Annotated in this window: 55 protein-coding genes and 1 tRNA gene (2 of these 56 cut by a window edge); 34 read left to right on the top strand and 22 right to left on the bottom strand. The window is 68.3% G+C overall.

Going from position 1 to position 55,246, the window contains the following annotated elements:
* Positions 1–779, top strand: the 3' portion of a protein-coding gene (gene pstB / locus AC1DGD_RS05335) for a phosphate ABC transporter ATP-binding protein PstB (protein ID WP_018774898.1). It extends 1 nt beyond the left edge of the window; only the last 779 of its 780 coding nucleotides appear in the window; only part of the start codon is in view: it crosses the left edge, with 2 bases visible at positions 1–2; it ends in the stop codon at positions 777–779.
* An 11-nt stretch (positions 780–790) separates the two neighbouring features.
* Here pstB and AC1DGD_RS05340 read toward each other — a convergent pair whose 3' ends face one another.
* The 3 genes from AC1DGD_RS05340 to AC1DGD_RS05350 form a co-directional block, all read right to left on the bottom strand.
* Positions 791–1,807: an inorganic phosphate transporter gene (locus tag AC1DGD_RS05340; protein WP_230008137.1), complete on the bottom strand. Its 1,017-nt coding sequence runs from the start codon at positions 1,805–1,807 to the stop codon at positions 791–793.
* 1 nt (position 1,808) lies between these two features.
* Positions 1,809–2,426 carry a DUF47 domain-containing protein gene (locus AC1DGD_RS05345; RefSeq protein ID WP_028276610.1) on the bottom strand — a complete coding sequence of 206 codons (618 nt, stop codon included), beginning with the start codon at positions 2,424–2,426 and terminating at the stop codon, positions 1,809–1,811.
* A 372-nt stretch (positions 2,427–2,798) separates the two neighbouring features.
* On the bottom strand, positions 2,799–3,452 hold the full coding sequence (locus AC1DGD_RS05350; protein ID WP_018774895.1) for a hypothetical protein: 654 nt from the start codon (positions 3,450–3,452) through the stop codon (positions 2,799–2,801).
* Positions 3,453–3,654: 202 nt separating this feature from the next.
* Here AC1DGD_RS05350 and AC1DGD_RS05355 point away from each other — a divergent pair.
* The 3 genes from AC1DGD_RS05355 to AC1DGD_RS05365 all read left to right on the top strand — a co-directional run bounded on the left by AC1DGD_RS05355 (position 3,655) and on the right by AC1DGD_RS05365 (position 4,827).
* Positions 3,655–3,727 (top strand) — tRNA-Lys (locus tag AC1DGD_RS05355).
* A gap of 193 nt (positions 3,728–3,920) precedes the next feature.
* Positions 3,921–4,415 (top strand): MarR family winged helix-turn-helix transcriptional regulator, encoded by a 495-nt coding sequence (locus AC1DGD_RS05360; protein WP_028276609.1) that lies wholly within the window; start codon positions 3,921–3,923, stop codon positions 4,413–4,415.
* 64 nt (positions 4,416–4,479) lie between these two features.
* Positions 4,480–4,827 carry a hypothetical protein gene (locus tag AC1DGD_RS05365; RefSeq protein ID WP_476849886.1) on the top strand — a complete coding sequence of 116 codons (348 nt, stop codon included), beginning with the start codon at positions 4,480–4,482 and terminating at the stop codon, positions 4,825–4,827.
* Positions 4,828–4,878: 51 nt separating this feature from the next.
* On the opposite strand, the gene AC1DGD_RS05370 is transcribed toward AC1DGD_RS05365, so the two are convergent.
* The gene (locus AC1DGD_RS05370; RefSeq protein ID WP_476856131.1) at positions 4,879–5,979 is read right to left on the bottom strand and encodes a lactonase family protein; all 1,101 of its coding nucleotides are present in this window, start codon (positions 5,977–5,979) and stop codon (positions 4,879–4,881) included.
* A gap of 267 nt (positions 5,980–6,246) precedes the next feature.
* Here AC1DGD_RS05370 and AC1DGD_RS05375 point away from each other — a divergent pair, with 267 nt between their 5' ends.
* On the top strand, positions 6,247–7,077 hold the full coding sequence (locus AC1DGD_RS05375; protein WP_476856132.1) for a putative protein N(5)-glutamine methyltransferase: 831 nt from the start codon (positions 6,247–6,249) through the stop codon (positions 7,075–7,077).
* A 38-nt stretch (positions 7,078–7,115) separates the two neighbouring features.
* Here the strand turns inward: AC1DGD_RS05375 and AC1DGD_RS05380 are convergent, their stop codons facing one another.
* The 5 genes from AC1DGD_RS05380 to AC1DGD_RS05400 all read right to left on the bottom strand — a co-directional run bounded on the left by AC1DGD_RS05380 (position 7,116) and on the right by AC1DGD_RS05400 (position 10,422).
* Positions 7,116–7,547, bottom strand: coding sequence for a hypothetical protein (locus AC1DGD_RS05380; RefSeq protein WP_476856133.1), 432 nt, complete (start codon positions 7,545–7,547; stop codon positions 7,116–7,118).
* 169 nt (positions 7,548–7,716) lie between these two features.
* Positions 7,717–7,980, bottom strand: a complete 264-nt coding sequence (locus AC1DGD_RS05385; protein WP_018774889.1) for a GlsB/YeaQ/YmgE family stress response membrane protein — start codon at positions 7,978–7,980, stop codon at positions 7,717–7,719.
* A gap of 149 nt (positions 7,981–8,129) precedes the next feature.
* The gene (locus AC1DGD_RS05390) at positions 8,130–9,101 is read right to left on the bottom strand and encodes an aldo/keto reductase (RefSeq protein WP_223914667.1); all 972 of its coding nucleotides are present in this window, start codon (positions 9,099–9,101) and stop codon (positions 8,130–8,132) included.
* A 96-nt stretch (positions 9,102–9,197) separates the two neighbouring features.
* Positions 9,198–9,407, bottom strand: coding sequence for a dodecin (locus AC1DGD_RS05395; protein WP_223914666.1), 210 nt, complete (start codon positions 9,405–9,407; stop codon positions 9,198–9,200).
* A 52-nt stretch (positions 9,408–9,459) separates the two neighbouring features.
* Positions 9,460–10,422 (bottom strand): SGNH/GDSL hydrolase family protein, encoded by a 963-nt coding sequence (locus AC1DGD_RS05400; RefSeq protein WP_476849881.1) that lies wholly within the window; start codon positions 10,420–10,422, stop codon positions 9,460–9,462.
* Positions 10,423–10,555: 133 nt separating this feature from the next.
* Here AC1DGD_RS05400 and AC1DGD_RS05405 point away from each other — a divergent pair, with 133 nt between their 5' ends.
* Entirely contained in the window at positions 10,556–10,813 is a 258-nt protein-coding gene (locus tag AC1DGD_RS05405; protein ID WP_018774886.1) for a metal-sensitive transcriptional regulator, read from the top strand.
* A gap of 31 nt (positions 10,814–10,844) precedes the next feature.
* On the opposite strand, the gene AC1DGD_RS05410 is transcribed toward AC1DGD_RS05405, so the two are convergent.
* Complete coding sequence (locus tag AC1DGD_RS05410) at positions 10,845–11,555, bottom strand: FadR/GntR family transcriptional regulator (protein ID WP_223914664.1); 711 nt, start codon at positions 11,553–11,555, stop codon at positions 10,845–10,847.
* 190 nt (positions 11,556–11,745) lie between these two features.
* Here AC1DGD_RS05410 and AC1DGD_RS05415 point away from each other — a divergent pair, with 190 nt between their 5' ends.
* The 8 genes from AC1DGD_RS05415 (at position 11,746) to AC1DGD_RS05450 (ending at position 20,139) form a co-directional block, all read left to right on the top strand.
* A complete protein-coding gene (locus tag AC1DGD_RS05415; RefSeq protein ID WP_476856134.1) occupies positions 11,746–13,233 on the top strand; it encodes a four-carbon acid sugar kinase family protein in 1,488 nt (495 codons plus the stop codon).
* Between the two features lie 37 nt (positions 13,234–13,270).
* The gene (locus AC1DGD_RS05420) at positions 13,271–14,170 is read left to right on the top strand and encodes an NAD(P)-dependent oxidoreductase (protein ID WP_476849879.1); all 900 of its coding nucleotides are present in this window, start codon (positions 13,271–13,273) and stop codon (positions 14,168–14,170) included.
* A 118-nt stretch (positions 14,171–14,288) separates the two neighbouring features.
* The gene (locus AC1DGD_RS05425) at positions 14,289–15,755 is read left to right on the top strand and encodes a GntP family transporter (RefSeq protein WP_476856135.1); all 1,467 of its coding nucleotides are present in this window, start codon (positions 14,289–14,291) and stop codon (positions 15,753–15,755) included.
* Positions 15,755–16,639 (top strand): class II fructose-bisphosphate aldolase, encoded by an 885-nt coding sequence (locus AC1DGD_RS05430; protein WP_476856136.1) that lies wholly within the window; start codon positions 15,755–15,757, stop codon positions 16,637–16,639. Before AC1DGD_RS05425 ends, AC1DGD_RS05430 begins: the two co-directional genes overlap by 1 nt.
* A 122-nt stretch (positions 16,640–16,761) precedes the next feature.
* Positions 16,762–18,102, top strand: coding sequence for an acyltransferase family protein (locus tag AC1DGD_RS05435; RefSeq protein ID WP_476856137.1), 1,341 nt, complete (start codon positions 16,762–16,764; stop codon positions 18,100–18,102).
* Complete coding sequence (locus AC1DGD_RS05440) at positions 18,099–18,443, top strand: GNAT family N-acetyltransferase (RefSeq protein WP_230008347.1); 345 nt, start codon at positions 18,099–18,101, stop codon at positions 18,441–18,443. Before AC1DGD_RS05435 ends, AC1DGD_RS05440 begins: the two co-directional genes overlap by 4 nt.
* Positions 18,444–18,566: 123 nt before the next feature.
* Positions 18,567–19,331 carry a hypothetical protein gene (locus AC1DGD_RS05445; RefSeq protein ID WP_476856138.1) on the top strand — a complete coding sequence of 255 codons (765 nt, stop codon included), beginning with the start codon at positions 18,567–18,569 and terminating at the stop codon, positions 19,329–19,331.
* 25 nt (positions 19,332–19,356) lie between these two features.
* Positions 19,357–20,139, top strand: a complete 783-nt coding sequence (locus AC1DGD_RS05450) for an SDR family NAD(P)-dependent oxidoreductase (RefSeq protein ID WP_476856139.1) — start codon at positions 19,357–19,359, stop codon at positions 20,137–20,139.
* Between the two features lie 12 nt (positions 20,140–20,151).
* Here the strand turns inward: AC1DGD_RS05450 and AC1DGD_RS05455 are convergent, their stop codons facing one another.
* Both AC1DGD_RS05455 and AC1DGD_RS05460 read right to left on the bottom strand, forming a co-directional pair.
* Positions 20,152–21,207: an FUSC family protein gene (locus tag AC1DGD_RS05455; RefSeq protein WP_476856140.1), complete on the bottom strand. Its 1,056-nt coding sequence runs from the start codon at positions 21,205–21,207 to the stop codon at positions 20,152–20,154.
* Positions 21,208–21,422: 215 nt separating this feature from the next.
* Positions 21,423–23,024, bottom strand: coding sequence for an MFS transporter (locus AC1DGD_RS05460; protein ID WP_476856141.1), 1,602 nt, complete (start codon positions 23,022–23,024; stop codon positions 21,423–21,425).
* 370 nt (positions 23,025–23,394) lie between these two features.
* On the opposite strand from AC1DGD_RS05460, the gene AC1DGD_RS05465 reads away from it, so the two are divergent.
* Entirely contained in the window at positions 23,395–23,652 is a 258-nt protein-coding gene (locus AC1DGD_RS05465; RefSeq protein ID WP_223914655.1) for a hypothetical protein, read from the top strand.
* Positions 23,653–23,677: 25 nt separating this feature from the next.
* Here AC1DGD_RS05465 and AC1DGD_RS05470 read toward each other — a convergent pair whose 3' ends face one another.
* A complete protein-coding gene (locus AC1DGD_RS05470; protein WP_476856231.1) occupies positions 23,678–26,209 on the bottom strand; it encodes an ATP-dependent DNA ligase in 2,532 nt (843 codons plus the stop codon).
* 109 nt (positions 26,210–26,318) lie between these two features.
* Here AC1DGD_RS05470 and ku point away from each other — a divergent pair, with 109 nt between their 5' ends.
* A complete protein-coding gene (ku, locus tag AC1DGD_RS05475) occupies positions 26,319–27,317 on the top strand; it encodes a non-homologous end joining protein Ku (protein ID WP_476856142.1) in 999 nt (332 codons plus the stop codon).
* Positions 27,318–27,352: 35 nt separating this feature from the next.
* Here the strand turns inward: ku and AC1DGD_RS05480 are convergent, their stop codons facing one another.
* The 6 genes from AC1DGD_RS05480 to AC1DGD_RS05505 form a co-directional block, all read right to left on the bottom strand.
* Positions 27,353–27,640: a DUF7218 family protein gene (locus AC1DGD_RS05480; protein WP_476856143.1), complete on the bottom strand. Its 288-nt coding sequence runs from the start codon at positions 27,638–27,640 to the stop codon at positions 27,353–27,355.
* Between the two features lie 323 nt (positions 27,641–27,963).
* Positions 27,964–28,245, bottom strand: a complete 282-nt coding sequence (locus AC1DGD_RS05485; protein ID WP_018774864.1) for an HPr family phosphocarrier protein — start codon at positions 28,243–28,245, stop codon at positions 27,964–27,966.
* Positions 28,246–28,312: 67 nt separating this feature from the next.
* A complete protein-coding gene (locus AC1DGD_RS05490; protein ID WP_476856144.1) occupies positions 28,313–30,391 on the bottom strand; it encodes a PTS fructose transporter subunit IIABC in 2,079 nt (692 codons plus the stop codon).
* Between the two features lie 2 nt (positions 30,392–30,393).
* Positions 30,394–31,380 carry a 1-phosphofructokinase family hexose kinase gene (locus AC1DGD_RS05495; RefSeq protein WP_476856145.1) on the bottom strand — a complete coding sequence of 329 codons (987 nt, stop codon included), beginning with the start codon at positions 31,378–31,380 and terminating at the stop codon, positions 30,394–30,396.
* Positions 31,377–32,195 carry a DeoR/GlpR family DNA-binding transcription regulator gene (locus AC1DGD_RS05500; protein ID WP_476856146.1) on the bottom strand — a complete coding sequence of 273 codons (819 nt, stop codon included), beginning with the start codon at positions 32,193–32,195 and terminating at the stop codon, positions 31,377–31,379. Before AC1DGD_RS05500 ends, AC1DGD_RS05495 begins: the two co-directional genes overlap by 4 nt.
* 631 nt (positions 32,196–32,826) lie before the next feature.
* Positions 32,827–33,090, bottom strand: a complete 264-nt coding sequence (locus AC1DGD_RS05505; RefSeq protein WP_018774860.1) for a DUF6458 family protein — start codon at positions 33,088–33,090, stop codon at positions 32,827–32,829.
* Positions 33,091–33,351: 261 nt separating this feature from the next.
* Here AC1DGD_RS05505 and AC1DGD_RS05510 point away from each other — a divergent pair, with 261 nt between their 5' ends.
* The 4 genes from AC1DGD_RS05510 (at position 33,352) to AC1DGD_RS05525 (ending at position 37,895) form a co-directional block, all read left to right on the top strand.
* A complete protein-coding gene (locus AC1DGD_RS05510; RefSeq protein ID WP_476849868.1) occupies positions 33,352–33,969 on the top strand; it encodes an alpha/beta hydrolase in 618 nt (205 codons plus the stop codon).
* A 298-nt stretch (positions 33,970–34,267) separates the two neighbouring features.
* Positions 34,268–34,639 (top strand): substrate-binding domain-containing protein, encoded by a 372-nt coding sequence (locus AC1DGD_RS05515; protein WP_230011117.1) that lies wholly within the window; start codon positions 34,268–34,270, stop codon positions 34,637–34,639.
* Between the two features lie 118 nt (positions 34,640–34,757).
* Positions 34,758–35,501, top strand: coding sequence for an HAD family hydrolase (locus AC1DGD_RS05520; protein ID WP_476856147.1), 744 nt, complete (start codon positions 34,758–34,760; stop codon positions 35,499–35,501).
* 63 nt (positions 35,502–35,564) lie between these two features.
* Positions 35,565–37,895, top strand: coding sequence for a glycoside hydrolase family 65 protein (locus tag AC1DGD_RS05525; RefSeq protein ID WP_476856148.1), 2,331 nt, complete (start codon positions 35,565–35,567; stop codon positions 37,893–37,895).
* Between the two features lie 58 nt (positions 37,896–37,953).
* Here AC1DGD_RS05525 and AC1DGD_RS05530 read toward each other — a convergent pair whose 3' ends face one another.
* Positions 37,954–39,327: an MFS transporter gene (locus AC1DGD_RS05530; protein WP_476856149.1), complete on the bottom strand. Its 1,374-nt coding sequence runs from the start codon at positions 39,325–39,327 to the stop codon at positions 37,954–37,956.
* Positions 39,328–39,453: 126 nt separating this feature from the next.
* Here AC1DGD_RS05530 and AC1DGD_RS05535 point away from each other — a divergent pair, with 126 nt between their 5' ends.
* From AC1DGD_RS05535 to AC1DGD_RS05565, 7 genes are all read left to right on the top strand, one after another.
* Entirely contained in the window at positions 39,454–40,362 is a 909-nt protein-coding gene (locus AC1DGD_RS05535; protein ID WP_476856150.1) for a hypothetical protein, read from the top strand.
* Complete coding sequence (locus AC1DGD_RS05540) at positions 40,353–41,102, top strand: LamB/YcsF family protein (RefSeq protein WP_476856151.1); 750 nt, start codon at positions 40,353–40,355, stop codon at positions 41,100–41,102. The genes AC1DGD_RS05535 and AC1DGD_RS05540 overlap by 10 nt, the downstream gene beginning before the upstream one ends.
* Before the next feature lie 142 nt (positions 41,103–41,244).
* Positions 41,245–44,955: a nitrate reductase subunit alpha gene (locus AC1DGD_RS05545; protein WP_476856152.1), complete on the top strand. Its 3,711-nt coding sequence runs from the start codon at positions 41,245–41,247 to the stop codon at positions 44,953–44,955.
* A complete protein-coding gene (narH, locus tag AC1DGD_RS05550; RefSeq protein ID WP_476856153.1) occupies positions 44,955–46,697 on the top strand; it encodes a nitrate reductase subunit beta in 1,743 nt (580 codons plus the stop codon). The genes AC1DGD_RS05545 and narH overlap by 1 nt, the downstream gene beginning before the upstream one ends.
* Positions 46,694–47,314: a nitrate reductase molybdenum cofactor assembly chaperone gene (narJ, locus tag AC1DGD_RS05555; protein WP_243178363.1), complete on the top strand. Its 621-nt coding sequence runs from the start codon at positions 46,694–46,696 to the stop codon at positions 47,312–47,314. The genes narH and narJ overlap by 4 nt, the downstream gene beginning before the upstream one ends.
* A gap of 2 nt (positions 47,315–47,316) precedes the next feature.
* Positions 47,317–48,162 carry a respiratory nitrate reductase subunit gamma gene (gene narI, locus AC1DGD_RS05560; RefSeq protein WP_476856154.1) on the top strand — a complete coding sequence of 282 codons (846 nt, stop codon included), beginning with the start codon at positions 47,317–47,319 and terminating at the stop codon, positions 48,160–48,162.
* Positions 48,163–48,237: 75 nt separating this feature from the next.
* Entirely contained in the window at positions 48,238–49,461 is a 1,224-nt protein-coding gene (locus AC1DGD_RS05565; protein ID WP_476856155.1) for an MFS transporter, read from the top strand.
* A gap of 24 nt (positions 49,462–49,485) precedes the next feature.
* Here the strand turns inward: AC1DGD_RS05565 and AC1DGD_RS05570 are convergent, their stop codons facing one another.
* Complete coding sequence (locus AC1DGD_RS05570) at positions 49,486–50,823, bottom strand: DUF445 domain-containing protein (RefSeq protein WP_476856156.1); 1,338 nt, start codon at positions 50,821–50,823, stop codon at positions 49,486–49,488.
* 50 nt (positions 50,824–50,873) lie between these two features.
* Here AC1DGD_RS05570 and AC1DGD_RS05575 point away from each other — a divergent pair, with 50 nt between their 5' ends.
* From AC1DGD_RS05575 to AC1DGD_RS05595, 5 genes are all read left to right on the top strand, one after another.
* On the top strand, positions 50,874–51,773 hold the full coding sequence (locus AC1DGD_RS05575) for a glycerophosphodiester phosphodiesterase (RefSeq protein ID WP_223914636.1): 900 nt from the start codon (positions 50,874–50,876) through the stop codon (positions 51,771–51,773).
* A 97-nt stretch (positions 51,774–51,870) separates the two neighbouring features.
* Positions 51,871–52,317: a DoxX family protein gene (locus AC1DGD_RS05580; protein ID WP_476849854.1), complete on the top strand. Its 447-nt coding sequence runs from the start codon at positions 51,871–51,873 to the stop codon at positions 52,315–52,317.
* A complete protein-coding gene (locus AC1DGD_RS05585) occupies positions 52,278–53,087 on the top strand; it encodes an AzlC family ABC transporter permease (protein ID WP_476856157.1) in 810 nt (269 codons plus the stop codon). Before AC1DGD_RS05580 ends, AC1DGD_RS05585 begins: the two co-directional genes overlap by 40 nt.
* Positions 53,084–53,395: an AzlD domain-containing protein gene (locus AC1DGD_RS05590; protein WP_476856158.1), complete on the top strand. Its 312-nt coding sequence runs from the start codon at positions 53,084–53,086 to the stop codon at positions 53,393–53,395. The genes AC1DGD_RS05585 and AC1DGD_RS05590 overlap by 4 nt, the downstream gene beginning before the upstream one ends.
* Positions 53,396–53,503: 108 nt before the next feature.
* Positions 53,504–53,758: a hypothetical protein gene (locus AC1DGD_RS05595; RefSeq protein ID WP_476856159.1), complete on the top strand. Its 255-nt coding sequence runs from the start codon at positions 53,504–53,506 to the stop codon at positions 53,756–53,758.
* A gap of 51 nt (positions 53,759–53,809) precedes the next feature.
* Here the strand turns inward: AC1DGD_RS05595 and AC1DGD_RS05600 are convergent, their stop codons facing one another.
* On the bottom strand, positions 53,810–54,442 hold the full coding sequence (locus tag AC1DGD_RS05600; RefSeq protein WP_028275272.1) for a TetR/AcrR family transcriptional regulator: 633 nt from the start codon (positions 54,440–54,442) through the stop codon (positions 53,810–53,812).
* 177 nt (positions 54,443–54,619) lie between these two features.
* Here AC1DGD_RS05600 and AC1DGD_RS05605 point away from each other — a divergent pair, with 177 nt between their 5' ends.
* Both AC1DGD_RS05605 and AC1DGD_RS05610 read left to right on the top strand, forming a co-directional pair.
* On the top strand, positions 54,620–54,994 hold the full coding sequence (locus AC1DGD_RS05605; protein ID WP_476856160.1) for a thiamine-binding protein: 375 nt from the start codon (positions 54,620–54,622) through the stop codon (positions 54,992–54,994).
* Between the two features lie 83 nt (positions 54,995–55,077).
* Positions 55,078–55,246: the start of an O-methyltransferase gene (locus tag AC1DGD_RS05610; RefSeq protein WP_476856161.1), read on the top strand. Its footprint extends 509 nt past the window's final position; the window shows 169 of its 678 coding nt (coding positions 1–169); its start codon is at positions 55,078–55,080; the stop codon falls past the right edge of the window.

Consider the following 55,246-nt stretch of genomic DNA (forward strand, 5'->3'; position numbering starts at 1 on the left):
TGTCTAAGCGCATCGACGTCAAGGACCTGAACGTCTACTACAGCAAATTCCTGGCCGTCGAAGGCGTCAACATCAACATCGACGCCAAGTCCGTCACGGCCTTCATCGGCCCCTCGGGCTGCGGCAAGTCCACCTTCCTGCGCACCCTGAACCGCATGCACGAGGTCATTCCCGGTGCGAGGGTTGAGGGCGAAGTGCTGCTGGACGGGGACAACCTGTACGGCCCCGGCGTCGATCCGGTCACCGTCCGGTCCCAGATCGGCATGGTGTTCCAGCGCCCCAACCCGTTCCCCACCATGTCCATCCGGGACAACGTGCTGGCCGGCGTGAAGCTGAACAACACGAAGATCTCCAAGGGCGAGGCCGATGTCCTGGTGGAGCGGTCCCTGCAGGGGGCCAACCTCTGGAACGAGGTCAAGGACCGTCTGGCCAAGCCCGGCTCCGGGCTCTCCGGCGGCCAGCAGCAGCGCCTGTGCATTGCGCGCGCGATTGCCGTTGAACCCCAGGTGATCCTCATGGACGAGCCCTGCTCCGCCCTGGACCCGATCTCGACGCTGGCCATTGAGGACCTCATCAACGAGCTCAAGGACCAGTACACGGTGGTGATCGTGACGCACAACATGCAGCAGGCGGCCCGCGTGTCGGACAAGACGGCCTTCTTCAACATTGCCGGCACCGGCAAGCCGGGCAAGCTGATCGAGTTCGGCGACACCCCCACGATCTTCAGCAACCCGACCGAGAAGGCCACCGAGGACTACGTCTCCGGCCGCTTCGGATAACCAACCGAGTCCTACAGGCCGGCCACCGTCGATAGCGCCAACTGCAGGACGAACGCGGCGGCGGCGGTGACAACCGGGGTCGCTACCCAGAACACCAGGATGCGGATCACCAGCCGCCGGTCGGTGCCCGGGAAACTCTGGTTGGCGCCGGCGCCAAGGGTTGCCGCCGTCACCGTGTGCGTGGTGGAGACGGGCCAGTGCAGCCCGATCGCGCCCACCAGCAGCATCACCGCGCTGTACATCTGCGCGACGAATCCGCGCAGGGGATCGACCCGGGTCAGCCGGTAGCCGATGGTGTAGGAAATCCGCCACCCGCCCGCCAGGGTTCCCGCCGACAGCAAGACGGCCGTCAGCAGGGCCACCCACGCCGGCACCGAACCGCCGTCGGAGAGACCGGCCGCCAGCAGCGCCAGGATCACCACGGCGCTGGTGCGTTGGCCGTCCTGCAGCCCGTGCCCGAAGGCGACGGCGCCCGCGGCAATGGCCTGGGCCCGCCGGGAGCGGGTGTTGACGACATTGGGCGGCGTGTACCGGGCCGCCCAGCCCGCGGGCCAGACCAGCAGGAACGACCCCGCATAGGCGATCACCGGTGAGATCAGCAGCGGGAGCACCACCTGGGACAGGAGCGAGGCGTCAACGCCCATGACGGGGTTTCCGCCGACGGCGACGCTCGCGACCCCCGCCCCGGCGAGGCCGCCGACCAGGGCATGGGTGGAGGACGAGGGAATGCCGCGCCACCACAAGTAGACGCCCCAGAGGATGGCGCTCAGCAGCGCGGCCAGCAGAATCGTCAGGCCGTTTGTGCCCGGCGGCAGCGACAGCCACGCCTGGCTGACGGCCAGCGCCAGGACGGCGCTCAGCCCGGCACCGATGAAGTTGAACAGGCTGGCCAGAATCACCGCCACTGTTGGGGTCAGCGCCCGCGTCCGCACGGCCAGCGCCACCGACGAGGACGCGTCCCTGAACCCGTTGAGGAATGCAAAGGCCCCGGCGCAGAGCAGCACCAGGGCAAGGAAGAAGAGCACCACGTCAGGATTCCTTGACGATGATGCTGCCCACCTGGGTGGCGATCCGGCGCATGTCCTTCGTGACTTCCACGAGCTGGTTCGCGACGTCGCGGTTGCGCGCGTACTGCATGGCCTTCATCTCGTGGAGCATGTCCGCGACCCAGACCCGGTGCGTGCGCTCGGCACGCTTGGCCAGGCGCAGGATCTCGATCCAGTAGTCCTCGAGGTCGTCCAGATTGTTCAGCCGCCGCATCGCATCGACCGTTAGTTCGGCCTGGCGGCTGATGATTTCCAGCTGGTCGGCGGCCCGCCTGGGCAGCCGTTCGAGCTTGTAGAGGGAGACGAGCTCGGCGGCGGCGTCGAGCTTCTCCATGGCCTCGTTGAGGAACCGGGACAGCGTGTACATGTCCTCGCGCGGCAGCGGGTTCACGAAGCTGGTGCGCATGTGGGTCAGGAGGGCAAAGTGCAGCTCCGCGGATTTGGCCTCGTGGTTGTGCATGTCCTCCACCAGCCGGGCATGCTCGCTGGCCGGGGCGCCGAGGATCTCCGAGAGTGTTCCGGTCCCCAGCACGATCTGGCGCGCCATTTGGGAGAGCAGGTTCAGTCCGGCGGACTCCTGGGGGAACAGGCGCAGCTTCACGTGGTGTCACCGGTCTTCCGGGAGGAGGTTCGCGGGTGGAGCCGGCCGGCCGTGTGACTTGACGGTGACCAGTGCATACATCACTTTACCGTCCCCGGCGGGTCCGGCCCGGCCCGACGCGGCGTGTGACGGCGCAGGTGAAAACCGGGCGAACATCAGGGTAAGAAGGCATGAAAATGGTGCCGAACCGGATACGCCTCTCGGCGGTAGGCCGCTCTAGGCGGCTAAATGTTGAAGCCCGGGGGTTTCGCGGTTCGGCACCGCTTTTAGTTTTCTACGTAGGTTCATGCAAGTCAACATTGACAGCCTGCCCGCGTCGTGCGTGTCCTGGGTGCTGCGGGCCCGTCATCCGGGCCCCTGCCGCCAGGCCCCTCAGTCCAGCTCGCCCAGCCGCCACGCGTTGGCGGCGTGCTCGAGGTCCTCGGCCGTCTTGACGAGCAGATGCGAGTTGCGGGTGAGTTTGCTGGCGTGGTTTTCGTTGCTGTGCTCGGCGTTATCCGCAAGCGTTGCCTGGCCCAGGGCCACCACGCGGCAGAACGCTGCGGAGCGTTCCAGGGCGACGTCGAATTCGCCGTCGAACGCCCCGGAGAGGATGGCGTCCGCCATGGATTTCATCTCATCGGCGCCGGGCGGTTCGGCCGCGCCGGCGACCACATGCGAAACCTGGGCCGTGTCCTTGCCCGCCTTGAAGTAGACGGAGATCCGCTCGGGATCCTGGATGGTGGCGGCCCGCAGGGCGTACAGACGCCACAGCGCGCCGGGGAGGGACCGGGCGGGGCTTTCGGCCCACATTTCAGCGATTGCTTCCAGGCCCTGCTCATCGGCGAGTTTGACGAGCCGTTTGGTGACTTTAGGATCGTCGCTGTCCCGGCCGCGGCGCACGAGAGCCTGCGCGGCCAGATGGGCCGCCTCCGAGACGCGGGCAGGATCGGCCCCTCCGGCGAAAGGCTCAAAGTCGATCGGTGCGAAGGGTTTCGGCTTGTGGTGCCGCGGGCCGGGGGCGCTTGATCCTGCTTGCTCGCTCATGCCCCCACGCTACTCCAGTGCCGCAAGGGAATCGAGGATCGGTGCGCGCTGCTGCCGTAGACGCCGGGGGCCGACGCCGCCGGTGCGGCCAACGTGAAAAAAGCCGGCCCGGGTCTGGGGTACAGTGTTAACGTCCAGAAATGGACTGGGCCGAAACGCGCTGCATCAGCGGATTTATCCGCTGGTTCGGGGCTGTCGGCTGGGGCCTTTAGCTCAGTTGGTAGAGCATCGGACTTTTAATCCGTGGGTCGTGGGTTCGATCCCCACAGGGCCCACTCTTTTAGCGAAGAGTGGAAAAACCCCGGTTTCCTGGCAACAGGAGGCCGGGGTTTTTTTGTGCCCGCCACCGGGGTCCAGTCCGGGCGGTCCGGGGCCCTAGCCGCCAGGGCTCCGGCGCCCTGGGGCCGTGTGGCTGCAGCCACCCGGATTGCACGGCTGGCTAGTTACCAGTTCCGCTAGGCTTGGCGAATGGACTCCCACGGCGCCTCCGGATACTGGTATGGCCCCGATGACAGCCTGGATCCTCCGGCGGCGATCCTGCAGGCCCTCCGCGACTATCGGATCTCGGAGGTGGCGACCAGGCGGTCCACCCGCGATTCGATGGGCATGGGTGAGACGGACCTGCTGGCTTTGCGCTACCTGCTGCGGGCTAAGGCGACAGGCGAACGGGTTGGCCCGAAGGATCTCAGCCGCGTCCTGGGCATCACCACCGCTTCCACAACGTCCCTGATCGACCGGCTGGTAGCAAGCGGGCATGTCCGGCGGGAGCCGCACCCGACGGACCGGCGCTCCCTTGTGATCGTGCCGACGGTGGCGACGGACTCCGAAGTCCGCGCCACGCTTGGACACATGCACCGGCGCATGATGGAGGTGGCAGAGTCCATGAGCGCGGAGGACGCCCGCGTGGTCATCACTTTCCTCCGCCGGATGAGCGCGGCCATCGGCGCCGAGCGGCATAACTAGCTCGTTTAACTAGTTATATGTATGCTTACTACTTGTTTTTTAGATCTCAACGAGAGTAGGCGCCGTGGCTGAATCCGCAACCCTGACCGGGGACCCTGCGACAGTGCTCCCGCCCGGCGCCCCGCTGCACTGCGGCGCACCCATGCAGTGGACCTCGCCGGAGCCGGCGATGCCCTCCTACTCGTTCGGGCCCGCGGACCCGTCCCTCGATCTTCCGGCCCTGTGGCGCTGTCCCTGTGGCTTCCAGCTCGACGGCGGTATCCAGCCGGGGGACGGACTCCACTTCGCCGACGGTTTCCAGGCGGAGAGCGTGTTCCAGCCGGAGGGAGGGTTTCAGTTGGGCGGGATCCAGCTGGATGGGGGCGAACAGGGCGTCCATCAGGCTGCTGCGGGGCTTGCCGCGGCCTGCTGACCCGGCGGCCTGCTCTTCGCCGCAGCACCGCGTCAGCCGGGCGCCGGCTCCTCACCCCCGGTGCGCCAGCCGGGGCCGGGCCGGCACCAGCGCCGTGGGGGAGGCCACCTGCAGCCGGTCCGCAGGGATACCCGGCAACCCTGATGCCGCGTCTAGAGGAAACGTCACGATGTCGCCGGAGCGTTCGTGGGCGACGTGCAGCAAGCCGTCGCGGACCACGTGGTGCCGGGGCCAGTCGCCGCCGCTGGGGACGTCGGCCACCGGACGCAGCGCCGCGCCCCCGGCCTCCACCTCCAGCACGCAGACCCGGTTCGAACCGCGGACGCCCACATAGGCGTACCTGCCGTCGGCCGCCAACGCGATCTCTGCCGCCGAATCATCCGGCTGCGCCCCGGCGGCGCCGGCGGGCCCGACGAATCCGAGCCGGAAGTCCCCGGAGTCCGGCGACAACCCGGCCACAGCCACCTCGATTGAATACTCGGTCACCACAAAGACATGGCCGCCCTGATGCTGGACCAGGTGCCGGGGGCCGCTGCCCCGCGGCAGGACCACCTCGTGGTCCAGGGCCGGCCCCAGAGCCAGCCCCGGTCCGGATCCGACATTCCAGATCCGCAGCAGGTCGTGGCCGAGGTCGGTGGTCATCACCCTGCCGTCGGCCAGCATAAGTGCCGCATGAGCGCGGCTCGGCCGTTTTTCCCGTTCGCCGGGGCCGCCGCCGGGAGTCTCACCGTACGGGTCGCGCGATTCGACGCCGGCCGTCCGGTCAACAATGCCGCCGTCGGCGTCGAGCTCATAGAACAGCACCCGGCCGTCGCCCCAGCAGCAGACAACGAGGAAACGGCCGGAAGGCTCGACGGCGACATGGCAGGCCGCGTCACCGGCCGGCCACGCCGGGCCCGCGGACTCCAGTCCAAACGCGCCGGCCCGGCGGTAGGCCCGGACGGTCCTGGCCTGCTCGGCCACGGCATAGACCACAGGGAGAGACGGGTGGACCGCCAGGAAGGACGGCGAGTCGGCCGCCGCCGCAACACCCAACCAGCGCAATGTGCCGTCGGCCGCCGCGGCAACCGCGCCGATCCCCGTGCCGCGGCCGCCGGAATCTGCCGTGTAGGAGCCGGTCCAGATGAGATCGTGGGCAGGGAGGGAGTCCATGCTGCCATCCTGCCAGCCGCCGCCGCCAAGGCATCCCAAGCAGGCGTCACAATCCGCCGCCGCAGTCCGCCGCAAAACCCGGACTAATCACAGCAGACCCAATCACAGCTGGCCGCGGGCGGCTTCGGTAGCATGGGGCAATCGAGCAACTGCAGCAAAAGGAGGTGGGTCCCGTTCACGCAAGTCCAGAAAGGATGCCCGCCCAGCAGTGCCGGCCTCGGCCAGCTCACGGTGAGGGCGTCTGACACCCGACCGAAAGGCGCACCCATGCCAGTAATCCGCCATCTTTCCCCGCACGAGATACTCACGGCCAGGCTCCGGGCAGCCGGCTGCGTGTTTGCCGAAGACGAAGCCCGCCTGCTGATCGACGCGGCCCCGACCCCGGAGGCGCTCGAACGGATGGCCGGCCGGAGGGTCGTCGGCCTTCCCCTTGAACACATTCTCGGTTGGGCGGAATTCTGCGGACTCCGCATCGCGGTCGACACCGGAGTCTTCGTGCCCCGCCGCCGGACGGAATTCCTCGTCCGGCAGGCCGCTGCGCTCCTGGACGCAAGCCGCATGGTGCGGGGCGACGCCCCGGCACCGGTCGTGGTCGATCTCTGCTGCGGGTCCGGCGCTGTCGGTGCGGCGCTCGCGGCCCTCGCCGGCCCCGCCGAACTCCACTGCGCCGATATCGACCCCGCGGCCGTGTCCTGTGCACGCACCAACGTCCTGCCCCTGGGCGGGGAGGTCCACGAGGGTGATCTCTATGCTCCCCTCCCGGCGGGCCTCCGGGGCCGGGTCCGGCTGCTGGCCGTCAACGCCCCCTACGTTCCCTCGGCAGACATCGAAACCATGCCGCAGGAAGCGCGCGTCCACGAGCCGCGGGCCTGCCTCGACGGCGGCGTCGACGGGCTTCAGGTGCAGCGGCGGGTCGCCGCAGGCGCGCGGCAGTGGCTGGCGCCCGGCGGCCACGTGCTGATAGAGACCAGCCGCCGGCAGTCCGCGCAGACGGCCGGAATCCTCCGCGGGCACGGACTGGCGGCCCGGGTGCTGCGCTCGGAGGAACTGGGGGCCACCGTGGTGGCCGGCGTGCTGCTGCCCTCCGGCGGGCGGTAGCCGGCAGGGGCGGCGACGGTGGCCCCTCAAAGAAACTCCTAGGGCAGTTTGTCCCCGTCCACGTTGGTGGCGGGGCCCGCCGGGGTGGCGCCGCCCTCGTCTGACCAGTCCTGGCCGGTCTGGTCGGTGAGCGCAGGGTCGGAATGGACATCGCGGGCCGCGGGTGCCGGCGTTCCGGGCGTGGCCGTTCCGGGCGTGGCCGCGGACGTGCTTCCGTGGCCGGCATCGCGGTGGACAGCGGAGCTTATGACGGTACCGGCGCGGCGCGCGGCTTCGCCGAGATGCTCGGAGACCTCGGGGGCTTTGTCTTTGACCGTTTCTGCTGCCGCGGCCACCTTGTCCTGGACCGGCTTGCTGTTCCAGAGCTCTGCCGACCTGGCCTTGAGCTTGTCATAGGCTGCGCGGCCTGACCGCGATCCCAGGACGTACCCTGCTGCCAGTCCGGTGGCGAAAAGAAATTTGCCCTTCATGCTGTGCTCCTGCTCCCTGACGTAGGTGAAAAGTAGACGTTGTTGAACAGTTCGTGGACAGTGGGTGGCAGTGCCGGACCATGCGGCCGGCAGGCCGCCTTGCTGTCAAAATAGTGCAAAAAACCGGCCCCGGGAATAACCCAGGGCCGGTTTCCGGTCAGCTTCCGTGTTAGCGGGCTGAGCGCTTGCTGATCATGCCGTAAACGAGCAGGACGATGATCGCACCGCCGATGGCCAGCAGCCAAGTCGACAGCGAGAAGAACTCGTTGATGCCAACGCCGAACAGTGCGCTGCCAATGAATCCGCCGAGCAGGGCGCCGACGACGCCCAGGATCAGAGTGATGATGATGCCACCGCCCTGACGTCCCGGGAGGATAGCCTTAGCGATGGCGCCGGCGATGAGGCCCAGAATCAGAAATGCGAGAAAACCCATTTTTCGTTCCTTCTTCTTTCATAGAGGAGGCACCCGGATCGCCGGGTGCGCTACATCCTTCTGCCCTAATACTAATCATGCTTAGTATCAAAGAGCCACCCGACACCCGTGGGTTCGCCGGGCGGGGTGCCAAAACAGCCGACTGCGCCCTACCATGCGTAGTCTTCCGGAGCCGTCCTGTGGCCCGGGAAGATCTCGTCGAGGCGCTTGAGCGCATCGGTGTCGAGCTTCAATTTGTGCGCCCTGACGGAGGCTTCGAGCTGCTCGAGGGTACGCGGGCCGATGATCGGAGCGGTGACTGCCGGCTGGTGGAGCAGCCACGCGAGTGCCAGGTCCGCGGGTTCCTGACCCAGTTCGGCGGCGAATTCCTCGTATCGCCGGATCTGTTTCTGGTGCGACTTGAGCGCCTCAAGGGCACGGCCCGCGATGCGGCGGACGCCGTCGTTCTCCTTTTTCAGCACTCCGCCGAGCAGGCCGCCGTGCAACGGCGACCATGGCAGGATCCCCAGGCCATACTGCTGGGCGGCCGGGATGACCTCGAGTTCCACGTCCCGGGTCAGCAGGTTGTAAATCGACTGTTCGCTGACCAGCCCGTTGTAGTTGCGGCGGCCGGCGGTTTCCTGGGCCCGGGCGATGTGCCAGCCGGCGAAGTTGCTGCTGCCGGAGTACAGGATCTTGCCTTGCTGGACGGCGACCTCGATAGCCTGCCAGATCTCATCCCAGGGCGTGTTCCGGTCCACGTGATGGAACTGGTACAGATCGATGTAGTCCGTCTGCAGCCGTTTCAGGCTGGCATCGAGCGCCCGGCGGATGTGCAGTGCCGAGAGTTTGGACTCGTTGGGCCGGTCGGTCATGGTGCCGAACAACTTGGTGGCAAGCACCGTGCGCTCGCGGCGCTCGCCCCCCTGGGCGAACCAGCGGCCGAGTATTTCCTCCGTCCAGCCGCGGTGGCTGGACCCGCCATACACATTGGCCGTGTCGACGAAGTTGATGCCGGCGGCCTGCGCGGTGTCCAGGATGGCGAAGGCCTGCGTCTCCTCGGTCTGCGGGCCAAAGTTCATGGTGCCCAGGCAAAGGCGCGAGACTGTCAGGCCGGAGCGGCCCAGATGCGTATAGCGCATGAAGTTTTCCTCTCCGCCCTGGCCTCCTCTGCCCTGACGGGTTGCGGGTTTCTCCGGAGCGGGACGGTGCGTGCCGGCCCGCTCCGGAGTCTGGCGTCAACGCTCCAGGCGGAACCCGAGCTTGATGGTGACCTGCCAGTCGGCGACCTGCCCGTTTTCAAGGTGGCCGCGGATCTCCTTGACTTCGAACCAGTCAAGGTTCCGGAGGGTCTTGGCGGCCTCGGCGATGCCGTTCCGGACGGCCGCATCGACGCCCTCGTTCGAGGTTCCGACAATTTCAGAAATGCTGTAAGTGTGATTAGGCAACTTCGCTCCTCGTGATCGCCATCGATGCCCGGCTGTGGGCCGTTCCTGCAGACTAGCCGACCGAACCCGGCCGGACTAGGGGTTTGTGCCCGGAGTCCGGGACCCCGGGAGGCGGTCCGGGCAGCGGGCGTTTGGCCTGCCGGGGCGGGGTGTCTGCGCGCGGCCTGATCCGGCTCACCATCCAGGGCAGCATGTAGTGCGCCATCCATGCCAGGTCACCGGCCCGGGTCTCCCGCCAGTTGCCCGGCGGCATCGGCTTCGGTTCCAGCGGCCGCAGACGGTGTGGCACGCTGAGCGTGTCCAGGACCATGGCCGCAATGGTGTGGTGTCCCAGCGGCGAGAAGTGCAGGCGGTCCGGATCCCACATCCGCGGATCGCTCAGTTGCCGCAGGGCCCACAAATCGGCGATGACGACATCACGCCGGGCGGCGATGACACGGATGTTCTCGTTGAATACCGCGACCTTCCCCCGGATGTGTCCGAACACAGCGGTTTCGCCCCAGTCCGGCCCGGTGAACAGGACCACCGTGGCCCCGGTGGCAGAGAGGGCTGCCACGGCGTCGTCCAGGGCCGCGGCCATCCGGTCCGGATCGCCGCGATGAAACACGAGATCGTTCCCGCCGGCGGAGAGCGAGACGAGGTCAGGCTTCAGGTTCAGGGCCGGTCCGAGTTGCTGGTCGAGTATTTCGCGCAGGACCAGGCCGCTGATGGCAAGGTTTGCGTACCCGAACTCGCGGCGGCCCTCGCCGAGTTCCTCGGCGATGCGGTCCGCCCACCCCCGAATGCCCCCGGGGCTCAGCGGTTCCGGGTCGCCGACGCCTGCCGTGAACGAGTCGCCCAAAGCGACATACCGGCTCCAGGGCCGGGAACGCAGGTCACCGGCACGGCCGCGTGCGGAGCTCTGATCCCCTGGATGCCACGGCCCCGCGGCGGGGAGGTTGACGCCGGTACCGCCGGCGTCCGGCTCTAGGAACCTGGCGGCGTTCACATCACCAGCAATACGCCGATATTCCATGCCTCGCTAGGTACTTATGCCCCTAGCGGGGCGGCATGCGGCCGCGAGGCCACCCCCGGCCGTCCGCCACCCGGGAGGCGGAATACTCAGGGGGGTATAATGTGGAGCCTGACGCATCGAACCGGAGGAACCAATGGAACTCGATCCCACCGACATGAAGCCTGTCATTAACCGGCTTCGCCGCGCCCAGGGCCAGCTCGCGGCCGTCACCAGGATGATCGAGGAGGGCCGTGACTGCAAGAGTGTCGTGACCCAGCTGGCGGCCGTGTCGAGTGCCCTGGACAAGGCTGGATTCTCCATCATTGCCACGGGCCTGCAGCAGTGCATGCAGCAGGAAGACCCCAGCCTGGACCGCGCCGAACTCGAGAAGCTCTTCCTCTCGCTCGCCTGAGTTCATTATCCGGGCAAAGCGCGGGTCCGCGTCAGGCGGGGCCTCCGGCCAGCACGAAGGTCTTTAGATCGTCAAGGGTCTGCTGCATGTGGGCGTCCATGGCGTCGCGGGCGCGGTGCGGGTCGCGGGAGGCCAGGGCGTCAGCGATGTTCTGATGGTGCCCGATGGCGTGCTCCTGGATCTCCGGCACCTTGGAAGTTTCCGTCCGCCGTTTTTCCAGCACGCGGTGCAAGGGTTCGAATAACACGGCGACGAAGACGTTTTCCGAGGCCTGCAGGATGAGGTCGTGGAAAGCGAGGTCTTCCTCCACGAATGCCGCGAGATCATTCCTCTCGTGGGCCAGCCGCATCCTGTCGACGTGCGCGCGGAGGGCCTGGATGTCCGTGTCCGACATCCGCCCGGCAGCCAGTTCGCAGGCGCCCGTCTCCAGCATCCGCCGGAGCTCGATGAGCTGGATGGCGGCCGAGGCGTCGTTTGTGCCCTCCGAGGCTGCCCGCAGCACGGCGTCCAGGGAGCCCCAGCGGTTCACGGGGTTCACGAACGTGCCCCGGCCGCGTTCCACGCTGAGGATCCGCTGGGCTTCAAGGGTTTTCATGGCCTCGCGCACGGTCATGCGGCTGACTTCGTGCCGGGAGCTGAGCTCCAGTTCGCCGGGGACGCTCGCGCCGGGCGGGAACTCGCCGCCAATAATCCGGTCCAGCAGTTCGTCGGCCACAACGCCGACCAGCGATTTCCTAGCCAATTCTCCCCGTTCAGCGACTTGTTGCCTGATGGCGTGCTCCGTGATGGCCAAGTCTACTTGCGCGTCGTTGTGCCATATGCCACACTAGCATTCATATGCAAGATGTCTGACATCTTACATTTTGTTCCTGCTGCGGCTCGCGGAGAACCGCAGTTTTCCACTGACAGATCCACACACAATGGAGTGCATAGTGCCCCTCGAAGCAGACGTGCTGGCCGCTTTCCCCGCGGAAGTACAGATCCCCGCCCGGCTGGTGGCAGACAGCGTGGCCGCCTCCTCCGAGGCATCCCCCCGTGTCCTGGTCGTACTCGACGACGACCCCACCGGCACCCAGTCCGTGGCGAACCTGCCGGTCCTCACCCGCTGGGAAGTGGCGGACTTTGCCTGGGCGTTCGCCTACGAAGTCGACGGCCAGCGCCAGCGCGCGGTCTACGTGCTCACCAACACCCGCAGCCTTGACCCTGCCGAGGCGGCTGCCCGCAACGAGGAGATCGTCCGCAACGCACTCGCGGCCGCAGCGTCCGCTGAACCCGCGCTTCGGCTCAGCTTTGTCAGCCGCAGCGACTCCACCCTCCGCGGACACTACCCGCTCGAACCGGACGTCATCGCAGCCACCGTCACCGCCGTCAACGGCGAGAAGACGGACGGCGTCGTGATCGTTCCCGCGTTCCCCGACGCCGGCCGCGTGACGGTCGGCGGCGTGCACTTCACCCGCGGCACAGGCACGGACGCCGGGCAGCTCACCCCCGTGGCCGAGACCGAATTCGCCCGGGACGCCAGCTTCGGCTTCGCCAACTCGGAGATGGCCAAGTATGTCGAGGAGAAGTCGAACGGCCGGTTCCCCGCGGATTCGGTGATCGTGCTGGATCTGGACATCATCCGGGCATCCGCCGATCCGATGATCTCCGCCAAGGCCATTGCCGATGCCATCGACGCCGCCACGGATTCGACTCCGATCGTGGCGGACATCGTCACCGAAAACGACCTGCGGGCGCTGGCCCTGGGCCTGGAAGAAGCGGAAAGCCGCGGCAAGAAGCTGCTCTACCGCGTGGGCCCGCCGTTTGTGCGGGCACGGATCGGCCAGGAAATCCGCACCGAACTCAGCGGCGAGGAAGCCTATGCGGGCAACATCCCCTCGGAAGCCGGTGGCCTGATCGTGGTCGGCTCGCACGTCGGTGTCACCACCCGCCAGCTCAACGCCCTCACCGAGCAGCACAGCGCGGCCCGGATCGTGGAGATCGACGTCGAGAAGCTCCTCGGCGACAACGCGGGGGAGTACCTGGACGAAACCGTGGACACGGTCGTCGCTGCCCTCCGCGGCGGCGACGTGATCGTGCACACGAGCCGGCTCCTGATCAAGACCTCCGACGCCGCCGAAAGCCTGCGGATCGCCCGCACCGTCTCTGCCGCCGTCGTCGCCGTGGTGAACCGCACGCTAAAGACCTTCCCGCCCCGCTTCGTAATCGCCAAGGGCGGCATCACATCCTCGGACGTGGCCGCACACGGCCTGGAAATCCGGCACGCGATAGTCCGCGGGCCCATGCTGCCGGGCATCGTCAGCCTGTGGGAACCGGTGGACGGACCGGCCAAGGGCATCCCGTACATCGTCTTCGCCGGCAACGTGGGCGACGACCAGTCCCTCGCCGATGTCACGCGCAAGCTCAGCAACACCTTCTAATCCCCCCAGCACCAAACGTCATTCGATGGAGAACACCATGACCAGCAACTACACCATCACCGTCCTTGGCCTTGGCGCCATGGGCCTGCCCATGGCCACGCGCCTGGCAAGCGAGCTCACCGTCCACGGCTTCGACATCGCCGAACCGCGCCTGAAGCTGGCTGAAGAGGCCGGCATCCGCACCTTCGCCTCCGCACGGGAAGCCTCGAAAGGCGCCGACGCGCTGCTGCTGGCAGTGCGCAACGGTGAACAGCTAAACGATGTCCTGTTCGGCGAGAACGGCGTGGCCTCCGTGCTCAAGCCGGGCGCCGTCGTGATCCTGGGCAGCACCGTGGGCACCGAGGCCATCCCGGCCGCCGTCGACCGCCTGGCCGAATACGGCGTCGAACTGGTTGATGCCCCGCTGTCCGGCGGCCCCAAGCGTGCCGGCGAGGGCGACCTCCTGATCGTGGTGGGCGCCTCGCCCGAGGCCCAGGAAAAGGCCCGCCCGGCCCTTGAGCTGCTGGCCTCCACCCTGACCGTGGTCGGCGACAAGCCCGGCGACGGCCAGGCTCTCAAGACCGTCAACCAGCTGCTCTGCGGCATCCACATCGCCGCCGCCGCCGAGGCGATGGCCCTGGCCGACGCCCTCGGCCTGGACCAGGCCAAGACCCTCGCCGCCCTTGAAGCCGGCGCGGCGGGTTCCTTCATGCTTTCCAACCGCGGACCGCGCATCCTGGAGGCCTACACCGAGGACGGCGCCGAAGTCCTCAGCCGGCTGGACATCTTCGTCAAGGACATGGGGATCGTCGGCAAGGCCACCCGCGCCGCCGGCCTCGCCGCCCCGGTGGCCGCCGCCGCCGAGCAGCTCTACCTCCTTGGCCAGGCCCAGGGCCTCGCCGCCGCCGATGACTCCGCCGTCATCAAGGTCGTCGCGCCCACCAGGCGCACCGCCTAACCAGCCACCCCCATCCCCGACGACGGCGGTCCCCCCTCCGCCGTCGCCGGGTCCCCACCCCACTGTTCCCGGCGACTGACTCGCTGGGCGACCTTCCTGTCAAAGGAGACACCTCTTCATGACCCCCCTGCTCAATTCCCTGATGGTGCGCGCAGCCGACGCGCCCGTCATCAAGCCGGCCGTGGAGCTGGGAACTCCGCTGCTGCTGACAATCGCGGCGGCCGGCGTCGCCCTGCTGCTGGTGATGATCATCCGCTTCAAGATCCAGGCCTTCGTGGCCCTGCTGACCGTCAGCATCCTGGTGGCCGTGGCCGCGCAGATCCCGCTAAAGGACGTGTTCACTGTGGTGGCCGCCGGGGTGGGAGGCACCATGGGCAAGGTCGCCCTCCTGATTGCGCTCGGCGCGATCCTGGGGCGGATGATCGAGGTCTCCGGCGGCGTCCAGTCCCTCGCCGACCACTTCACCGCCAAGCTCGGGGCCACCCGGGTGGCCGTCGCCCTCACCGCAGTCGGCTTCCTGGTCGCGATTCCGGTGTTCTTCGAGGTCGGCATCATTGTCCTGGTGCCGGTCGTCTACGCCTTCGCTAAAATTGCCAACGTCCACCCGGTGAAGTTCGGCCTGCCCATGGCCGGCATCATGCTGGCCATCCACGTGGCCGTGCCCCCGCACCCGGGGATTGTTGCCGGTGCCGGCGTGCTCGGCGCCGACATCGGACTGATCGCCCTGATCTCGCTGACGATCTGCGTGCCACTGGGCTTCCTGTCCTACTGGGTCGCGTCCATCATGAACCGCAAGACCTACGAACTGCTGCCGGCCGTCAAAACCCAGGTGGACGAGTTCGGCTCCGCCACCATGGTCCGCGTCGGCCACGAGGGCCCGGGCAGCAAAGCCATCGCCCCGCCCCGTCCGGGACTGATCATCTTCCTCATCGCCACCCCGATCGTGCTGATCCTCCTCGGCACCGTCGGCACCCTGGTGATCGACAAGAACGACTTCTGGTACGGCGTCGCGGCGTTCGTGGGCAACCCCGTCTTCGCCCTGCTGGTGGCCGTTGCGCTCTGCTTCTTCCTTCTGGCCGTCCGCCGGCAGTGGTCGCTGACGGAAACCGGCGAAATCTTCGAAGGCGCGCTGCCTCCGATCGCGTCCATCCTGATGGTTGTTGCGGCAGGCGGCGTGTTCGGCAGCGTCCTGCAGGTGAGCGGAATCGGCAAGGCTCTCTCCGAATCCCTCGACACGCTAGGCGTTCCGCTGCTGCTGCTTGGCTTCATCATCTCCCTCGCCCTCCGCGCAGCCCAGGGCTCGGCCACCGTCGCGATCGTCACCACGGCCGGCCTGCTCTCCTCCGCCGTCGCCGGCGGCGGCTACACGCCGGCGCAGACCGCCGTGATCGTGATCGCCATCGGATTCGGCGCTCTCGGCCTCTCCCACGTGACCGACGCCGGTTTCTGGGTGGTTGTGCGCTACTACGGACTGACCGTCGCCGACGGCCTCAGGACCTGGACCGTGCTCACCACCGTGCTGGGACTGGCAGGCCTCGCCCTGACATTCGTCGCCTGGATGCTGGTGGGGGGACTGAGCGCCTGATGCGTACCCAACTGGACACCTTGGTGACCGGCGCCCTGCAGCAAGGCTCTGCCGTTCCGGCGTTCACCTGTTACGACTTCACCACCGCGCTCGCCGTTGTGGGGGCGGCCGAGGAATCCGGCCGGGGCGCCATCCTGCTGGTCGCACCGAAGACCGCGGCAACGCCCAACGGGCTGCGGCTGATCGCCGCCCTGCGCGGACTCGCCGACGCAGCCTCCGTGCCGATTGCGGTGCAGCTGGATCACGCCACCGACCCGCAGGTGATCGCCGACGCCGTCAGTGCCGGGGCCGACTCGGTGCTGGTCGACGGGTCCTCGCTGCCGTACGAGGACAACATCGCCCTGGTCCGGAACGTCCGCGCGGCCTTGGCAGCGCAGGGCCGGGCCGACGTCGTCATTGAAGCAGAACTCGGCGGACTCGCCGGCGACGAGGACCGGGCCTTCGGGACCGACGCCGCGGATAACGGAGGCAGCACAGTGGCGGACGCCCCCGCCGGGCTCACCGACTCCGCCCAGGTGGAGGACTTCGTGGCCCGCACCGGGGCGCAGCTGCTCGCCGTGGCTGTGGGCAATGTCCATGGCAAGTACAAAGGGGAGCCCCGGCTGCGCTGGGACGTGCTGCAGGACATCGCCGTGCGGACCCGGATCCCGCTGGTCCTGCACGGCGCCTCCGGCATTCCGGCCGAGGAACTGGTCAAGGCCGCCGCGATGAACGTGGGCAAGGTCAACTTCAACACGGAGCTGCGCACCGGCGTCCTGGCGGTCCTTGAGGAACAGACCACAGCGCACCGGGCCGACGGCGAGAACCTCCAGGCACTGCTGGGCCTGTGGAATGCCTCGGCCAGGACCTTCGCGGCCACCGCCCTGGCCACACTCTCGCGCTGACACTGTGACTGCCAGAGCAGTATGGCCCGCAGCCGGCGCGCATCCGGGCCATACTGCTCTGGCAGCCAGGGCGCCGCGGCCCGACAATGATGGCAACACAGCCTGTCTTCCCGAGGGGTGCCATGCTTGCGCAGCAGCGGCCAACCGGCGACCCGGCGCCGATGCCGGACCGAGACCCGGTGATCGACCTTGTCCGGTTCTTTTGCCTGGCATTGGTGGTGGTCGCGCACACCATGATGGTGAGTCCCGTACTGCACCCGGACGGCACCGTGACGTCCGAGAACACCTTGGGCGATCAGCACTGGTTTGAACCAGTGGTGTGGGTCTTCCAGATCATGCCGCTGTTCTTTGTGGCCGGAGGCATCACCGGGCTGCAGTCCTGGCGCCGGCTCCGCGCCAGGGGCGGCAACGCCTTCGATTTCATGCAGGCCCGGCTGCTGCGCCTGATCCGGCCGGCCGCCGTCCTGCTGGCGGTCATGTTCGTTGGCCTGTCGGCGGCCCGCCTCGCAGGGGTTGACCCTCAGGTCATCGAGCTGCTCACCAGCGGAGCCGGCATGCCGCTGTGGTTCCTGGCCGCGTACCTCGCCGCGCAACTCAACCTTCCCTGGCTGGCGGCCCTCCACACCCGCGCGCCATGGCTGACCTTCGCCGGCCTCACCGCCCTGGTGGTGACGGTCGATTGCCTGCGGGGAGTGCTGCCGCTGCTGGCATACCTGAACATGCTGTTCCTGTGGTGCGCCGTGCAGCAGCTCGGATTCATCGTGGCGGATGGCCCGCGGCTGCTGCCGGGCCGGCCGGCGCACCTGGGCATCATGGTTGCCAGCAACATGCTGCTGGGGTTGATAGTCCTGCTGGGGCTGTATTCCGGGAACATGCTGGTGAACCTCAATCCGCCCAATGTGACGCTGCTGCTCCTGGGCATCTCGCAGGCCGCCGCCCTCCAGCTCTTCCGGCCGGTGCTGTCCCGGATCGCGTCCGTGGCCGGGGTGCGCCGGATGATGGGCGTGGCCGGCCGGCGGTCCATGACTGTTTATCTGTGGCATCTGCCCCTGCTGGCGGCGATGTCCGGGTTGCTGCTGCTGACGGATTTCCCGCAGCCCGACGGAGGGAGTGCGGCCTGGTGGTGGGGGCGGCCCCTGGTGCTGTTGGGGGTCATCGCCCTGCTGCTGCCGGTGGTGGCATTGTTTGGCAGGCTGGAGGAGCGGCCGACGGCGTCCGGCCCGTCGCCGAGCCGACCGGCGGCCGCCGTGCTGCTGGCCGCAGTCGCCGTTTTTGTTCCGGCAGTCAACGCCGCGCTCACCGGGCTCACGCCCGGGCTCCTCGGCGGGGGTGCCGCCTGCTTCGCGCTCGCCGTCGTGCTCCTGGGCCGGATTCCGGTTCAGCTCACGACGCCACCTGACGGGCAGGGCGGATCGGAACCGCCATTGCCACGCCCGCCATTAAGTGCCAATGTCGAACCATGACGGAGAACTCGGCAACCACGGAAGACACCTTCACCCCGGACGTCTCCACCACCCGGAACGACGAGCTGCACCGTTACGAACTCCGTGTCGGCGAGAAGCTGGCCGTCCAGGTGCGCTTCATCGACAGGCCGGGCCATATCGACTTTATCCACACGGATACCGCAGAGCAGTTCCAGGGCCAAGGGCTCGCCAAAGTGCTGGCGCACTTCGCCCTCGATGACGTGGTTGCCTCCGGCAAGCGGATCATCCCGAATTGCCCGTTCATGTACCGCTACCTGCGCAAACATGAGTCGTACCACCAGTATGTGGACTGGCCGGAGCGGGTCCCAGAGGGAGCCTGAGCGCCTGGCGCGGGGGCCGGAACGAAGTCATCGGCCTGCCCGCTTGTGGGCAGCGGACCAACCTCGTAAAGTTTGACCAGAGTTATGCAGTTGGCTCTTGGACAGGTGACTTTGGAGTACCCCATGAACCATAAACTGCGTGTGCTTGTCCGGGTGGACGTCGATCCCGCACAGGTCACCCTCGAAATTACCGGCTGCGTTACCCAGTCTGACTCAGCAACCCTCCTGCACATCGTGCGCCGCGCCTGCCGCCTCGAACCGGGCGCCGCCGTGGTCATCGATCTCCACGGCGCCTCCCACCTGGACCCTGAGGTGCTGCTGGACCTCCGGCGTCTCGCTGATGCCGGACACCTGCACTCTCCCGATGCCGGGGGCTCCGCAGAGGCCGGACCGCTTCGTTTCGCCCTCGACGAGCCGGCGGTGCTGCCAATCTGCCTCGTGCACGTCGGTGCCGACGCCGAAGTCCTCGCCGGACTCGACACCGACGACCGCCCGGCCCCCGTCGCCGTCGCCGGGAACGGAGACAGCGAAGCTGCCGGACTGCTCGACGTCGGGCCCGGCTCCGGATCCGACTCCGGGCTGGGGGAGGCCAACAGCCCGCTGGCCGCGGAAACCGGCGGCGCCAGCGACCTTGGCTCCATCGACGGGCTGGCGCTTTCGGAGTACTTCGAGGGAACGCTGGATCCTGTGGCCACGGTCCGGGCACTGTCCGACACGGCGTTGTGCCGGCTCGCGGACGCTCTCTACCGCCACCTCGACACCAGCAGCCCCTCTTTCGGGGCGCACACCTGGTACGAGCTTGCGGCCGAAGAGCTTCAAAACCGCCACCTGCTCGATGACGGTGACCCGGCAGGGGACGAACTGGCGCAGGACACGGCCCTGGCCTGAGCCGGGACGAGACTAGGCTGTCGCTATGAACCCTCAAACAGCCTCTACATCCGGCAGCACAGCCCTGGTCACGGGCGCGACGGCAGGCCTTGGCGCCGAGTTCGCCCGCCAGCTCGCCGAGCAGGGCCACCGCGTGGTGCTCGTGGCCCGCGACGCCGGCCGCCTCGCGGCCACCGCTGCGGAGCTGGAGAACAGCTACGGGACCGGGACGGAGACGATCGCCGCGGACCTGACCGACGACGCAGGGATTGCCGCCGTCGTCGCGCGCCTGACCGACCCCGCGCGGCCGGTGGAGATCCTGGTCAACAACGCGGGAATCGGCCTGCTGCGGCCCTTCGAGGACAACGACATTGCCGAGGAGAAGAAACACCTGAAGCTCCATGTCGAAACCGCCATGGAGCTCAGCCACGCCGCCCTGCAAGGCATGCTCGGGCGCCAGTCCGGCAGGATCATCAACGTCGCCAGCGTGGCGGCCTTCCTGCCCCGCGGCACGTACTCCGCAGCGAAGGCCTGGCTGCTGAGTTTCTCGCGCTCGGCCAACATGGCCTATGCGGCGCGGGGGGTGAAGGTCACCGCCGTGTGCCCCGGCTTCACCCACACCGAGTTCCACGACCGGATGGGGATGGACAAGACGGCGACGCCGCGCTGGATGTGGCTCGAGGCCCGGCAAGTGGTCAGCGAGGGACTGGCGGACAACGCCAAGGGCAAGGCCGTCTCGATCCCCAGCAAGCGCTACAAAGTCCTGACCTCGGTTTCGCGGGTGCTGCCCTCAAAGCTCATCGCCGGGCCGGCGCGGCGCGCCAAGTAGCCGCCGGGTACATCAGCGGGCGGCTAGGCGCCGTCGGCGGATCAGTACGACGACGGCGATCCCGACGGCGGCGCCCACGAGTGTTTCGACGGCCCGTTCGGTCACCAGCACGGCGGGATCGGCCGGCGCGGCAAGCTGTCCGACCAGCAGGATCACCGGGGTGAAGGAGACCATGGCAAGGCCGTAGTGCCGGGTCATGAACAGCTCGGTGCTGAACTGCAACACGATCACGAGGCAGACCAGGACGGCGGCGTCCTGCCCGGGGAAGGCCAGCAGCGGTGACCCCGGCCACGGGAACAGGACCGCCGCGACCACCACGAGACCGCCCAGTGTCCCGACGATCCGGTGGACGCCGCGGTACACGCTGCTGGGCAGGTCCGCACCGGCAAGCGGCACCGCCGCCGCGGCCATGGCCCAGTGCGGGTGGCCGCTGCCGCTGAGGACCCCCAGGGTCCCGGCGCCGCCGACAGCGGTGACGTAGCGGGCGGCATGCAGCCACGCCGCCCGGCGCCCGGCCCCGCGCAGCACTGTGACGTCCCGCCGCCTCCCGCGCTGCCAGGTGCGGCCGACAAACCAGCCGCCAAAGCCGACCATGATGGAGAACGCGGCCGATCCCGCGGCGATGAGAACGCCCGTAGGCCAGGGGACGGCGGCGGGAACGGAGGCGCACGCGCCCAGGGCCAGGATCCCGAAGAAGGGACCGGCGGGTTTCAGGGCCGTCTTGTCCGTGAACACCGAGCCCACGCCGGCGAACGCGGCCTCAATGATCACCAGGGCCCACGAATGAATGTGGTGGGCCGAGAGGAAGACGCCGACTCCTACGCCGGCAACCAAAAGGACAGCCGCCTGGCCTTGATGCCGGAGCCGGAGCTGGTGAGGCTCGGTGCGGCCGTACATGCCGGTCAGCGCGCCGAAAACAGCGTAGCCCGCCAGCCCGGGGCGACCGGCCGCCAGGAGCGCCAGGGACGGAACGGCCACGCTGATCGCCACCCGCCAAGCCGACACGTGGTCCTTGTTGGCCGGGGCCAGGCTGTGCAGCGAACGGATGTGGTGCAGCAGGGACTTCACAACTGCCTCTCCGATTCCTGTGGTTCCTGTGGTTTCCCCGGGGGCCCGGGGTTTGCGGGGTTCGCGGGGCCCGGGTGCTGATAGTGGTTCGGACACGCCTAAGGCCTGCCCGGATGCGTCCCCCAACGGGTAAGCATCCGGAACAGGCCTCAAAGGGCGGGGCTGTCAGCTACGTAGCCTGGACTGCTGCTGCCGGTCCGGGCGGACCGGCAGGCTTAGGCTGTGGCCGGGACTTTCTCGGCTTCCCCGCGCCCTGCGGTGGAATCGACGGCCGGTGCGACCATGGGCATGTCCATGTGCTCGAGGTCGATCAGCGGGTTCTCGTCCTGCGTCGCGACCAGTTCGCGGGCCTCAGCCTGGGTGTCCACGCTCGGCATGGAGCCGGGCAGCGGCATCTGGGCGGATTCCTTGAGGAAGTAGATCGCTACTGCGCCGATCGCCGAGGTGGCCATCAGGTAGTAGGCCGGCATCATGTCGTTGCCGGTTGCGCTGATCAGGGCGGCAACGATGAACGGCGTGGTGCCGCCGAAGATGGCCACAGAGAAGTTGTACGCGATGCCCATGGCGCCGTAGCGGCTGGCCGTCGGGAACTGGGCCGGCAGGGCCGACGCCAGGTTGGCCACGTAGAACGTCACGGGGAAGGCAATCAGGGAAAGGCCGGCCAGCGTGGACCAGATTTCACCGATGCCGATCAGCAGGAAGGCGGGGGTGGCGAGGACGACGGTGCTGATGGCGCCGATCCACAGCACGGGGCGGCGGCCGATCCGGTCAGAAAGCCTGCCGGTCAGCGGGATGCAGAGGCTCATGATGACCAGCACCGGGATGGTCAGCAGCGTGCCGTGCAGCTCGTCGTAGCCCTTGGACTCCGTCAGGTACGTCGGCATGTAGGAGGTCAGTGCGTAGCCGGCGGTGTTTGCTGCCGCGACCAGGATCATCGCGACGATGAGGGAGCGCCAGTACGCCTTCACGATGCCCACCGGGCCCTTGGAGGCTGTGGTGTCCGAGGCGGTTGCGTCCTTGGCGAGGTTCTCCTGGGCATCCAGGGTTGCCTGGAACTGCGGGGATTCCTCGATCTTGCTCCGGAAGTACACGGCGATCAGGCCGAGCGGGCCGGCAAGGAGGAACGGGATGCGCCAGCCCCACTGCTCCATGGTGTCCTGGCCGAGGGTCAGCTGCAGCACCGAAACGAGGGCCGCGCCAAGGGCGAAACCGAGGTAGCTGCCCATGTCCAGGAAGCTGGCGAAGAATCCGCGGCGCTTGTCAGGGGCGTACTCGCTCACAAAGGTCGTGGCGCCAGCGTATTCCCCGCCGGTAGAGAAGCCCTGGATAACTTTGAACAGGACCAGCAGGACCGCAGCCCAGATGCCGATCTGTGCGTAGCCGGGCAGGAGCCCGACGGCGAAGGTGCTGGCGGCCATGATCATCAGGGTCGCGGCGAGGACCTTCTGGCGGCCGATCTTGTCGCCAAGCCAGCCGAACACGACTCCGCCGAGGGGGCGCGCGATGAAGGTGGCGGCGAAGGTTCCGAGCAGGAACAGGGTCTGGACGGACTTGTCCGCCTCCGGCAGGAATACCGGTCCCATGGTGGTGATCAGGTAGCCGAAAACGCCGACGTCGTACCACTCCATGGTGTTACCCACGATGGTGCCGCCGAGTGCCTTCTTGAGCATCGGCTGGTCGACAACGTTGACGTCGGACTCGCGGAGTCGACGGCGACGTAGCTTCGGTTTCTTCACACCCTTGGGTGCGCCTTGGTTGGTTCTGCTGGCGTCGATGACGCCTGCTGAAGAGTCGGTCGTGCTTCGGTCTGTGGGCATTTGGGAAGCTCCTAGGGAGATCATTTGCTTGCGACTTGTAGCTGCCCCGCTCTGGGCAGGCTTTCAATTTTACGGGAATTCTCTGGAGTTTCCGAGTTGCGTGCCGTATGATCGCCCATTTCGCGTGCAAATTGGGGGCAATTCACTAATTTCTTTTGCCCGCTTTCGCCGCGCGGATACTGGGAACCGGCCATCCGGGCGGCGACGCGCCCAAAATTTTCCGCGCCAGCCCTCGATTGCGGGGGTTTCCGACGGGATTCGGGCCGACGGAAAGTCCGACGGCGGGCGCTACAGACATCTCCCCGGGGCAGTCCTACGATTGATGGACACTTCATTTCACAGCGGTTAATTACAGCGGGAAGGAAGATCAATGGCGGATCATCAGTTCGGAGAAGAAATCGAGCCCGAGGTCGCGAGCCATCTGGCGCAGTCCATGGCTGAAGCCCCGGGACCCGAGGCCCTGCACCACGCTCCCCCCGGGCCCGGCCAGGGACAGCAATGGCCGGACGGCAGCGGCAAGCAGCGGCACCCCAAGGACCGCGACACCGCCCGCGGGCGGCAGGGCCAGCAGGTGGCCGCTGGCGCCATGCACCGGCAAAGCCGTCCGCAGCTGCCCCACCACGACTAGCCCCATCACCGCTGGCCCCACACGACTAGGGGCCGGCGGCAGGGTCAGCCACGACGTCGGCTGGCGCCTTATCCAGGCGCCAGCCGCGCCACACCGGGTGCCGGAGCTTCCCGCTGCCGGTCCATTCCCCGAAGGTGACCTCGCCGACGAGTTTTGCGCTCACCCAGTTGGCGTCTGCCGCGTCAGCGTCCGGCACGTCCCGGAACGGGGAGGTCTTCCGTGGCAGGGCGTCGAGTTGTTGCCTGAGTTCCTTGAGTTCACGGGTGCTGAAGCCGCTGCCCACCCGGCCCACATACCGTAGTTTCGAGCCGTCCGGAATCCCCAGCAGCAGCGAGCCAACGGATTCCCGGCGCCCCCCTTTCCCGGGCCGCCAGCCTCCCACCACCACCTCCTGGGTCCGTTCAACCTTGAGCTTGAGCCAGGACCGGCTGCGCTGGCCGACGTAGCGCCCGTCCGTGCGCTTGGCCATGACCCCCTCGAGTCCGAGCTCGGCGGCGCTTTCCAGGATGTGCGCGACGTCGCCATCGATCACGCCGGAAAGCTCCACCGGGGCGGCGGAAGGGCGGAAAAACTGCTCCAGCCGGCGGCGCCGCTCACTCAGCGGCTGGCGCCGCAGGTCCTCGCCGGCGTCGAAGAGCAGATCGAACAGCATCAGCCGCACGGGCGTCGACTGCTGCGCCCGGGCGACGTCGGCGGCCCTGCTCAGTTTCATCCGGCCCTGCAGCAGCCCGAAGTCGGGCCGGCCGGAGCGGCCGACGGCGATGATCTCGGCGTCGGCGACGAAGCCCTGCTCCGGCCAGGAGGACCGGTCCGTCAGCTCGGGGTAGCTCACTGACATGTCGATGCCATTGCGGCTGATGAGCCGGACTGTCGTTGCGTCGCCGATCACCAGGGCCCGCACCCCGTCCCACTTGAGCTCGATCTGCCAGTCCAGGTCCGGAAGGTCCGCCAGGGTCCCGGATGTGGCCAGCATCGGGCTGAATCCGGAGGCGTCGGGGGCACGTTCGGTGCCGGCGGCGGTTTCCGCTCCGCCCTCGCGGTGGCCGCGGCCGTCCGCTGAGCCGTCCTCCCCGCCGTCGTCCGCTGTGCCGGCCGGGGGCCGCGGGCCGGGACGGCCTTGCGGGCCCGCAGGGTCCATCAGGTGGATCAGCCACTGGTCATCGGCCCGGCCGGTGTGGATCAGGGCGAACCTGCGCGCTCCGCCGAGGCCGCCGCCCTCCGCGCCGGTCAGGGTGGCGATGACCTCCTTGCCCGCGATCCATTTTTCGCATTCGTAGTGTCCGTGGTCCCAGATGCTGACCGTCCCGGCGCCGTACTGGCCTTTGGGAATGTCACCCTCGAAGTCGGCGTAGTCCAGCGGGTGGTCCTCGGTCTGGACCGCGAGGTGGTTCTTGGTTTTGCTGGTCGGGACGCCCTTGGGCAGCGCCCAGGACACCAGCACGCCGTCGCGTTCCAGCCGGAAGTCGTAGTGGAGCCGGCTGGCGTGGTGCTCCTGGATGACGAACTTCTCCCGCCGTGTCCCGCCGTCGTCCCCGGCGTGGTGACGGTCCGCGGTGAAGGGCTCGGGAGTGGCCGACCTGTCCCGTTTGGTGCGGTACTTTTCCAGCCGCGGATCGGTGTCGCCGCCGTCGCCGGCCGGCTCGGGAGAGATTTCGGCCCGCCCTCCGGGCAGGTGGACGTCCCGGTGGTCCACCCGGCGGTCCGGCGCGTGCGCCGCCGGGGCTCCGGCGCCGTGCCGGCCGCCGGAAACCGGGGCGAACGGATCCTTGCCGGCTGCGACGCGCTTCATCACCTCCTGGAAATCCAGCTGGTGCAGCGACGCGGAGCTGAGTTCCCGCCATGTCCGCGGGGCGGCCACCGTCGGCCGGAGCCGGCCGCGCAGCGAGTACGGCACGATCGTGGTCTTGGCGGCGTTGTTCTGGCTCCAGTCCACCAGCACCTTGCCCGTGCGCAGGGTCTTTTTCATGTCGCTGACGGCGAGATCCGGGTGGTCTGCCTCGAGCGAGCGGGCCAGTTCGCGGGCGAAGTCGGAAATCCGGTCCGAGCTCTGGGACCCGTCCAGGGCCGCGTAGAGGTGGATGCCCTTGCTGCCGCTCGTCACCGGTACGGGGTCCAGGCCAACGTCCTGCAGGATGGTGCGGGCCAGCCTGGCCACCTCCACGCACTCCGCCAGTCCCGCGCCCTCGCCCGGGTCCAGGTCCAGCACCAGCCGGTCGGGCGGCATGGCGTTGCCGTGGGAGTCAACCCGCCACTGCGGCACGTGGATCTCCAGGGCCGCGATCTGGGCCAGCCAGGTGAGGGTAGCGGGATCATTGACCAGGGGATATTGGATGGTCCGGTCCTTGTGCGTGATGGCGGCACGGGGCACCCAGCCGGGCGTTGAATGGTCCAGGTTCTTCTGGAAGAACATCTCTCCCGGGGCATCTGCGGTCCCGACGCCGTGGACCCAGCGCTTGCGCGTGGCCGGCCGGTTGCGGGCGGCGGGGATCAGCACCGGCGCGACGGCGGCGTAGTAGGCCAGGACGTCGGCCTTGGTGGTGCCCGTCTCCGGGTACATGATTTTTTCCAGGTTGGTGAGCACCAGTTCGCGCCCGTCCACGCGGACGCGTTCCTTACCGTTGGGCAAAACCCTTCACCTCCGCGCAACTGTGATGTTCACTTGATCCATGAGAGCCATCTGGAAAGGCGCAATAGCGTTCGGGCTGGTCAACGTGCCGGTCAAGGTCTACAGCGCCACCGAGGACCACGACATCAGCCTCCACCAGGTCCACAACGCCGACGGCGGCCGGATCCGCTACCAGCGCCGTTGCGAGGTCTGCAGCAAGATCATCGACTACGAGGACATCGACAAGGCCTACGAGGACGACGGCCGCACGGTGGTCCTGACGCGCGACGAGCTCAAGTCCATCCCGGCGGAAAACAGCCACGAAATCGAAGTGGTCCAGTTCGTTCCGGTCGACCAGCTCGATCCGATGATGTTTGAAAAGAGCTACTACCTTGAACCCGACTCCAAGTCGCCCAAGGCCTATGTGCTGCTGCGGCGCGCCCTCGAGGACACGGACCGGGTGGCAATTGTGCAGTTCGCGCTCCGGGACAAGACCCGGCTTGGCGCGCTGAGGATTCGCGACGAGGTCCTGGTGCTGCAGTCGCTGCTGTGGGCCGACGAGGTCCGCGAGGCCAGCTTTCCCACACTGGAGACCTCCATCCGGATCTCGGCGCAGGAACGCGAGATGTCCGCGGCCCTGGTTGACTCGATGGCCTCCGACTTTGAGCCGGACCAGTTCACGGACGATTACCAGGAGCAGTTGCGTCAGCTGATTGAGGCCAAGCTGGACAAGGGGGAGTCGCTGGACACGGAGGAGACCTTCGGCGCCCCCGCCGAGGCCGGCGAGGGCGAAGTTATCGACCTGATGGAAGCCCTCAAGCGCAGCATCGAGAAAAAGCGCGGCGGCGGGCCGGCGGAGACTCCTGCCGGGGGCTCCGGTTCTGCTGCGAAGGCCGCCCCGAGGACCTCCGCCAAGACGGCGGCAGCCAATGCCACAGGCACTAAATCCACGGCCACCAAGACGGCGGCAGCCAGGAACGGTTCCAAGGCTGCCGCGGCTTCCAAGACTGAAGCGGCGCCTAAAGTGACGGCGTCGAAGACGGCGCGAAAGCGTGCCTGAGCCCGGATGCCGGCTGGCGCCGTCGTGCACGTTAATCAGGAGTTCCGCAGGGCGGAGATGAGCTCGTTCTTCTTCTTGGCCGAGTAGCCTTTGAGGCCGATCTCCTTGGCGCGTGCCTTCAGCTGCGGCACTGTCCAGTCCTCGTAGTCTCCGGCTTTGCCGCCCTTGCGGCCGACCGAGGAACGGCCCCGCTTGGCGGCGGCGTTGGAGATCCTGGCGGCTTTTTGCTTGGAGGCGCCGTCCTCGAGCAACTTCTCATAGAGCACGGGGTCCTTGATGCTGGGGCTCTCTGAGCCTTGTGGCTTGCCTTTCGTCGTTGGCATGGCTGCGCGATCATCTCCTTCGGCCGGGAACCACATGGGCGGCGGCCCGCGGTCGGTGCCGCCGGGGGATTCCAAACTAGCCGCGCCGCGGGGCCGTGACAAGCATTTGCTAAGGCCGCTTATAAAAGTTGCCCCGACGGTCCGCCGCCAGAGCAACGCGGGGTCACTTAGCGCCCAAGTACCCCACCGGAATGGGCCGTAAATGACCCCGCGTTGCTTCTGAACGAAGCGGCAGGCAACGCGAAGGCCCGGCCGGCCCCTGATCGGGGCCGGCCGGGCCAACTGAAGCTGCCGGTGTTCCGGCGCGGGGCCGGAAGGTGGGGCTATTCGGCGTCGTGATCCGTCTCAAGGATCTGCACGAGGCGGTCAAGTGCGGCGTCGGCGCCCTCACCTTCGGCACGCAACACCACAACTTCGCCGTGCGATGCGCCGAGGCTCATCAGCGACAGGATGCTGGCGGCGTCCATCGCCTCGTCCTCGGGCTCGCCCAGCCGGGCAATCGTGATCTCGAGGTTGTCGAACTCGCCTGCAGCCTCGGCGAAGATGGCGGCCGGACGGGCGTGCAGCCCGACCCGGCTGGCAATGGTGGCGTTACGTTCGGTCATTTCTGCTCCTTGAAGTCAGCTTGGGTGTTTGTCAGCTGTGAGTATCTGCTTGGAAAATCGTCCCGGTTCAGGCGGCTACGGGAACCGTTTCCACCGTATCAACCGGCTTCTTGACTGCCCAGCGCTTGAGCCCGATCACGGCGAAGGCGCCGACAACGGTACCGGCCGCAATGGCGATGCAGAACCACAGGAACGAATCGATCGCGAAGAAGACGAAGATTCCGCCGTGCGGGGCCTTCGAGCCCACGCCGGCCGCCATCGAGATGGCACCGGTCACGGCGCCGCCGAGCATGCTGGCGGGGATGACGCGGAGCGGGTCCGCGGCGGCGAACGGGATGGCGCCTTCGGTGATGAAGGAGGCCCCCAGCAGCCAGGCAGCCTTGCCGTTTTCCTGTTCCGCAAGGCTGAAGAGCCTCTTGTTCAGCACGGTCGCGGCCAACGCCATGGCCAGCGGCGGGACCATGCCGGCGGCCATGACGGCCGCCATGATCTGCCACGGGGCCTGGTTGGTGATGGAGGCTGCGCCCAGGCCGGCGACTGCGAAGGAATAGGCAACCTTGTTGACGGGACCGCCGAGGTCGAAGCACATCATCAGGCCCAGGATGACGCCCAGGGCGATGGCGCTGGCACCGGTGAGGCCGGACAGGAACTCGTTGAGCCCGACAGTGACCCGGGCGATGTAAGCGCCCAGGAACACGAACAACAGGCCCGACGCCGCGAGCGACGCCACGAGCGGGATAACGACCACCGGCATCAGGCCACGCAGCCAGCGGGCCACTTTAAGCTTGCCGATCGAATGGGCCACGTAGCCGGCGATCAGGCCGCCCACGATGCCGCCGAGGAACCCGGCACCCATGAAGACGGCAACGGCGCCGGAAACGAAGCCCGGGGCGATGCCGGGCCGGTCAGCAATGGCGTAGGCGATGTAGCCGGCCAGCGCGGGTACGAGGAAGCCCAGGGACAGGGCGCCGATCTTGAAGAGCACGGCCCCCAGGTAGGCGCCCAGCGGGCCCCAGGCCAGCTCCGGGTACACGGTAGGCAAGTTCGTGAGGCTGTTCTCCGCCAGGATCTTGTCCGCGAAGGCGGTGATGTTGTAGCCACCCAGCAGGAAGCCGAGGGCGATCAGCAGACCGCCGCCAGCCACGAACGGGATCATGTAGCTGACACCGGTCAGGAGGGCCTTCTTCAGCTTCGTGCCAATGTGCTCACTCTTTTCCTCGGCGGCCATCTCAGCCTGCTCCTCGGCGCCGAAGTGGGGCACGCGGTGGGCGTGCGGGTTGTCCGCTGCGGCGAGTGCCTCGGCGACCATCTTGTCCGGTTCGTCGATGCCTCGCTTGACCGGCGCGTTGATCACCGGCATGCCGGCGAAGCGCTCCTTGCCGCGCACGTCCACGTCCACTGCGAAGATCACGGCATCGGCGGCGGCGATCACGGCGGGGTCAAGTGCCTTGGCGCCGGAGGATCCCTGGGTTTCGACCTGCAGGTCCACGCCGACCTCTTTGGCCGCGGCGACGAGCGAGTCGGCGGCCATGTAGGTGTGGGCGATGCCGGTGGGGCACGCGGTGACGGCGACGAGGCGCTTAGGCCCCTTGGCCTTCGCCGCGCCGGCACCTTCACCGGTTGCGGCCGCCGCGGTTGAGGCGCCGGCCGCGGATGCGGCGCCGGTCGCTTCTGCAGCGGTGTGGGCGGCCGGCTTGTCCGCCAGGGCGGCGTCGACGAGGTCGACAATTTCCGCCTCGGAGGTCGCGGCGCGCAGGCTGGCCGTGAAGTCCTTCTTGATCAGCGACCGCGCCAGCTTCGAAAGCAGCTTCAAGTGGTCCTGGTCCGCGCCCTCGGGAGCGGCGATGAAGAAGATGATGTCAGCGGGCCCGTCCTTGGCGCCGAAGTCGACCGGCTGGGACAGCCGCGCCATCGCCAGCGTGGGTTCGGTGACCGCCGTCGAGCGGCAGTGCGGGATCGCGATGCCGCCCGGGACGCCCGTGGCGGTCTTGGATTCCCGGGCGAAGGCGTCGGCGAAAAGCCCTTCGGCCTCGGTGGCGCGTCCGGTGGCTGCAACCCTGCCTGCCAGATGCCGGATCACGTCCTCGGGCGAGCTGCCCAGATTCTGGTCGAGCTCGACCAGTTCGGTAGTAATGAGCTGTGTCACTGTCAATCCTTCCGGAGGGCCGTGATGGTTACGGCATCAGGGGTGGTTTGGTTGACTGCCGGGACAGTGGAGCCAGGCAGGGAAGCGGCGGCGGCACCATGGGCCACCGCCTGACGGAGGCAATCGACCGGGGCGGCGCCCTGGCTGGATGCGAGCAGGTATCCGGCCAGCGAGGAATCGCCGGCGCCGACAGTGCTGACCGCGGTGACCGGCGGGTGCGTGGCCAGCCACGCGCCGTCGGCCGTCACAAGAACGGCGCCCTTGGAGCCGAGGGTGGCCAGTACGGCACCCACTCCGGAGCGCACGACGGCGGCGGCGGCGGCTGCTGCAGCCTCCGGGTCCGCTTCGAGCTCCTCGGCGGACTTGTTCGTGGCGAAACCGGCTGCGGCAGCCAGTTCCACCAGTTCCTCGGCGTTGGGTTTCAAGAGGTCCGGCTTTCCCGAGGTATCGCCGGAGACCGCTGCGGCGAGGGGTTCGCCGGATGAATCGACGGCGACCCGTGGTGCGGCCTCGCCGTCGAACATGGACCGCAGCCGCCGGGTGACGGTTGCGTAGAAGTCGGCCGGGACCCCGGGTGGGAGCGAGCCGGCCAGGACTACCCAGGCGGCACCGCGGGCGTGGTCCAGCAACAGGCTGATCAGGGCCTCCTGCTGCTCCTCGCTGAGGGCCGGTCCGGGTTCATTGATCTTGGTGGTGACGCCACCGGGCTCGGTGAGGGCCACGTTGCTGCGCAGCGGCTCGCCAATCGGGAGGGCCGCGAACGGAACGTCAGTCTCCCGTAGGCCGGTGAGGACGGGGTCGGCCTCGGCGCCGGGGAGAACTGCGACTGTCTTCAGCCCCGACGCGACGAGGGCGCGGGAGACGTTGACTCCCTTGCCGCCGGATTCCTGGCGGACGGAGAGGGCCCGCTGAACTTCCCCGCGGAGGAGGGGGCCGGGCAGCGCCACGGTGCGGTCCAGGCTGGGGTTGGCGGTGAGGGTGACAATCACGCGACCACCACCTCCACTCCGGCTTCCGCAAGGGCGTCGGCGAGTTCCCGGCTGGGTTGCGAGTCTGTGATCACGGTGTCCAGATCTTTCAACGAGGCGAACTGGACCAGCGTTTCCGCGTCCAGCTTGGAGGAGTCAGCCAGCACCACAATGCGGCGCGCTGATTGGACGAAGGCAGCCTTGACAGCGGCTTCTTCAGGATCGGGTGTGCTCAGCCCGAAGGCTGCATGGATGCCGTTGGTGCCGATGAAGGCGATGTCCGGGCGGATCCGGCGGGCGGCTTCCACCGTGGACTGGCCGACGGCGGCCTGGGTCAGGCCGCGGACCTTGCCGCCGAGCAGGTGCAGGGCGATCCCGGGTCCGCCGGACAGCCGGGACGCGATGGGCAGGGAGTGGGTGATGACGACGAGTTCGGCGTCGGACCCGGATGCCGCAACGATGCCCTGCGCGGCGGCTCCGGCGGCCCGGGCGGACAGGAGTTCGGCGAGGGCCTCCGTGGTGGAGCCGGCGTCGATCAGGATGCTGCCGGTGAGGCCCTGGGGAATGAGGGCCAAGGCGGCCTCGGCGATCCGGGTCTTTTCGGGCTGCCGCTGGACGGTCCGTTCCAGGATGCTTTCTTCCGTGGTGCTGAAGCGGTCCGGGGAGACCGCGCCGCCGTGCACCCGGCGCACGCTGCCGGAGGCTTCCAGGGCGGCGAGGTCCCGGCGGATGGTTTCGGTGGTGATGCTGAAGCGCTCGGCCAGGTCCGTGACACTGGCCCGGCCGCTGGCGTAGATGAGCCCCACGATCAGCTGCTGGCGTTCTTCGGCGAACACTTACCCTCCATTGCGTACTGCGTCTGACTTGGTTCTTGTTCTTGCCGTGCGTTGAGCTGGAATTGCGCCCTTGGCCGCTTCGGTGACTCCCGTCACATGAAGTGGAATTATTTGACTTTATCTTTGTTCTTGTTGGTTTGTCAATGAAAAACCACATGAACGCAGAAGGGTGGGCTTTCGCCGCGGGACATGTCCAGTGGTCGGGCCGGGCGTCTGGGGACATGTCCGGTGTTCGGGCCGCGGAGTGGGCATTTGGGGAATATGTCCATGGGCCGCCGCGGGGGCTGGGCATGTGCTGTGAATGGGGTGGTTGCGGGCCGGGCGCCTGGGGACATGTCCAGTGGTCGGGCCGGGGAGTGGGCATTTGGGGGATATGTCCATGGGCTGCCGCGGGGACTGGGCATGTGCTGCGGTTGTGGTGGTTGCGGGCCTGCTGCCGGGGGACATGTCCAGTGTTCGGACCGGGGAGTGGGCATTTGGGGAATGTGTCCATGGGCTGCCGCGGGGACTGGGCATGTGCTGCGGTTGTGGTGGGAGTGGGCCGGGATGGCGGAAGCCGGGCCCGACCTCGAGGTCCGGCCCGGCTTCCGGGTCGTTAGCTTCCGCGCCGCTCAGTGGGTGCGGGGAAATCTCAGATGCCTGCGTCGCGGCTCTCATTGCGGGTGATGGTCTCGCCGGTGTTGGGGTCCACTACCGTGCGGCTCTCGCTGACCCGGCGCGTGCGGCCGCGTCCGGGGCCGGCGAGGACGAGAGAAGCGATGAGTCCAATCACGCCGACCGCCATCAGGATGTAGCCGATCATGGCCTGGTTCACATTGGGGATCAGCCCCGGGGCGACGGCCCAAGCGAGGATGGCGCCGATGGCGATGAGGAAGATTGCGGAACCGATTCTCATAACGTGCTCCTTGATGCCCGGGGGCGGACTGATGATGGTAAGCATGCTGTCCAGCGTCACGCTACAACCCCGCTCCTACTGTTTCAATGAAGCGCCCTCCGCCCCGCGGGGAAAATTTCGGCGCCGGTTTCGGCCAGCCTCGCCTTTTCCGGACGGATGCGCCACGGATCCGGGGGGCGGAGGTCCGTTTCCGCCGCGGAAGCCGCGGAGCGCGGCCCCGTGCGGGGCGGGACGCGTGGCGGTGCTGGATAGGCTGAGCCAATGGAGACGGTGATCTGGTCAAAACCCGAACACGAACGCGGCGGCACCCCGCTGCTGGTGATGCTGCACGGCTACGGCACGGACGAATTCCGCATGTCCAAGCTGTTCGCTTCCCTGCCGCCCGAGTTCAGCTGCGCCGCCCTGCGTGGACCCAAGGACATTGGAGACCACTACGGCTGGTTCCTGCTGGACTATTTCCTCACCCATGACTTTGCCGACGTCATCGCCTCCACGAACGCGGTCTTCGCCTGGATCGAGTCGGTCAAAGCCCGGCACAGCAGCGTCAGCCTGTTCGGATTTTCGCAGGGGATGGCGATGGCCAGCACGCTCCTGCGGCTCCGGCCGGAACAATTCCGCGCAGCTGTGGGGCTCTCGGGTTTTGTCCTGGACAACGAACTGCTGGCGATGAGTGAATCGTTCACCGCCCGGCCGCCGTTCTTTTGGGGCCGGGACAAGGGCGACGTCGTCATCAACGACGCCGCTACCGAGCACACCGAGGCTTGGCTGAACCGGAATACCCAGCTCACAGCCAGGACCTATCCGGGCATGGGCCACACGATCTCGCTGGCCGAACTCGTGGACGTCAGTGCGTTCCTGCGGCACTACGTCCTGCGCTGACCAGGGCACTACGTCCTGCGCTGACCGGGCGCTGACCAGGACGCCCGCCCGGCCCCGCCAACCCACGGCCAAGCAGGCCTGCCAGCCCGTTCCCGCTCCGCTGCCAAACTCCGGATCATCCACTTGCATGCCAAATATGTAAGCGCTTACAATCGACCTCGGCCATGAACACCGGGCCCACTACTTCGGGGGGAAGAAAGGGCTGAGCCCGTGCCGCAGGCCAATACCCCGCGCGTGAGTATCCAGCACGTCCCCGCGCTCCCCGGACTCCCCATCTGCACCGTCTCCTCCGGACCTCGTGCTCGACGCCGGCTCCAGCATCGAAGGCGGCCGGCTGGCCATGGTGCAGCCTGTGGAAAACCCCGGGATGCCGTCCGCGGTCTTCGCCGGTTGCGACGAGACAGCCTGCGGTGCGCTCGTGGCCATGCGGGAGCTCGGTTTGTCAGCGCCGGAAAACGTGTCCATCATAGGAATAGACGATCATCAGATGAGTTGGTTCCTGGGCCTGACCATAATTGCCCAGCCACTGGCCGGCCAGGGCGCGTTCGCGGCCAACCTGCTTATTGAAAGACTTCATCGCTCAGGACTTGCCACGCCGCCTGCCAGTCCGCCGTCGAACCATCTGCTGGACACCAAATTGGTAGAGCGCACCAGCACGCGCCGACGCTGATCCGGACGGTGTCCGACGCCGGAACGGCCCCCAACAGAGCAGCCCTGAACTGCCTGCCTTAGACCATCGCTTTGACCAAACCGTCTTGCCTGCCCGTCGTCTGAAAGGACCTCGACTCATGACTGTAGTTCCCGACACCTCCGGCCTCGCCGGTGCGCTCTCCGGTGCAACCGCCATCCTTTTTGACCTCGACGGCGTCCTGACCCCCACCGCCGTGGTGCACGAGCACGCCTGGAAGCAGCTCTTTGACGGCTTCCTGGCCTCGGCCCCCGGTGCTGAGCCCTACCGTGAGAGCGACTATTTCGACCACATCGACGGCAAGCCGCGGTTTGACGGCGTCCGGGACTTCCTGGCCTCCCGCGGGATTGTGCTGCCCGAGGGCCCGCTGAACGACGAGCCCGCGCATGACACCGTCCACGGACTCGGCAACCGCAAGAACAAGGTCTTCAACGACATCGTCGAGGCCGGCGGAGTCCAGCCGTACGAGGGCTCCGTCCGGCTGGTTGAGGCCGCGCTGGCCCGCGGACTCAAGCTCGCCGTCGTCTCCTCTTCCCGCAACGCCCCTGCCGTGCTGAAGGCTGCCGGCCTGTCCGACTACTTCCCGGTGGTGGTCGACGGCGTCGTCGCCGTCGCCGAGGGGCTGCCCGGCAAGCCCAGCCCGGCCACCTACGAATACGCCGCGCGGCTTCTGGGCCTGCCAAGCCAGGAGTGCGTCGTGGTGGAGGACGCCGTCTCCGGCGTCCAGGCCGGCAGCGCGGGAGACTTCCGCTCGGTGATCGGCGTCGACCGCGGCGCCGGCCGGCAGACCCTGCTCGACGCCGGCGCCACGGTCGTGGTCAACGACCTCGCCGAACTGCTCTAGCCCGGCCCGCTCACCCCACCGCCCAGCCCACTGCCCACTCCCGCCGAAGGAACCCCCTAAACCATGGCTCTCATCACCTCGGACCGCGCCCGGTTCCCCAACGATCCCTGGCAGCTGGTCGAGACCGTTCACCTCCCCGGCAATGCCGGCACCCTGGAGACGCTGTTCAGCCTCGGCAACGGGCACCTGGGCATCCGCGGCGCGCACTGGGGTGCCGCGGACGCCGAACTTCCGGGCAGCTTCATCAACGGCTTCCACGAGACCTGGGACATCAAGCACGCGGAAAACGCGTACGGCTTCGCCCGCACCGGCCAGCGGATCCTCTACGTCCCGGACGCCAACAACTTCACCGTCATCATCGACGGCGAGCCGCTGAGCCTGGAGGAGTCCACCGTGCTGGACTACCGCCGCTCGGTGGATTTCGCCACGGGTATCTATGAGTGCCGGATCACCTGGCAGTGCCGTTCCGGTGCGACGGTGACCACCACCGAACGGCGCGCCGTCGGTTACGCAACCCGCGGGGCGCTGGGCATCAGCCTCGAAGTGGCGGCCGACCGGGATATCTCCGCGGACGTCACGTCCTCGGTCATCAACCGCCAGGACCAGCCGGTGGAGGACCACTCCGCCCATGATCCGCGCCGCGCCGGCCGCCACGCCGGCCGTGTGCTGCTGCCCCTGCGGCTCGACGGCGGGGACGGCTCCCTGCGCCTGTCCTGGGAAGCCTCGGAATCCAAGCAGCGGCTCGGGATGGCCGTGGATCACTGGACCTCGGCCGGCGTGCAGCCGTTCGACACCCAGGTGGACCAGGACGACAGCAGCGTGCGCTACGTGCTCGCCGTCAGCGCGGACGCACCGTTCGTGCTGGAGAAGAGCGTCAGCTACGCCGTGGGCCAGGCCGCCGAGGACCTCGCCGACAACGCCGAAGCCAGCCTCAAGCCGGTCAGCGAGATCTTCGCCGAGAGCGAGGACCACTACCGCGCCTACTGGAGCACAAGCGACATCGTCCTTGCGGGCCAGACCGAGCTCCAGCAGGGCGTGCGCTGGAACCTCTTCCAGCTCGCGCAGGCCACGGCCTGCGCCGATGTGGCCGGCATCCCGGCCAAGGGCGTGTCCGGCTCCGGCTACGACGGCCACTACTTCTGGGACCAGGAGGTGTACCTGCTGCCCTACCTGACCTACACGAACCCGGGCAACGCCCGCCAGGTCCTGGAATTCCGCCACGACCTCCTTCCCGAGGCGAAGATCCGCGCCAAGGAGCTCAGCGTCGACGGCGCCCTCTTCCCCTGGCGCACCATCAACGGCCTCGAGGCCAGCGCCTACTACGCGGCCGGCACCGCGCAGTTCCACATCGCCGCCGCGATCGCCTTCGCGACCAACCGGTACATCTGGGCCAGCGGGGACACCGAGTTCCAGGCCACCCTGGGCTCCGATCTGCTGATCGAGACTGCACGGATGTGGGTCTCACTCGGCTTCTTCGGCAAGGACGGACTGTTCCACATCCACGGCGTCACGGGCCCCGACGAGTACACCGCCGTCGTCAACGACAACCTGTACACGAACGTCATGGCCCGCTTCAACCTGCGCGCCGCGGCGGCACTGGACCACCCGGAGATCGACGACGCCGAACGCCAGCTCTGGGAGCAGGCAGCCAACCGCATGCAGCTGCCCTACGACGAGGACCTCCAGGTCCATTCCCAGGACAACGACTTCATGACCCTGGAACCGTGGGACTGGACCACGCCCCGGTCCAAGTACCCGCTCCTGCTGCACTTCCACCCCTTGGTGATCTACCGGCACCAGGTCCTTAAGCAGGCCGACACCGTGCTGGCCATGTTCCTGCAGTGGCAGGACTTCACCGCCGAGGAAAAGCGCCGCGCCTTCGATTTCTACGACCCCATCACCACGGGCGACTCCACGCTGTCCGCCTGCGTCCAGGGCATCATGGCGGCCGAGGTCGGCTACAGCAAGGCAGCGCTGGACCACTTCACCCACGCCCTGTTCATCGACCTCGACGACACCCACGGCAACACGATCGACGGCGTCCACATCGCCTCCACCGGCGGCGTGTGGAGCTCGCTGGTCAGCGGCTTCGCCGGGCTGCGGGACCAGGGCGCTGTGCCGTACTTCGATCCCCGGCTGCCTGCCGAATGGGACGGCCTCGAGTTCCACCTGAAGATCCAGGGCAGGCTCCTGCACGTCGGGCTCGAGCAGGATTCGATCAGCCTGACCGTCCGCGACGGCGCGCCGCTGGAGGTCGACGTGCGCGGGGAACTGCTCACGGTCGACGGCGGCCCGGTCCGGGTCCCGCTGGCGCCCGTCACCGCCCCGGAACCGACCATCTTCCCCAGCGGCCTTCCGACGTCGTCGATCCCGGTGGTGCGCGCCGCAGTCTAAACCGCCGCCGAAGCAACGCGGGGTCACCTATCGCCCATGATTCCCCCGGACATGGGCGCTAGGTGACCCCGCGTTGGTCTGGGCCGGGCTGCCCTGGTCCGGAGGATTCGGCAGAGGCCGGGGCGTCGGCGGGTTCCTCACCGTCGGCGGGTTCCTCACCGCCGGTGAGGGGGTGGGTCAGTTCATCGGCCGGCATCCGCGCCACGACCATCGCGACGACGGCCATCGCCGGGCACACGGTCCCGGCGACGAGGAAGATCAGCCACACCGGCAGCACCTCGGCGGCCGGCCCGGCGAGTGCCATGGAGACCGGCATGAGGGCCAGGGATACAAAGAAGTCCAGGCTCGAGACGCGGCCCAGCAGAGGCGGCGGCACCCGGCGCTGGAGCAAGGTTCCCCAGATCACCATGCCCACGCCGCCGGTCGCGCCGAAGATGAAGAGGGCGGCGGCCACGGCCCAGAAACTGTCCATGATTCCGACGGCGGCGATCGGCAGGCTTCCCGCTCCCCAGGACACCATCATCACGGTGAGGTAGCGGCGCGGGAGGGGAAACGAAGCCGTGGCCAGCGAGGCTGCGGCGCCGCCCAAGCCCATGATGGCGAGCAGGAAGCCGAACATGCGCGCGTCCCCGCCGAGCTGGTCCCGGACCACGAAGGGGATCAGGACCTCGATGGGGCCGATCAGGAACAGCACCGAAATGCAGGCCCAGAGCAGGGTCCACAGCAGCCAGGGCGTCCGGACGGTGTAGCTGACGCCCTCGCGGAGGTCGTGGCGCAGGGACGTCTTGGCCCGCGGCTGGCCAGATTCGGTAGCCCCACCGCTGTCCGGGACTCCCGCCGCGGGCTGGCGGTGGAGGAGGTTCAGGATGCAGAAGGCCACCAGATGGCAGGCCGCCACTCCGGTGACGGCGTAGGCGGGGGACAGGGCCGCCACCAGGATGCCCGCAACGGCCGGTCCGGCGGCCTGCTGCAACAGCGGCCGCATCGTGCCTTCCAGGCCGTTGGCCGCCAGCAGGTCCTCGGGCGGCAGGATCCGCGGCAGGATGGCGGAGTAGGCGGGGAAGAAGAACGCAGCCCCGACGCCGAGCACGAAGGCCCCCAGCGCGAGATGCCACAGCTCGAGCAAGCCGGCCAGGGCCAGCCCGCTGACAGTGGCAACGACGGCGAGGTTGGCGCCCTCGACCGCGATGATCAGGAGCCGCTGGGGCACGCGGTCCGCGGCGATGCCGCCGGCCAGCAGAAACGTCACCAGCCCGACGCTGCCCGCCGCGGCCACGACCGAAAGCTCCAGCGGTCCGCCGCCCAGATGGATCACCTCGTAGACCATCGCGACGGCCCACATCCCGGAACCGAAGATGGAGACGGCCAGCGCCGTGATCAGCACGCGGTACTCCCGGTGCGCGAAGGGGCGGAGGGCTCGCAGGGCGGGCATGGGCCCAGTCTAGTAGCCAGCCGCGCGGCCGGGCTGGACCCCTCCGGGGCGCAGCGGCGACCCCGCCTGCCTACCCGTGTGTAGTGTTAAGTGCACTTAGTTTTATGGTTCCGACGAGAGGCGATCATGGCCAAGCGCAGCAACCCGGCAATGAAGATTGCCCAGGAAACAGCCCACAGCGCGATGTTCGACGCGGCAGGCCAGCCCCGGCCCGGCCTGCACAAGGTGCTCCTGCGGGCGGTTGAAGTCCAGCGGCCGCTGGTGCTGGCCAATATCCGCAGGCTTCAGCGCAGGCACCCGCAGGCCACCGCGGCGCAGCTCGCCGCCATCCTGGAGCGCGACTACCTGCTGGCCGTCACCGGCGGCGGTGCGCTGGTCGGCGGGGCTGCCGTGATTCCGGGCGTCGGAACTGCGGCCGCACTGGGTCTCTCGGCCGCCGCAGCAGTCGGGTTCCTCGAAGCCACCGCACTGTATTCCACGGCCCTTGCTGAACTGCACGGCATCCGGATGGTGGACCCGGACAGAGCCAGCACCCTGGTCATGGCGGTCATGCTGGGCGAGGAAGGCACCCAGCTACTGAGCTCGCTGAGCGGACAAGCGGCGGGCCGGGGCAAGGGGCCCACGCAGGCCTGGACCGCGGCCTTCACCCGCCGCGTCCCCCTCGCCGGCTTCGGTACAGTGCGGGCCAAGATCCAGACGATGTTCCTGCGCTCCCTGCTCAAGACCCAGGGCACAGCCTGGCTGGGCCGTGCCCTGCCCTTCGGTATCGGCGCCGTCGTAGGCGGCGTGGGCAACCGGGTGATGGGCCATGCGGTCGTCGCGAACGCCAAGGAAGCATTCGGGCCCATCCCGGACACGATTCCGGGAGAACTGCAAGCCCTTGCGGAAACCACCGGCCCGGCAGCGCTCTACGAAACTTCCCTGGACGCGCAGCCGGACGGCGGCGCCCCGGGCGGCGGCACCCAGGGCGGCGGCACTCAGGGCAGCGGCGCCCCGAAGACTTTAACGAAGGACGGCGGCACGTTTTGGATCTGAACACTGACCTGGGGGAGTCCTTCGGGACCTGGACCAAGGGCGCCGACGCCGCGATGTTTCCGCTGGTCACGAGCGCCAGCGTGGCCTGCGGGATGCACGCCGGGGACCCCGTGACCATGCTGGACACCTGCCGGGCGGCGTACGAGCTCGACGTCAACGTCGGTGCCCACATCGGCTACCCGGACCTGGCCGGCTTTGGCCTGCGCTCGCTGGACATGACCTTTGACGATCTCTTCGGCGCGGTCCTTTACCAGCTCGGGGCGCTCGACGGCGTGGCCCATGCCGTGGGCGCCTCGGTGGACTACGTCAAGCTGCACGGGGCGCTCTACGACCGCACCGTGCACGACGGCGAGCAGGCCTCCGCCGTGATCGCCGCCATCCAGGCCTACGATCCCGGACTGCCCGTCCTCGGCTTCCCCGGCTCAGCCCTGCTGGAAATCGCCAAGGAAGCCGGGCACCCCGTCTTCTCCGAGGCCTTCGCCGACCGCGCCTACTTCCCCGACGGCACCCTCGTGCCGCGCACCGAGGTGGGAGCAATGATGCTCGACGCCGGACAGGTTGCCGAGCGGGCGGTCAGGCTCGCCACGAAGGGCGAAATCGAGGCCGTCGACGGCACGGTGCTCCGGATCGAGCCGCAGTCGCTGTGCCTCCAGGGCGACACCGCCGGCTCCGTTGCCGCGGCGACCGCGATCCGTGCGGCGCTGGAGGCTGCCGGCGTCGAGCTGGAGAGCTTCGCCTGAACTGCGAGCCCCGACCCGCGGGGCCGGCCGGTGGCCCTGAACTGCGGGGCCGGCCGGGCAGTTCCCGGACGGCCCGGACCCGGGCCTGCCACAGTGTCCTAAGGCCCTGTTCCGGCCGGAGGGGGCACCCTAGCTTGAAGGAATGACTGCCGGAGACGCGGCGGGGCTGGACGGGCCCGCCTCGGATGCAATGTTGAAGCTGGGCCGATTCTTTACGAAATGGGACCAGACCGACGACGGCAGGGCGGTGTTCCGCGAGGGTGGCCGCAAGGGCGACATCTTTTACCGGGACCGCTGGAGCCACGACAAGGTGGTCCGGTCCACGCACGGGGTGAACTGCACCGGCTCCTGCTCCTGGAAGGTGTACGTCAAGGACGGCATCATCACCTGGGAATCCCAGCAGACCGACTACCCCTCCGTGGGCCCGGACAGCCCGGAATACGAGCCGCGGGGCTGCCCGCGCGGCGCGGCCTTCTCCTGGTACACCTACTCACCCACCCGGGTGCGTTTTCCGTATGCGCGGGGCGTCCTCGTCGAGATGTACCGCGAGGCCAAGGCCCGGCTGGGTGACCCGGTGCTGGCCTTTGCCGACGTCGTGGGCGACCCCGAGCGGCGCCGCCGCTACCAGCAGGCCCGCGGCAAGGGCGGCCTGGTGCGGGTCTCCTGGCAGGAGGCGATCGAAATCGCCGCCGCCGCGCACGTGAACACCATCAAGACCTACGGCCCGGACCGCTGCGCCGGCTTCTCGCCCATCCCGGCGATGTCCATGGTCTCGCACGCGGTGGGGACCCGCTTCATCCAGCTGATCGGCGGGGTGATGACGTCCTTCTACGACTGGTACGCCGACCTCCCCGTGGCCAGCCCGCAGGTGTTCGGGGACCAGACCGACGTCCCGGAATCGGGGGACTGGTGGGACGCCCGGTATCTGATGATGTGGGGCTCCAACGTCCCCGTCACCCGCACCCCGGACGCGCACTGGATGGCCGAGGTGCGGTACCGCGGCACCAAGGTGGTCACGGTCAGCCCGGACTATGCGGACAACACGAAGTTCGCCGACGAATGGCTCCCCGCGCAGGCCGGAACCGACGCCGCGCTGGCCATGGCGATGGGGCACGTCATGCTCAAGGAATTCTTCGTCGACCGTGAGGTGCCGTTCTTCGCCGACTACGTCCGCCGGTACACCGACCTGCCGTTCCTGGTCCGTCTCGAGCGGCGCGACGACGGCTCCCTCACCCCGGCCAAGTTCCTCACCGCCAAGGACCTCCCCGCCGAGTCGCTGGCCGAGGACGCGGCGTTCCGCACCGTCCTGTTCGACAAGAAGACCGGGCTGCCGGCGGTCCCCAATGGCTCGATGGGCTTCCGCTACTCAGAGAGCGGCGAGGGCAAGTGGAACCTGGATCTCGGAGCGATCGAACCGGCGCTGTCCCTCCGGGAAGTGTCAATGGAAAGCGCCGAGATCCTGCTGCCGTGCTTCGAGGACGCCGGCGGGGACGGCAGCGTGCTCCGCCGCGGCGTGCCCGTCCTGGCGGTGGAAGGCCAGCTGGTCACCACCGTCTTCGACCTCATGCTGGCCCAGTACGGGGTCGGCCGCGACGGGCTTCCGGGGGACTGGGCCGCCGGCTACCAGGACGCAGCGACACCCTACACGCCGGCCTGGCAGGAGGAGATCACCTCCGTCCCGGCGCAGGCCTGCATCCGGGTGGCCCGCGAATTCGCCCGCAACGCCGAACAGTCCAAGGGCCGGTCCATGATCATCATGGGCGCCGGGATCTGCCAGTGGTTCCACGGCGACACCACCTACCGGGCGGTGCTGGCCCTGGTGATGCTGACCGGCTGCATGGGCCGCAACGGCGGAGGCTGGGCGCACTACGTCGGCCAGGAAAAGACCCGGCCGGTCACTGGCTGGCTGTCGCTGGCCAACGCCCTTGACTGGTCCCGGCCGCCGCGGACGATGATCGGCACCGGCTACTGGTACATGCACACGGACCAGTGGCGTCAGGACGGCTACTCCGCGGACGCGCTGAAGTCCCCGCTCTCCACCGGAAGCCTGGACGGCATGCACACTGCCGACGCGCTGGCCCAGTCCGCCCGGCTGGGCTGGATGCCGTTTTACCCGCAGTTCGACCGCAACCCGCTGGACCTCGCGGACGAGGCGGAAGCCGCCGTCGCCGCCGGCACCGCGACGGACGCCGCCGGCTACATCGCCGATGCCCTGAAGAGCCGCACCCTGAACCCGGCGATCGAGGACGTGGACGCCCCGGAAAACTGGCCGCGGACCCTCGTGCTGTGGCGCTCCAACCTGTTCGGCTCCTCGGCCAAGGGCAACGAGTACTTCCTGCGGAACCTGCTGGGAACGCACAACAATGTCCTGGGCCAGGACCATGCCGAGGGGCTCAAGCCCAAGGATGTGAAATGGCATGAGCAGGCGCCCGAAGGAAAGCTCGACCTGCTGGTTTCCGCGGACTTCCGGATGACCTCCACCACCCTGCTGTCCGACGTCGTGTTCCCGGCCGCCACCTGGTACGAAAAACACGACCTGTCCTCCACCGACATGCATCCGTTCGTGCACGCCTTCACCCCCGCGATTGACCCGCCGTGGGAGACCAAGACGGACTTCGACACCTTCCACCTGCTGGCTCAGGAGTTCTCCCGGCAGGCCAAAACCCACCTCGGCGTCCGCCGGGACCTGGTGAGCGTGCCGCTGCAGCACGACACGCCCGGCCAGCTGGCCCAGCCCGGCGGGATCGTGCGGGACTGGCGGGACATGTCCATCCCCGCGGTCCCGGGTCAGAACATGCCCATTTTTTCCGTCGTCGAGCGAGACTACACCGCCATCGCGGACAAGCTCGCCGCCGTGGGGCCGCTGGCGGACAAACTGGGCTTCACGGTCAAGAACGTCACGTACAAACTTGCCGGCCCGTTGGACCGGCTCAGCCGATCCAACGGGGTGATGCTTGGCGGCGCCGCGGACGGCCGTCCCGCGATCGATACGGACGCGAAGATGGCCGAGGCCATCCTGGCGTTCTCCGGCACCACCAACGGGGCGCTGGCCGTGCAGGGCTTCAAGGACCTGGAAATCCGCACCGGGAGGAAACTGGCGGACCTGGCCGAGGGCTCCGAAGAAAAATACATCACCTTCGCCCAGACCCAGGCCGGCCCGGTTCCGGTGATCACCTCGCCGGAATGGTCCGGCTCCGAGACCGGCGGCCGGCGCTATGCACCCTTCACCATCAACGTCGAGCGGCTCAAGCCCTTCCACACCCTGACCGGCCGGATGCACTTCTTCCTGGACCACGACTGGATCCGGGACATCGGCGAGGCGCTGCCGATCTACCGGCCGCCGCTGGACATGCACCGGCTCTTCGGCGAACCCAGGCTCGGCCAGGACGGGTCCATGGAGGTGGTGGTCCGCTACCTGACGCCACATTCCAAGTGGTCCATCCACTCCGAATACCAGGACAACCTGCTGATGCTCTCGCTCTCCCGCGGCGGGCCCACGGTCTGGATGAGCCCCGCCGACGCGGCGGCCATCGAGGTCAAGGACAACGACTGGGTGGAGTGCCTGAACATCAACGGCGTCCTGGTGGCCCGGGCGATCGTCAGCCACCGGATGCCGGCCGGTGTGGTCTACGTCCACCACGCGCAGGAACGCACCATCGACGTGCCGAAGTCCGAGGCCACCGGGCGGCGCGGCGGCATCCACAACTCCGTGACCCGGCTGCTGGTCAAGCCCTCGCACCTGATCGGCGGCTACGCCCAGCTCGCCTACGCGTTCAACTACCTTGGCCCCACCGGAAACCAGCGCGACATGGTGGCCACCGTCCGGCGTCGTTCCCAGGAGGTGCAGTACTGATGCGTGTCATGGCCCAAATGGGCATGGTCATGAACCTGGACAAATGCATCGGCTGCCACACCTGTTCCGTGACCTGCAAGCAGGCGTGGACCAACCGTGCCGGCACCGAATACGTCTGGTTCAACAACGTCGAAACCCGGCCCGGGCAGGGCTATCCGCGCCGCTACGAGGACCAGGAGAAGTGGCACGGCGGCTGGGCGCTGAACAAGCGCGGGAAGCTGGTGCTCAAGGCGGGCGGCCGGGTCAAGAAGCTCTTCGGGATCTTCGCCAGCCCGGTCCAGCCCGAGCTCAAGGACTACTACGAGCCATGGACCTACGACTACAAGACCCTCGTTGACGCGCCGCTGGGCGACGACTTCCCGGTGGCCCGGCCCAAGTCCCTGATCACCGGGGAGGACACCAAGATCACCTGGTCCGCGAACTGGGACGATGACCTCGGCGGCTCCGCCGAGAACGGCCACCTGGACCCGATCGTGGAGAAGGTCCGGCGGGAATCCGAGGACAAGATCAAGTTCGCGTACGAACAAACCTTCATGTTCTACCTGCCGCGGATCTGCGAGCACTGCCTGAACCCGTCCTGCATGGCCTCCTGCCCTTCCGGGGCGATCTACAAGCGGGTGGAGGACGGGATTGTGCTGGTGGACCAGGACAAATGCCGCGGCTGGCGCCAGTGCGTCACCGGCTGCCCCTACAAAAAGATCTACTTCAACCACAAGACCGGCAAAGCCGAGAAGTGCACCTTCTGCTACCCGCGGGTGGAGGTGGGGCTCCCGACAGTCTGCTCCGAGACCTGCGTGGGCCGGTTGCGGTACCTGGGGCTGTTCCTGTACGACGCCGACGCCGTCACCGCGGCGGCCTCCGTCACGGACCCCCGGGAACTCTACGACGCCCAGATGGACGTGCTGCTGGACCCGAACGACCCCGCCGTCCAGGCCGAGGCCCGGGCCCAGGGCATCCCGGAGGACTGGATCGACGCCGCCGGGCGCTCGCCGGTCTACGCCCTGGCCAAGGTCTACAAGGTGGCGCTGCCGCTGCACCCGGAATACCGGACCATGCCGATGGTCTGGTACGTGCCGCCGCTCTCACCCGTGGTGGACCTGCTGCGCGACCAGGGCCACGACGGCGAGGACACCGGCAACCTTTTCGGCGCCATCGACGCGCTGCGCATCCCGGTGGAATACCTCGCTGAACTCTTCACCGCCGGCGACGCGGACCGGGTGACCGCGGTGCTGAAGAAGCTGGCGGCGATGCGCTCCTTCATGCGCGGCATCAGCCTCGGCGACGACCCGGACGACGCCATCCCGGAGGCCGTGGGGATGGATAGCCAGAGCATGTACGAGATGTACCGGCTGATGGCGATCGCGAAATACGAGGAGCGCTACGTCATCCCGAAGGCCCACGTGGAGCAGGCCCACGACCTCGAGGAAATGGGCTGTTCGCTCGACTTCGAGGGCGGCCCGGGCATGCAGGATACCGCCCACTTCGGCGAAGCCAGCGGCCGGCCCGTCCCCGTGGCGGTGGAAACCTTCAACGCCCTCCGGGACCGGCAGACCTCCGGCTCCGCGCCCGGCGAAACCACCCTGCGCGGCAGGGTGAACCTGCTGAACTGGGACGGCACCGGAGCGCCCTCCGGGCTTTTTCCGGAAAAGGCGTTGCTTCCGGAAAAACCGCCTCCGGCGGAACCGCCGCCGCCGAAACCGGCGGGCCCCGCGGAATCCCCTCCGGCGGGGGAGCAGCCATGACCCGCCGCCAGCAGGTCCTCTACCTCGCCGCGGCCTGGTGCCTGTCCTACCCTGACGAGGAACTGACCGGCCGGGTCCCGCTGATGCGGGCCGCGCTGGCCGAGTTCCCCGGCGCCACGGCGGACTTCGTTGCGGTCCTGGACCAGCTGGAGTCCACGCCGCCGATCCAGCTCCAGTCCCAGTACGTGCGCGAGTTTGACCTCGGAAAGCGCCACGCCCTGCACCTGTCCTACTGGACTGACGGGGACACCCGGCGCCGCGGCGAGGTTCTGGGCAACTTCAAGAAGACCTACCGGCAAAGCGACATCCTGGTGGACACCCACGGCGAACTGCCCGACTACCTCCCGATGGTCCTCGAATACGCCGCGCTGGTGGACCTCGCGGCCGGCCGCGAGCTGCTGACGCGCTTCCGGGCGAGCCTGGAGATGCTCCGCTTCGGGCTGCTCCGGGACCAGCTGCCGCACGCCCGGATCCTGCAGGCCGTCTGCGCCACGCTGCCCGGGAAATCCCCGGCGGACGAGCAGGCCGTCATGCGGATGGCCGGCTACGGCCCGCCCACGGAGGCCGTGGGCCTGGACCCGTACGATCCGCGCCTGCTGCCCGTGAAGGGGGCCTGAGCATGCTGGCATTCGAAGCGGAACCCGGATCCGCCGTCGGACTCACCGCACTGGACATCGTGCTGTGGGGCGTGCTGCCGTACGTCATGGTGGTGGTTTTGGTCGGCGGACTTCTCTGGCGCTACAAGTACGACCAGTTCGGCTGGACCACGAGGTCTTCCCAGCTCTATGAGTCCAGGCTGCTGAGGATTGCGTCCCCGTTGTTCCACTTTGGCCTGCTCGCCGTGATCGCCGGTCACTTCTTCGGCCTGGTCATTCCGATGGCGTGGACCCAGGCGGCCGGGATGAGCCAGGAGTTCTACCACTTCAACGCCCTGCTGGTCGGCGGGATCGCCGGGGTCGGAACGCTGGGCGGGATCCTCCTGCTGATCTACCGCCGCCGGACCACCGGGCCGGTCTTCATGGCCACCACCGGCAATGACAAGACCATGTACGTGGTGCTCACCGCGGCCATCGTGTTCGGGCTGTGGACCACCTTGGCGAGTGTCTTCGAGGGCGAGCACGGGCACAATTACCGCGAGACCGTGGCCCCGTGGTTCCGCTCGCTGTTCATCTTCCAGCCCGACATCGCGGCGATGGCCGCGGCGCCGTTCTCCTTCCACCTGCACACCCTGGTAGGCATGGCGCTGTTCGTGATCTGGCCGTTCACGCGCCTGGTCCACGCCTTCACGGCCCCGTTCCACTACCTCTTCCGCCCCTACATCGTTTACCGCTCCCGGGATCGGGACTCCGGTGGGGCCGGGGCCAAAGGCACAGCCGGCGCTGCCGGCGCCCGGAGCTCCACGGCCGGCGCGCGGCGGGGCTGGTCCGCCGTCGGAACCCGGGACCGGGACACCAGGAACCGGTGACCCGGTGCCATCGCTGAAGCTGCGTTGCTGAACCGCTTTGCTGAACCGCTTTGCTGAACCAGGAAGGAGACCGCCGTGGCCGGAGCAGTGTCCCCGCCCGTCGCCGCCCCTGCGGGCCGGGCGCTCAATCTGACGCTCGCCACCTCGACCTCCGTGGTGTGCTTCTGGGCCTGGAACTCCATCGCCACGCTGAGCGCGTTCTACACCCAGCATCTGCACCTCAATCCGGCCACCACCGGTGTGCTCGTGGCCATGCCCGTCTTCGTCGGCTCGCTGGGGCGGATCGTCGTCGGCGCCTTGACGGACAAGTACGGCGGCCGCGCCATGTTCACTTTTGTCCTGATGGCCTCCATCGTCCCGATCCTGCTGGTGGCAGTCGGCGGCAGCCTCGACTCCTTCGCCCTGGTGCTGGCTGCCGGCGTGCTGCTGGGGGTCGCCGGAACCGTCTTCGCCGTCGGGATCCCCTTTGTCAGCGCTTGGTACGAGCCCGCCCGGCGGGGTTTCGCCACCGGCGTCTTCGGCGCGGGCATGGGCGGAACGGCCCTGGCCGCTTTCCTGAACCCCCGGCTTGTCGCCGCCATCGGCTACGTTCCCACCCACCTGCTGATCGCCGCGATTCTGGCGGTCATGGCCGCCATCATCTGGTTCCGATTGAAGGAGGCGCCGGGCTGGACCCGCAGCAACGCGCCCGTGATGCCCAAGCTGATCGACGCCGCGAAGACCCCGGTCACGTGGAAGCTGTGCTTCCTCTACGCAGTCCTCTTCGGTGGCTTCGTTTCCTTCGCCACGTATCTGCCCACGTACCTCCGGGATGTCTACAGCTTCGATCCCAGCGCGGCCGGCGCCCGTACCGCGGGGTTTGCGCTCGCAGCCGTGCTGGCGCGGCCGGTGGGCGGCGTACTCGCCGACAAGATCGGTCCCAAGCCAGTGGTGATCGCTGCCCTCGCCGGCGTCGCCGTCCTTGCCTGGGTGGTGAACCTGCAACCCGACGGCGACGTCCCCGCCGGCCTGACGTTCGTCGCCATGGCGGCGGCGCTGGGCCTGGGCACGGGCGGGGTGTTCGCCTGGGTGGGGGTCCTCGCGCCGGAGGGCAAGGTCGGCAGCATCAGCGGGGTGGTCAGCGCGGCCGGCGGCCTGGGCGGCTACTTCCCGCCGCTGATCATGGGCGCCACCTATGACGCCGCGGCGCACAGCTACGCGATCGGGCTGCTGCTGCTCGTCGCCACAGCGTTCGCGGCGCTGGTCTTCACCATCTTCGCCATGCACGGCAGGACCAAGGCCAAGGTCGCGGCCGCCTAGCCGGTGCCGCGGAGCGGGGCCCAGCTAGCCGAACAGCAGGGTGGCCAGCGTAAAGATGGCCAGCCCGGCCAGGGCGCCCACCACCGTGCCGTTGATCCGGATGAACTGCAGGTCCCTGCCGACCTGCAGCTCGATCTTCTGCGACGTCTCGTCGGCATCCCAGCGGGCCACGGTGTCCGTGATGACCCCCGCGATGTCCGAGCGGTAGGTCTTCACGAGGTAGCCGGCCGCGTCGCCGATCCAGGCGTTCACCTTGCCGGCGAGCTCGGGATCGACCAGCAGCCGGGTGCCGAAGTCATGCACGGCCGCCTTGAACTTGACGGTCAGTTCGCTGTGCGGGTCATCGACGGCGGTGAGCAGGGCCGTCTTGATGGTGTCCCAGGTGCGGGAGGCGAGCTCGCGGACCTCCGGGTCGCCGAGCACTTGGGCCTTGATGCCCTCGGCGCGGGCGATCATGACAGGATCATGCTGCAGGTCCTGCGCGAGTTCCTTGAGGTACTTGTCGATCGAGAGGCGGACCTGGTGCTGCGGGTCGGACTGCACGGCGCGGGTGAACTTGAGGATCTCCACGTACACCTTGTCGCCCACCAGCCCGTCCACGAACGAGGGCACCCACGTCGGGGACCGGTCGGTGACCAGCCTGTTGACCGTCTCCTGGTTGTCCCGCACCCAGTCCACGGTGCGGTCCACCATTAGGTCCACCAGCGCATGGTGGTGCCCGTCGTCGAAAATCCGCTCGGCGAGGCGGCCCACCGGCGGCCCCCACGGCGGGGTGAGCAGGTGCTTGCGGACCATGGACTCGATCACGGCCTGGACGTCGTCGTCGTTGAGGACCTTGAACGCGCCGCGGATGACGGCGGCACCCTCCTTGGCGACCCGGTCCGGGCCGCCGGGGCTGGACAGCCAGGCGCCGGCCTTGCGCGCAATGTCTGCGGACGCCAGCTTCTCCTGGACCACCTGTTCGGAGAGGAAATTGGTTTCCACGAATTCGCCCAGCGAGGCGCCGATCTGGTCCTTGCGGCGGGGGATGATCGCGGTGTGCGGGATCTTGATGCCCATGGGGTACTTGAACAGGGCCGTGACGGCGAACCAGTCCGCGAGGGCCCCGACCATGCCGCCCTCGGCCGCGGCGCGGACGTATTCGAGCCCCGGATACTGCTTCTGCAGGGCGAACGCGACGATGAAGATCACCGCCATGACGGCCAGCAGCGAGAGGGCGAGGAGCTTCATCCGGCGCAGCGCCGCGGCCTTCTCGACGTCGCTGGAGGCAGCGGAACGCTGCCCGGGGGGACCGTCCGGCCGGGCGCCGCCCGGACGTCCCGCCGCGCCGGTCAGGGAGGTTGACTCAGTATTCACCTGCATGAGCCCAGCCTAGCCCGCCACGGAAACGGACGGTCCGCTAACGTGGCACCATGACCACTGATGAGCCTGCCGCCGCCCGGCCTTTGGTCTATGCCCACCGCGGCGCCAGCGGAACATTCGCCGAGCACACCCGGGCCGCGTACCTGCAGGCAATCGCCGACGGCGCCGACGGCGTCGAATGCGATGTCCACCTGACCCGGGACCAGCACGTGGTGCTCCTGCACGATGCCACCCTGGACCGCACCTCGGACGGCACCGGCCAGGTGGCCGACCGGACCCTGCAAGAACTCCAGGAACTGGACTTCTCCTCCTGGAAGGGAGCCCGGATCCCGGAGGCCTACGGCGCCAAGTCCGGGCAGTTCCTGACCCTGCCGGACCTGCTCGACATCCTGCGTGCGGCCGGCCGCGGGATCGGGCTGGCGATCGAGTTCAAACACCCGAGCCCGTACCAGCTCAGACTCGAGGACCGGGCCCTCGAGGTCCTGAGGGCCCAGGGCTGGGATCCGCGGACGTCGATGCTGGAGAACATCACGGTTTCCTTCATGAGCTTTAGCCCCGACTCCGTAAAACACCTCCTGGAGTCCGTACCGGCCGCGGCTGTCTGCCAGCTCGTGGATGACGTCAATGTGGCGGACATCCGGGAGGAACTGGGCCTCGGTGCCCTGACCGGCGGGGCGCTGGCCAACGTGATGAAGGCCGCCCAGGCTGAGGGGGAACGGATCCTGGCGGCGGCTGAGGCGGGCATTGCCGGCCCCGGCATCGGGTACGTCCGCACGCACGCCCCGGCCGTTCAGCGCTGGCTCGCCTCGGGGCTGCGGTGCCGGGTATGGACGGTCGACACCGAGGACGACGTCGAACGGTGCCGGAAACTCGGGATCCAGGAGATCACCACCAACTGGCCCGCCCAGGTCCTCTCCCAGCTCATGGCGGACAGCCGGCCCCCACGGTAGCTGCCTGGCCGCTCCACGGATCCCGGGCTGACATCTTCACATCCCCCGCGTCCCGGGCGGATTACGGCCGGCGTGGCCGCTGTGGTTGAGTTGTTGCATGCCATTTCGCCGGCCCGTCCCGGACCTCCAGACGCTGTCCGCAGCAGCGATGAGCGCGCTGCTGCTCACAAGTGCCGCCAAGCACTTCCGCGAGCCTGAATTTTTCCACCCGGTGGTACCTGACTTCCTGTGCCGGGACGACTCAGGCGAGCAGCCGAACGGGCCCCTGGCCGTCCTGTCCCGTGAGGAATGGGTGGCAGTGAGCGGGCTGCTGGAAGCCGCCGCCGCCGTCGGGCTCCTGGTCCCGGCCACCCGGAGGGCCGCCGCGGGATGCGTCACGGCGATGTTCGCCGCCTTCCTCGCCGGCCACGTGGATGCCCTGCGCAAAGCCTACGGGCCGGAGGGCTCGCCGCGCCGGCGACGCATGCACACCCTGCGGCTCCCGCTCCAGGCGCCCCTCATCGCATGGGCCTGGACTTTGACGCGGCGGAACCGGCGCCCGTGAAAATCCTGCAGTCACCGGCGGTGCGGATCGGTTTGTCGATCAGCATCGCCACCGGTCTCTACGGCGTCTCCTTCGGCGCGCTGTCCGTAACCTCGGGCCTGGATTTCTGGCAGACCATGGCGCTGAGCCTGCTGCTGTTCAGCGGCGGCTCGCAGTTCGCCTTCATCGGCGTGGTGGCCGGAGGCGGGTCCGGCGTCGCAGCGATGGGCGCCGCGACGCTGCTGGGCATGCGCAACGGCATCTACGGCATGCAGATCAATGCCCTCCTGCAGCCGCGCGGGTGGCGGAAGTTTGCCGCGGCCCAGCTGACCATCGACGAGTCCACCGCCACCAGCACAGGGCAGACGGACCCCGACGAGCAGAAACGCGGCTTCTGGACCGCCGGAATCGGCGTCTTTGTCCTCTGGAACCTGTTCACCGCCCTCGGCGCACTGGCCGGCGGGGCGCTCGGGGATCCCAAACAGTGGGGACTGGACGGCGCCGCCGTGGCGGCCTTCCTGGGCCTGCTCTGGCCGCGGCTGAAAGGCAGGGAACCTGTGGCCATCGCGGTGGTCTGCGCGCTGGCCACCGTGCTGGCCGTGCCGTTCGTGCCCCCGGGAGTGCCGATCCTCGTCGCCGCCGTGGTCGCGGCAGGGATCGGCTGGTTCAGCCACGGCCGCAGCGACGAGGGCCTGGAACCGGACGTCGATCCGTACGCGGAGGACCACGTGCACCACCACCACGACCCGGCCCGCGAATCCCGCGGTGACCGCCCCGGAGACGACGCATGAATCTTTGGATGTGGCTGCTGCTCTCCTGCCTGCTCGCCTACGTCTGGAAGCTGCTCGGTTACCTGGTGCCGGCCAGCCTGCTCCGCAACCCGCGGATGTCCAGGATTGCCGGGACCATGACAATCGGGCTGCTGGCGTCCCTGACGGTGGTCAATGCTGTCGCCTCCGGCCAGTCGCTCGTCCTGGACGCCCGGCTGGGCGCATTGGCGGCGGCGGGCATCGCCTTGTGGTTGCGCGCGCCGTTCCTGGTGGTGGTGATCGCCGGCGCGGCCACGGCCGCCGGGCTCCGGCTGCTCGGCTGGGACTGACCCGCCAGTGGAACGCCTGACCGCGCTGGAGCGCGGATGGGCTGTGGGTGCCGCCGGAACGGTCTTTAGTCCCTACTTGGTGCCGGGATCGCATGGGAGCATTCGAACATGACTGAACACGACGGCGAGCTGCCGGCTGCCGGCCGGGAGGCTGCCGACGAGCAGGCCGCGGAGCAGCAGGCCGTGGAGCAGCAGGCCGCGGAGCCGCGCAAGGATCAGCGCACCAAGCAGCACGAGCCGTATGTTTCCGGCGGGGCTGAGTCCACCCGGGAAATGCGCGAAATGTCCCGCCGCCGTCGGGAAGCCGAAGAGAAGCTTCAGCAACACCTTCTCGAAGCCAAGGAAAAGCCGGCCGAAGACTAGCGCCGGGCACCGGACTGTCGGGGCACCTGCAGGATCCGGCGCTTATGGGTGCTAGCCGAGAACGGCGTCGAACGCGGTGCCCGTCAGCGGGGCCTGCGGCGGCAACGCCCGGTCCGGCCGCTCCGTCCGGATGGCGTCCTCAACCAGCGCCACGGGCCGGCGCCACGCGTCGGAGCCCGGCTCCATGGTGTCCACGACGCCGATCAGCATGGCCAGCAGGCGGATCATGTCCGTCATGGAAATATCGCTGCGCAGGGTGCCCTGCCCCTGGCCCCGGCCCAGCAGCACGGCGATGGATTCAATCAGGCCACCCGTAATCCCGGTCAGCAGCCCGCGCCGGCCCGCGACAGCTCCCAGCAGGTTGGCCTCTTCGCTGGCGACATGCATCGTGGCATCGATGACCCGAAAGAGCCCTGCGGCGGCGTCAGGATCGGCCAGGGCCTCATCGATGGCCGGATCCACCTGCAGCCGGAGCTGCTGGTTCAGGGCAGCGAGCACCAGCTCTTCCTTGTCGGCGAAATTCCGGAAAAGGGTGGCGGGACCCACGCCGGCGGTGACGGCAATGGTCTGCAGCGGCACCTCGGGGCCGTGCTCGCGGAAGCACTGGCGGGCCGCGGCGATGATTTTGTCCACGTTGCGCGCGGCATCTGCGCGGAGCGGCCTGCGGTCTACTGCCCGGTTCATTTGCCTAGGGTAGCAACGCGAAGGGTGCGCGAACCTGTTACCGGCGGGTAGTGACTTATGTGACGGTGGCGGAGGTGCGCCCGGCCGCTGCCGGGCTTGAACCGCGTGAAAGACTGGTGCCGGACAGCCCGGAAGTTTTCGCCCCCGGTGTCCTGACTGAGTGAAGGGAACCACCACATGCTGGTCGCATTCTCCGTAGCACCCTCCGGCGACCCCGCCAACGGGCAAGCGCCCGGCGACGCGTCGGTCCACGACGCCGTCGCGGCCGCGGTGCGGATCGTCCGGGAGTCGGGCCTGCCCAACCGGACGAGTTCCATGTTCACCGAGATCGAGGGCGAGTGGGACCAGGTCATGGACGTCGTCAAGCGGGCCACGGACGCCGTGGGCGCCTACGGTTCGCGCGTCTCGCTGGTCCTCAAGGCGGACATCCGGCCGGGCTACAGCGGCGAGCTGACCGGCAAGGTGGAACGGCTGGAAAACGCCATCGACGGGCAGGGCGCCGTCGGGAGCGGCCCGCAAATCCCAACCCGGCCGGGAAACCAGGTGTACTGAGCCGGACCGCACGCCGAAACGCGGGCGGGAACGGCGCGCCCGGAGGGGTACCGCCAGGCGCGGGCGGCTGGAACACTGGGGGCATGATCGAGCATCAGTCCGCCCCCGGCTGGGTCGCCGTCGAGAACTTCCTCTCCGACGCGGTGGTCCGCCCGGACCGTTCACTCAAGCGCGCCGTGACCAGCGCACTTGAGGCAGGCATGCCGGCCATCGAAGTGGCCCCCAACGCCGGCAAACTCCTGAAACTGCTGG

The organism is Arthrobacter sp. 05T45 (genome assembly GCF_056395875.1).

What these genes read in the sequence shown, in the direction of transcription:
- AC1DGD_RS05400 (WP_476849881.1), bottom strand. Translation starts at nt 10,422, where the DNA reads ATGGAATATCGGCGTATTGCTGGTGATGTGAACGCCGCCAGGTTCCTA.
- AC1DGD_RS05575 (WP_223914636.1), top strand. Translation starts at nt 50,874, where the DNA reads ATGACCACTGATGAGCCTGCCGCCGCCCGGCCTTTGGTCTATGCCCAC.
- narI (WP_476856154.1), top strand. Translation starts at nt 47,317, where the DNA reads ATGCTGGCATTCGAAGCGGAACCCGGATCCGCCGTCGGACTCACCGCA.
- AC1DGD_RS05570 (WP_476856156.1), bottom strand. Translation starts at nt 50,823, where the DNA reads ATGCAGGTGAATACTGAGTCAACCTCCCTGACCGGCGCGGCGGGACGT.
- AC1DGD_RS05420 (WP_476849879.1), top strand. Translation starts at nt 13,271, where the DNA reads ATGACCAGCAACTACACCATCACCGTCCTTGGCCTTGGCGCCATGGGC.
- AC1DGD_RS05385 (WP_018774889.1), bottom strand. Translation starts at nt 7,980, where the DNA reads ATGGGTTTTCTCGCATTTCTGATTCTGGGCCTCATCGCCGGCGCCATC.
- AC1DGD_RS05360 (WP_028276609.1), top strand. Translation starts at nt 3,921, where the DNA reads ATGGACTCCCACGGCGCCTCCGGATACTGGTATGGCCCCGATGACAGC.
- AC1DGD_RS05545 (WP_476856152.1), top strand. Translation starts at nt 41,245, where the DNA reads ATGACTGCCGGAGACGCGGCGGGGCTGGACGGGCCCGCCTCGGATGCA.
- ku (WP_476856142.1), top strand. Translation starts at nt 26,319, where the DNA reads ATGAGAGCCATCTGGAAAGGCGCAATAGCGTTCGGGCTGGTCAACGTG.
- AC1DGD_RS05430 (WP_476856136.1), top strand. Translation starts at nt 15,755, where the DNA reads ATGCGTACCCAACTGGACACCTTGGTGACCGGCGCCCTGCAGCAAGGC.
- narH (WP_476856153.1), top strand. Translation starts at nt 44,955, where the DNA reads ATGCGTGTCATGGCCCAAATGGGCATGGTCATGAACCTGGACAAATGC.
- AC1DGD_RS05370 (WP_476856131.1), bottom strand. Translation starts at nt 5,979, where the DNA reads ATGGACTCCCTCCCTGCCCACGATCTCATCTGGACCGGCTCCTACACG.
- AC1DGD_RS05390 (WP_223914667.1), bottom strand. Translation starts at nt 9,101, where the DNA reads ATGCGCTATACGCATCTGGGCCGCTCCGGCCTGACAGTCTCGCGCCTT.
- AC1DGD_RS05530 (WP_476856149.1), bottom strand. Translation starts at nt 39,327, where the DNA reads ATGCCCGCCCTGCGAGCCCTCCGCCCCTTCGCGCACCGGGAGTACCGC.
- AC1DGD_RS05535 (WP_476856150.1), top strand. Translation starts at nt 39,454, where the DNA reads ATGGCCAAGCGCAGCAACCCGGCAATGAAGATTGCCCAGGAAACAGCC.
- AC1DGD_RS05465 (WP_223914655.1), top strand. Translation starts at nt 23,395, where the DNA reads ATGGCGGATCATCAGTTCGGAGAAGAAATCGAGCCCGAGGTCGCGAGC.
- AC1DGD_RS05350 (WP_018774895.1), bottom strand. Translation starts at nt 3,452, where the DNA reads ATGAGCGAGCAAGCAGGATCAAGCGCCCCCGGCCCGCGGCACCACAAG.
- AC1DGD_RS05510 (WP_476849868.1), top strand. Translation starts at nt 33,352, where the DNA reads ATGGAGACGGTGATCTGGTCAAAACCCGAACACGAACGCGGCGGCACC.
- AC1DGD_RS05585 (WP_476856157.1), top strand. Translation starts at nt 52,278, where the DNA reads ATGGGCCTGGACTTTGACGCGGCGGAACCGGCGCCCGTGAAAATCCTG.
- AC1DGD_RS05480 (WP_476856143.1), bottom strand. Translation starts at nt 27,640, where the DNA reads ATGCCAACGACGAAAGGCAAGCCACAAGGCTCAGAGAGCCCCAGCATC.
- AC1DGD_RS05485 (WP_018774864.1), bottom strand. Translation starts at nt 28,245, where the DNA reads ATGACCGAACGTAACGCCACCATTGCCAGCCGGGTCGGGCTGCACGCC.
- AC1DGD_RS05520 (WP_476856147.1), top strand. Translation starts at nt 34,758, where the DNA reads ATGACTGTAGTTCCCGACACCTCCGGCCTCGCCGGTGCGCTCTCCGGT.
- AC1DGD_RS05380 (WP_476856133.1), bottom strand. Translation starts at nt 7,547, where the DNA reads ATGAAGGGCAAATTTCTTTTCGCCACCGGACTGGCAGCAGGGTACGTC.
- AC1DGD_RS05435 (WP_476856137.1), top strand. Translation starts at nt 16,762, where the DNA reads ATGCTTGCGCAGCAGCGGCCAACCGGCGACCCGGCGCCGATGCCGGAC.
- AC1DGD_RS05605 (WP_476856160.1), top strand. Translation starts at nt 54,620, where the DNA reads ATGCTGGTCGCATTCTCCGTAGCACCCTCCGGCGACCCCGCCAACGGG.
- AC1DGD_RS05460 (WP_476856141.1), bottom strand. Translation starts at nt 23,024, where the DNA reads ATGCCCACAGACCGAAGCACGACCGACTCTTCAGCAGGCGTCATCGAC.
- AC1DGD_RS05440 (WP_230008347.1), top strand. Translation starts at nt 18,099, where the DNA reads ATGACGGAGAACTCGGCAACCACGGAAGACACCTTCACCCCGGACGTC.
- AC1DGD_RS05595 (WP_476856159.1), top strand. Translation starts at nt 53,504, where the DNA reads ATGACTGAACACGACGGCGAGCTGCCGGCTGCCGGCCGGGAGGCTGCC.
- AC1DGD_RS05600 (WP_028275272.1), bottom strand. Translation starts at nt 54,442, where the DNA reads ATGAACCGGGCAGTAGACCGCAGGCCGCTCCGCGCAGATGCCGCGCGC.
- AC1DGD_RS05470 (WP_476856231.1), bottom strand. Translation starts at nt 26,209, where the DNA reads ATGTACCCGGAGACGGGCACCACCAAGGCCGACGTCCTGGCCTACTAC.
- AC1DGD_RS05590 (WP_476856158.1), top strand. Translation starts at nt 53,084, where the DNA reads ATGAATCTTTGGATGTGGCTGCTGCTCTCCTGCCTGCTCGCCTACGTC.
- AC1DGD_RS05405 (WP_018774886.1), top strand. Translation starts at nt 10,556, where the DNA reads ATGGAACTCGATCCCACCGACATGAAGCCTGTCATTAACCGGCTTCGC.
- AC1DGD_RS05450 (WP_476856139.1), top strand. Translation starts at nt 19,357, where the DNA reads ATGAACCCTCAAACAGCCTCTACATCCGGCAGCACAGCCCTGGTCACG.
- AC1DGD_RS05445 (WP_476856138.1), top strand. Translation starts at nt 18,567, where the DNA reads ATGAACCATAAACTGCGTGTGCTTGTCCGGGTGGACGTCGATCCCGCA.
- AC1DGD_RS05525 (WP_476856148.1), top strand. Translation starts at nt 35,565, where the DNA reads ATGGCTCTCATCACCTCGGACCGCGCCCGGTTCCCCAACGATCCCTGG.
- AC1DGD_RS05580 (WP_476849854.1), top strand. Translation starts at nt 51,871, where the DNA reads ATGCCATTTCGCCGGCCCGTCCCGGACCTCCAGACGCTGTCCGCAGCA.
- narJ (WP_243178363.1), top strand. Translation starts at nt 46,694, where the DNA reads ATGACCCGCCGCCAGCAGGTCCTCTACCTCGCCGCGGCCTGGTGCCTG.
- AC1DGD_RS05375 (WP_476856132.1), top strand. Translation starts at nt 6,247, where the DNA reads ATGCCAGTAATCCGCCATCTTTCCCCGCACGAGATACTCACGGCCAGG.
- AC1DGD_RS05505 (WP_018774860.1), bottom strand. Translation starts at nt 33,090, where the DNA reads ATGAGAATCGGTTCCGCAATCTTCCTCATCGCCATCGGCGCCATCCTC.
- AC1DGD_RS05425 (WP_476856135.1), top strand. Translation starts at nt 14,289, where the DNA reads ATGACCCCCCTGCTCAATTCCCTGATGGTGCGCGCAGCCGACGCGCCC.